This is a genomic window from Pseudobacteroides cellulosolvens ATCC 35603 = DSM 2933 (assembly GCF_001262605.1).
GTDB classification, from domain to species: Bacteria; Bacillota; Clostridia; order Acetivibrionales; family DSM-2933; genus Pseudobacteroides; species Pseudobacteroides cellulosolvens.
Genome location: NZ_LGTC01000001.1, coordinates 6,356,544 through 6,414,214 on the forward strand (window position 1 = coordinate 6,356,544; position 57,671 = coordinate 6,414,214).

Below are 57,671 nucleotides of genomic sequence, written 5' to 3' on the forward strand. Positions count from 1 at the left end.
AAAATGCCATCTACAAGTGCTTTTCGGTCTACAACTTTGTTAATTGCCTTTCGGATGGAAATATCTGAAGTAACTTCGTTTCCTACTGGATAGCCATCTTTTGTTTTCTTTCCCGGTTTTACATAAGGGAACATGATGCCACGATTATCAACACTGTCAACTGCAAGCAGGTGCATACCCGATACTTTATTACTCGCATATGAAGGAACGATAGCTGCAATATCAAGGGTTCCTGACTGAGCCGCCGCAAATGCAGCTTCTTCACTTAAGTAAAGGAAAGTAATTTTTTTAAAGAAAGGCTTATCTCCATAGTATTCAGGATTTGCTTCAACAATCAACTGTTGTCCTTTATCCCATTGAACAAATTTGAAAGGCCCAGACCCTACAGGTTTTTGTGAATAGTCCTTTCCATATGCATGCTTGGGAACAATTCCTGTGTTTGAAAGGATATTAACAAATGTTGATTGAGGGTTCTTCAATGTAAATTTAACTGTATAATTATCTATGGCCTCAACCTTTTCCATAACACTCAAATCAACGACAGAACTGCTTTTGGCTGTAGTTTCATATGTAAAAACAATATCCGCTGCCGTTAGGGGCTTACCATCAGAAAACTTAACGTCCTTTCTAATCTTTACTGTCCATACCAGTCCATCACTGCTAACTGTATATTCAGTTGCAAGATCGTTTACAATCTTCATGTCACTATCACGTTTTAGTATGGTGCTTTGGAAAAGAGGAGATCCGTATCTGCCCCATCCGGTGGTGGGATCAAATCCTCCATCCGGTTCACTGCTAATTGCCATGGTTAGTTCAGTTCTTTTTACATCATTTTTGCTTGTTTCTTTATTGCCGGAGCACCCTGAAAAAACCAGAGTACTGCAAATAAGAATAAAAATTATTGCTTTTTTGAACATAATAAATTGCCTCCTAAAAATGCTTGCTTTTTGTTTTTAATAAAAAAATATCAGAATTCATTTCCTGAGCTTGGCCAAAGCTTTTTAATAAAAAACAAACCACAAAAAAGTGCTATTTCATATAGCATCCCTTCGTGGTTTGTTTTTGTTAATGTCTAAATATACCAATATTACAAAAGTCTTCTTGACTTGATTTTCCAATAGAATATATCATAGCTAAAATAAAAAAGTCAATATGAAAATGAAAATATGAAAATATTTATCAATTGACTAAAAATGAAGTCTATGATATATTGACCTTTAGAAATAATAGTTAATTTTGGGACGAACCCAAAAAAGTGCTTAAGAATAAGCCTTTTTTGGGTTTATTATTTTTAAGGAGGACGATGTATTATGCATATGGCAGATGCCTTAATATCACCAATTGTTGGTGGTACTATGCTGGCAGCTACTGCTGGAGTTGCTGCTTACTCAATTAAAAAAATAAGAAATGACTTGGATGAAAGAAAGATTCCTTTAATGGGTGTGATGGGAGCTTTTATATTCGCTGCTCAAATGATTAACTTTTCTATACCAGGAACAGGTTCAAGCGGACATCTTGGAGGAGGAATGCTTCTTGCAATCTTACTTGGACCACATGCAGGATTTCTTACAATGGCATCCATTCTATTAATCCAAGCACTGATTTTTGGTGATGGCGGCCTTCTTGCCTATGGCTGTAATGTATTTAATCTCGGATTTTTTACTTGCTTTTTAGCATATCCACTCATTTACAAATGGTTTACACGAAAAGAAACAAGTCCAAAGAAAATATTTATAGCGTCTATGGTATCATCAATTGTTGGACTGCAAATGGGAGCGTTTAGTGTTGTACTCGAAACAATTATTTCCGGCAATACAAGTTTACCTTTTCAAACTTTCGTACTACTTATGCAACCTATACATCTTGCAATCGGCGTAGTTGAAGGCCTTGTTACAGCTTCAGTTGTAACGTTTGTTTGGAAAACAAGACCTGAAATAATTGAAAATGCAGCTATTGGAAAATCCCTTGGAAATATATCCATAAAAAAAGTCCTGGTAGGACTTGCTGTTGCGGTTTTAATTGTTGGTGGAGCTCTTTCCTGGTTTGCTTCATCAAATCCCGATGGTTTGGAATGGTCTATGGAAAAAACTGCAGGTACTGCAGAACTGGAAGCATCTGATGGAATTCATAAAACGTTATCTGACATACAAAGTAAAACAGCACTTTTACCAGATTACAGCTTTAAGCAAGGGAATAGTGAAAAGGTAGAAGAACCAAAAAGTGATGAAAGCGAAGAAGCATGGCCTGCTGTTAGTGCCGGAACCAGCGTTTCTGGCATTGCTGGTGGAGCTATGACTCTCATTTTAGTAGCTTTTATTGGCATAATAATAAGTGCAATAAAAAGAAGAAAAAATAGAGCGACAACTTAGACTAAAAGTTTTTAAATAATAAAGGAGATACTTTTGTATCTTCTTAATTTTATAACAAAAATGAATACAATATAATATAAATTATATTGTACTATGAATGATTTTTATCTATAATAAACCTATTGAGTGCAAAATAATTTATTGGATATTCCTAAATTATCAGTGCAATATAATTTATTCGAGGGGTTAAATAAATGATTGAATCATTTATACTTTACTTGCAAGAACAAGATAAAAGTAGTAATACAGTTAAATCTTATAAAAAACATGTTGAAGATTATATTTTATGGTTTACTACAAGTTTTAGTGCTGCCTTCAAAAAGATATATCGTGAAAATATAATTGATTATAAGAGTTATTTGATTAATATCAGAAAACTAAATGCCAAGAGCATAAATGCAATTCTAGCAGCAATACAAAAGTTTAATGAATTCCTTATAGAAAAAAAGTTCCAGGATGAGCAAGTTATATTTAAAAAGGATTATCTTAAGGTACAAACTGAATATGCAAGTCCTGCAATTGTTTCTAAAGTTGATATAGAGAGCTTCAGACAGAAAATACTTGAGAGCGGCAGCAAGAGAAATTATGCTCTCATTACTTTGCTTGCATACTCTGGAATGCGGATATCAGAAGCTACTAATTTGAAAATCAGTGATGTTAACCTCATGGCAAAAGAAATATTAGTACGTTATGGCAAGGGCAAAAAGCAACGACTTGTTATTGTTAATGATAAGATAGTTAATGCAATAAAGGAATATTTAAAGGTACGTCAAATACACAAGTATAAGGATAGTGAGTACCTTTTTGTAAGCAGAGAATCCGAAAAGGTTGATAATACTGTTATAAACAGGCTTTTTAATAAATATAGTGAAAAGATTACGCCACATACATTAAGACATTTTTTCTGTTCATATGCTCTTGAAAATGGATTGTCTGTGCATGAAGTAGCAAATCAAGCCGGACATTCAAATATCCATACTACGCTAATTTATACAAATCCATCGAGAGAAGAAATGAAAAGAAAGATTAATCTTTTATAATATAATGATTTGGTTAGGGGGCTACATATGCGTATTGCTGTTATAGATGGTCAAGGCGGAGGTATGGGAAAAACCATAGTAGAAAAACTGAGGCTGGAGTTTGGGCATAACTTGGAAATACTTGCACTAGGAACCAATGCCTTAGCTACAGCACTAATGCTTAAAGCAGGTGCTAACGAAGGTGCATCAGGAGAAAATGCAATTATTTATAATTCAACAAGAGTCAATGTGATTATGGGGCCAATAGGAATAATTGCTGCAAATTCAATGCTTGGAGAACTAACTCCAACAATAGCTAAAGCTATTGCAGAAAGTCCTGCAAAAAAAATATTGATACCAATGAATAAATGCAATATTCAAATTGCAGGTATTAAAAATGAGCCACTTCCGCACCAGGTTGATAGTGCTATAATGTTATTAAAAGAATATATGGGGTGAGAATATGTGTGAAGCAAATGTATATATAATTAATAAAGATGGAGATGAAGAGCTTGTTCTAGAGTCTGTAGACAAGATTTTTCCTGGTGATGGCATAGTTGAACTCGAAAATGTATTCAGTGAAAGAAAAACTATAAAGGGAAAAATTAAAGAGATGGCTCTTGTCGATCATAAAATTATTATCGAAGAAATCTAAATTTTCTTCTAAAATTTTAACAAAATAAAGTAAAACAACAAGTGCTAGTACTTTAAGTACAGCTTAATAGGGAAGCAAGTGGAAGTCCTGCACGGTCCCGCCGCTGTGAAGGGGAAATACTTTATCAAATGCCACATCCGCATATACTAGACATTCAACTTGATATAAACTTGCTAACGATGGGCAAGATACACGTAGCATTCAGTTTTATCTTGGACATAAAAATATATACAACATACTGTTAGATACACAGAAATATCTTCAGGTAGATTCAAAAAGTTTTGGAATTACTAAATATATTAATGTAATTATTTTGACAACATGACAGTGAGCAATTATATGTTTATTGTATTCTGTAAGGATTTATAATAGTTCTTTGGAACTTCATCTTTATTTTAAATAAGAAAGAAGAAGGTGACTTTTATGGATAAAATCCTTTGTGTTGGAATTGGTGGATTTATTGGTGCAGCCCTAAGATATCTGATATCTACTGGAGCTGTAAGGGTTTTTAAGTCTGACTTTTCTTTTGGCACACTTATTGTTAATGTTATTGGTGCTGTATTAATTGGCTTTATTATGCAGCTAAGCATATATCCTTCTTTTATTACTCCAAATATGAAATTATTCTTGACAACAGGAATTTTGGGTGGGTTGACTACCTTTTCGACTTTTAGCTTTGAAACAGTATCTTTATACCAAAGTGGACGTTATTTTTTATGTTTAGTAATATTATTCTTAACTTAAGTTTAAGCTTATTAGGAGTTTTTATTGGAACTTTAATTGGTAAGTACATAAAGACATAGCCTCAATATAAATATATAAATACTATATTTGAAGCCAAATAAACCCTATATGTGAAAGTTGGTTTGTAATTTGATAAGTTTTAAAACAGCTTTTGAAAATTTAAAAATCAAGGCAAAAAGGTTAAAAAGTGAAGCTACAGCTTTATTCTTAGCTTATAAAAGGCCTGATGTACCTTGGTATGCAAAGTTATTCGTAATGTTAATAGTAGCTTATGCATTAAGCCCAATAGATTTAATACCTGATTTCATTCCAGTATTGGGTTACTTGGATGATTTAGTGCTAATTCCGTTAGGTGTTGGATTAGCACTTAAAATGATACCCCCGGAGGTAATGGAAGAATGTAGACAACAGGCAAAAGCCGTTTTTAAGGACGACAAACCGAAAAACTGGGTAGCTGGAGCTATAATTATTTCAATATGGGTAGGTATTATTTGCTTAATTATTTTTAAAGTATTTTTTCGGGGTATAGTCTTTCCAGAAACTTTCTATCTGTATGTATTATTGTTTATTGGTAGTTTTTTTGCTGCTGCAATATCAGGTGCGGCTGGTTTCGGTGGAGCATTACTATTACTTCCACTTTTGTCAAGAACAATCGGCACAACTTTGGCTGTACCAGTCCTCACAATTGCACAGTTAATAGGTAATCTGTCCCGTGCCTTTTTTGGCTTCAATCAAATCAAATGGAAGCCTGTTACACTCTTTATTTTCGGTGCTGTCCCAATGAGTGTTTTGGGTGCTTTTTCCTTTGTAAAAGTGCCAAAAGAAATTTTAACAAGGGGAATTGGTTTAGCAATCATTGTTTTTGTTTTGTTGAAATACTTTAAAGTGCTTAAATGTATGCCCAGCAACAAAACAATGTTCATCGGGGGGGCAATGGTTGGGTTTATTTCTGGACTTGTTGGCAGTGCCGGGCCGATTGGTGCAGCATTATTTCTTTCACTGAACCTTCCTCCTGTGTCGTATATTGCAAGTGAAGCAGTAACAGCAATTGCTATGCACATTTCAAAGACCGTTGTTTATCAAAAGTACCTTGGTATCGGACTGTATGCACTTGGCATTGGGTTGTTCATGGGCGTTGCTATGATTGCAGGCACCTTGGCAGGTAAAAAAGTGATTGACAATATGTCCAATGAGAAATTTATGAAATTTGTTGGCATTTTGCTAACTGTTATCGGGTTTCAAATGTTGATTTTCGGGTAAGACTTCATGGCTTAGGAGCAAAATATTTTTTAAAAATAAGGGGACCTTTGATTATGTGGATTTTATTTGCATTTGGGTCAGCGGCATTTGCTGGCCTTACAGCTATTCTTGCAAAAGTCGGTATTAAAAATACAGACTCTAACGTGGCAACAGCACTAAGGACGGTTGTAGTTTTACTTTTTTCATGGCTTATGGTAGTTGTAGTAGGTTCCCAGGGATCTATTTTGGATATTAGCAGAAAGGCAGCATTGTTTTTAATATTATCGGGGCTTTCAACCGGGGCATCATGGATATGCTATTTTAAAGCACTACAGATTGGGGATGTTAATAAGGTAACTCCAATTGATAAATCAAGTACAATTTTTACAATGCTTCTTGCATTTGTTTTTCTAAATGAAAAAATTACAGCTATAAAAGTTCTAGCTATGGCATTGATAAGCATTGGTACCTACCTTATGATTCAAAAGAAAGAAATAAAAAATAATGATTCTAAAAGTAACTTATGGGTTATATATGCCATTGCTTCAGCAATATTTGCCAGCTTGACATCCATACTTGGTAAAGTAGGTATTGAAGGTGTTGAATCAAATCTTGGTACAGCTATAAGAACGATTGTAGTATTGATTATGGCATGGTTAATCGTTTTTGTTACAAAAAAACAGTACACAGTAAAAGATATTGATGCAAAGAGTTGGGCATTTCTCATTTTGTCCGGATTTGCTACTGGTGGTTCCTGGCTATGTTATTATAGAGCATTGCAAGAAGGTCCGGCAAGTGTCGTTGTTCCCATTGACAAATTGAGTATTTTGATAACTATTATATTTTCTTATTTATTCCTAAAGGAAAAACTTGCGAAAAAGTCTATAACTGGTTTGATTTTGATTGTTGCAGGAACTATGGTATTATTGCTCTGATATAGAACTGTCAATACTTATTATTAAAAGACAGCCCATTAATTTGATTTGAGGGGCTGTCTTTCTTGTGAATAATCCTTACAAGTGTCGCAAACAAAAAACAAGTTTACTTCATTGCTTCTTCGACAGCAACTGCAACTGCAACAGTTGCACCTACCATGGGATTGTTGCCCATGCCTATAAGGCCCATCATTTCAACATGTGCTGGGACGGAAGAAGAACCTGCAAATTGTGCATCCCCATGCATCCTGCCCATTGAGTCAGTTAATCCGTAAGAGGCTGGTCCTGCAGCCATATTGTCAGGGTGGAGTGTTCTGCCAGTTCCACCGCCCGAAGCAACAGAGAAATATTTCTTTCCATTTTCTCCAGCCCACTTTTTATAAGTACCTGCTACAAGATGCTGAAATCTGGTTGGGTTTGTTGAGTTACCGGTAATTGAAACATCAACGCTTTCTCTTATCATGATAGCAACACCTTCTAACACATCATTTGCACCATACACTCTGACTTTTGCCTTTTCTCCAGTTGAAAAAGGCTTTGTTCTTACTACTTTTAGGTCACTTGCTGCAAAATCATAGTCGGTTTCAACGTACGTAAACCCATTTACTCTCGAAATAATATAAGCAGCATCCTTTCCAAGGCCATTTAGAATAACCTGAAGAGGCTCTTTTCTAACCTTATTTGCAGTTCTTGCAATTCCTATAGCACCTTCAGCAGCAGCAAAGGATTCATGACCTGCAAGAAAACAGAAGCATTTAGTTTCTTCCTTTAATAACATTGCTCCAAGATTACCGTGTCCTATACCAACTTTTCTGGAGTCAGCAACTGAGCCGGGTATACAAAAAGATTGTAACCCAATACCAATGGCTTCCGCTGCTTCTGCTGCACTTTTTACTTCCCTCTTTAAAGCAATTGCACATCCAAGTGTATATGCCCAGACAGCATTTTCAAATGCAATAGGCTGTACTCCTTTAACAATTTTTTCAACATCAATACACTTTGAGGCACATATTTCTTTAACTTCTCCAAGGCCGTCAAATCCATACTCAGCTAAACAAGCGTTTATTTTATCTATTCTTCTTTCATAACCCTCAAATCTTACCAATTGGATCACCTCTCTTCTTTATTATTCATGTCTTGGATCTATAACTTTAACAGCTTCATCAAATCTGCCATACGTACCAATGTTCTTTTCATATGCTTCTTTTGGATCTACACCTTTTTTGACAGCATCCATCATCTTGCCAAGGTGAACAAACCTGTAACCGATTACTTCATTGTTTTCATCCAAACCTAAATTCAGTACATAGCCTTCAGCCATTTCAAGGTATCTTACACCTTTTGACTTAGTCCCAAACATAGTTCCTATCTGTGATCTCAAGCCTTTGCCCAAATCTTCAAGTCCTGCACCAATTGGAAGCCCACCTTCAGAAAACGCAGATTGTGTTCTTCCATAAACAAGTTGCTTGAATATTTCTCTCATTGCAACGTTTATTGCATCGCAAACAAGGTCAGTATTTAATGCTTCGAGTATTGTTTTACCACTAAGTATTTCTGCAGCCATTGCAGCCGAATGCGTCATGCCGGAACATCCAAGAGTCTCAACAAGAGCCTCCTCTATTATACCGTTCTTTACATTCAATGTAAGCTTGCAGGCTCCTTGTTGTGGTGCACACCAGCCTATTCCATGTGATAACCCTGAGATGTCTTTGATTTCTTTTGCTTTTACCCATTTTCCTTCTTCAGGAATTGGAGCCGGGCCATGATCCGGGCCTTTCGCAACGCAGAGCATCTGTTCAACCTCATGTGAATAATTCATTATTTTACCCCTTTCTATCTTATTGATATTATTAATCTACAATTTCGGTAAGATCATTTTCTTCATCACTGACCATTTGATATTTAACCTCAACCTCTTTAAAAAATGAAATGTTTACAATTGTAATTATATCTTTTTTACCACAGGATGTACCTATATTTACTGTTATATTATGTATGCCAGGTGATAAATCTCTATGAGCAGGCTCACCATTTTGAGCAGGTTGAGAATAAAAATGTCCATCTGGGTTATATGAATCATGATTTAATCTCACTGTACCACCAGAAACACATATTACATATTTGTTTATTCCCATTTCACTTTCCAGCTCAAATGAAGAAAATCCCCACTTGAACTGACCAAACAGCTTTTTGGATTGAAATTGATTATTTATTTCTTTGTTTTGTTTGGATAAATCTCTATCATATCCAGATTGATCAATATTGGTATAATTCACTTCAACGTTTGAAATAAGATTGGAATTTGTCAGCAATACCTTATCAAGTCTATCATGTACTTTATGCACTTGAATCGCATAGATCTTATCATCATCCGGTAAAACCGAAACGTTTTGTTCCCCAATATTCGGCGGTGATGTCCAAGTTGCACTATCAGGATTAAACGAATTATGACTTAATACTAACCCTTTCATTTTTGACTTGATTACAAATAAATTCAAACCCGGTTTTACAGGTAATTCAATGCTGGATCTACCAAGACAGAATTGACCCGAAAGCTTTATATTTGTATTTATTATCCGATCTTTTTTCTTTTTTGCAATGCTTCCCAATGTCGAGTTGTCTGGTAAAGTAACAATGGAGTGCTTACTTTTTGCTATTTTCTGAGAACTATAAATTCCTGTATGCCCAGAAGAAAAATAGCTAACTATACAATTTAAGAAAAGAAATTCAATTCCATTAGCTCCAAACAATTCAATTCCAAGAATAAAAGAAGCAAATGGAGTATTGGTTGCTCCAGCAAACACACCAATTAAACCTAATGCAGCAAGATGTGACGGTGATATGCTCATCAGAGTCCCTAAAAAGTTTCCAAGTGTCGATCCAATAACAAACAAAGGAGTTACTTCTCCTCCTTGAAATCCTGTTCCTAGTGTAATAGAGGTAAATATTGTCTTCCAAATAAACGCAAATGGTGAAACTTGACCTTCCATAGATTCCTTAATTAAGGGTAAGCTTAAACCAATATAATCTCTGGAACCAACTAAAAACACCAATAGAATTATTATTACACCTCCAATAAAACTTTTTAACATGGCATTTTCAAAACTTGAAGAAAAAAGCTCTTTAAGTTTGTGAGTCAACTTGCTGAAAATTCTGCTAATCAAGCCAAAAGCTACTGCAGCCAAAATAATTTTTATGATATTTGCCAGTGATGGACTTATAAAGCTCTGTATAACATAATGACTATGGCTAACACCTAAAAGTCCAGTTATAGCATTACCTATATAAGCCGCGGTAGCACAAGGAATTATAGATTCATAGCTCATGAATCCTAATGCTGCAACCTCAAGCCCAAATACTGTCCCGGCTAATGGGGTTCCAAAAACAGCAGCAAATCCACTGCTAACACCACTCATTAAAATTATCCTGCTATCTTGTTTACTTAATTTTAATACTCGGCTAATCCAATCAGCTATACTGCCACCCATCTGAACACCAGTACCTTCTCGCCCAGCAGATCCACCAAATAAATGTGTCAATACTGTTCCCAAAAATACCAAAGGTGCCATTCGGAGAGGTATTTTGACATTTTCATGGTTGATTTTTTCAAGAATTAAATTATTTCCTTTTGAAGATTGTTTTCCTAATTTAACATAAAGAAAACTCACAAAAACACCTGCTAACGGAAGAAAGAAAATTAGCCAAGGATGCTGTAATCTATTCTCAGTAGCAACTTCAAGACTTTTGAGAAAAGCGGAATTAATTCCACCTACAAAAAGACCTACCAAGCATCCAATAACTATGTACTTTGATGTGCTTTTTAAAGTCCTCAACATTTTAATACTTTGTGCTTTCATAATCCAAGTTCCTTTCATTTTAAATTGCAAATAGAAACTCCTACATAAAATACCTTTAGGTAAATTATGTAGGAGTCATTAGCATAATAGCAGTTAATGGCGAACTCCATCACCTATTTAATTCGTTAAAATTATATCACACTCTATAATTAAAAGTAAAGCAAGTTATTAAGTATATTTTATAAATCTGCTAGCCCAGTGTTTTAAATAATTACAAGCACTTATTCATCCTTTTCGGGGGGATATGCAAAAACACCCAAATTCAAATTATATAAAGGTCACATATAAAACTGTTCTCCATTATCGTTTATCGGCTATAGGTGTAAAATTTTTACAACCCTATAGCCGTTTTCTACTCAACACTATCTTCAACATGAAAATATTTTTAAAAATTCTTTTAAAAAACAGTGAATAATTATTTAAATAATGACGATAATAAAAACAGTATCAATTGACACTATTTATATTGACTCCGAATAATATATAAGAGTATAATAGTAATATAGTTATAACTCTATATATACTAAGGAGCTGATATATGATAAATGCAGAAATCTGAAATTGAAGTACGGGAATTTTTAACCAAAGTACATAACATTATAGAAGATTCCTATAATAACCTGAAAATATTAGATAGAACACAGGGCGTTGACAAAACAAGAGAATTTAGGAACTTGTATAATATAAAGCATGACATGATTTGTGAACAAATACTAGCATTAGATGTTACAAACTATTCATATACAGATTATGATGATAATCCAAAATGGAAATGTGAGGAAGTTTGGTTTTTTGGTCAAACTTTAAGTATTGAAGGTGTAAACAATCGAGATATTATTTACATAAAATTAAAACTACGAAATAATGTCATTTGTATGTCTTTTCACCCTCAAGAATTTAAGCTGAGATTTCCATATTTATAGATAGATATATATAATATGTTTTAAGGGGGATTTTTTATATGATGGAGGGATTAAAAAGAATGAAAGAATATTGTTATGAATGCGATAATGATGTTGACATAACAATAACTGAAAAAGAGATTTTTACTGAAATTAAAGGTATTAAGTTTTCTTATATGGGCGAAATTGCCTATTGCGAATGCTGCGGTAATGAAGTTTATATTTCATCAATTAGCGATGAAAACATTGAAAAAGCAAATCAAAAATATAGAGAGATAACTGGAATAATTCAAACTCAAGAAATTCAAGAACTATTAGAAAAGTACGATATTGGTCAAAAACCGTTATCAAAGTTACTAGGTTGGGGTGAAACAACTATCGTAAGATATATTCAAGGCTTAATGCCTACTAAAGAATATAGCAATAGATTAAAGGAATTGTTTAACCCTTTGAAAATGAAAGAGTTATTAGATAATAATAATAATGCTTTGACTAAAATTGCATTTAAAAAAACATCTGACAAAGTACAAGGTTATATATCTAAAACAGGAGACAAAAAGCCTATTATAACAGCTAATTATTTTCTAAATAAAATGGATGTAGATGCAGGAGAATCTATTACACCATTGAAAATACAAAAACTTGTCTATTATGCACAAGCATGGCTGCTTGGTATATTTGGAAGGCCCTTATTTTGTGAAGATTTTCAGGCATGGCTTCATGGACCTGTTATTCCTGACATGTATATTCACTATAAAACACTTGGATACAAAAGCAATGATAGCTTACCAAAACCAAGTAGTGTTGATTGTTGCTTTAATGAAGAAGAAATTATGACACTAGAAATGGTATGGAATGTTTATGGAAAATATGATGGAAAATATCTTGAAAAGCTAACTCATTCAGAAGTACCGTGGCAAATTGCATGGAGAAAGCGTGAAGAAGAAAATAAGGGTACTGAGATAATTACTAAAGAAAGTATAGAGGAATACTATAAAGAGTTAAAAAATAAAACTAATTTTGATTTTGGTTCAATAGAAAACCTTGAAAAATTATACTGTTCTCTCGCATGAAAAGCAAATTGCCTCTAATTCTATTAGAGGCAATTTTAAATTTCATACCGTTTATTGGAGGTTAAAATATGAGTAATCAAAGATTTGAGAAAGAAAGGATTTATACAGAAAAAAATTACAAATACATAGAAGATTCTTTAAAAAACATAGAAATGTTAATAGATAATAGAGACAAAAAGGAAGTAATCCAAAGTAAATATAAGCAAATGAAGGAATGGTTAAAAATTGAATATAATAAAATATTAAAATACAAAAATAATGATGGGTATATCTCACAATGGTATGATCCACTTATAAGTGATATATATGTACAATCTTTTTCAATAGCAAATGTTAATTCACCTGTTGATAAAATTAAGCTTGCTATATATGATGCACTTGATTATTTTTCTTATTGGAATAATATGTTAATAGGCTATAAAAATGAAAGGATATAGGAATTATGAATGCTAAATTTGCACTAGATCAACTAGAAAGTATAATAATAGGTTTTAAAAATAAAGAAAATGATGAAAGATTAAAATACTTTGGAACTCTTAATTTTATAACTGATAAATTACTAAAGTTATCTGAAAATCTTTCTTTTAAAAAAAATGTCGTTGGCGAAAACATAGTTAAACTACTTTGGAGCATAGAAGCTCTTTGTGGGTTAGATGATGGAAATGGTAAAAGTGATTCTGAACATATAAGTTTGGCATTAGGAACAATATATACATTGAAAGTACATATTGATTGGGATAACTAAGCCTATGAATAAAAACAAAATATACTATAAAATAATATAATTTGAAAGGGGTTTTAATAAAGTGGGTAGAGTTAATATTGAGAAAGTAATTGACCACCTCAACAGTGATATAAGAAAAGCATTGAGGGATGCTGTAGAAGAAGTAACTGAATTAGAAAATTTTGATGAGTACGAATTATTTCGTACATTTAAAAGAAAAGTAAGATCTAAGTGTAATACTTGGGAGAATGTGCCAGACAACTATATTGAAAAGGACTATTGAAACGTTTTTTTGGAACTGAATAATCTGGTCCGTTTTGAGCCACTTGTCCGGTCTAAGTGGGGTTCATCCGCAATTGTGGGTATTTGCCATTGATGAAAGCAACAAAATGATCTAAACTGTCGGCAAACAATATAAAGGCGGAGATTATTTTGGCATATTCATTAGAGTTACAAAGGTACTATCCTGGAGAGATTGAAATAACAAGCAAAGATGAAACACCTGAGAAAATAGTAATAATGTTAAAGTCAAAAACCTTAAGCCAGAAGTGTCCTAAGTGTGGATGTAAATCTGAGCAGTATCACAGTACTTATACGAGAAAGATTTCAGATTTACCAATTCTGGGTAAGTCTGTGCTTCTTTTCGTTACTGCATATAAATATGACTGTAGCAATAACAGCTACCCTTTCATTAGGCATTAGGCTTATGTGAGCGAAGGAATCCTTTCGTTTAATGTTAAATTTTTGTCAAATTGTACCAATGAGAGCTGTTTTTGTATCTCTTTAGGAAACTTTTCTTTTTTACGTTATTACACTGAAATTTATGATAATATAAAACAAAAACTTAAGAGGTATAGTATGAATATTACAAGAATTATGGATATTAAGAAAAGAATATTTGCATTTGTGATGGTATTAGTATTTTGTGTTTCGTTTAGTGCTGCTGGGGCTGAAGAAAAAATTAAAATCGTAATTAACAATAACCAGCTTAAGATTGATGTAGATCCATATGTTGAAAATGGAAGAACTTTAGTACCAATGAGAGCTGTTTTTGAATCTCTTGGGGCAACAGTTAGTTGGGATGGGGAGTCAAGAACTGTTACAGGGATAAAAGGAAGCACAACTGTAGTGCTTAAAATTGATGTTGTACAGGCATATGTTAACAGTGAGGTAAAGGTACTGGATGTTCCAGCACAAATAAAGGATGGCAGAACTTTTGTACCTATAAGGTTTATTTCAGAAAGTCTTGGAGCTAAAGTAAATTGGGATGGTGCTAATAGAACTATATCTATTGAAGAGACTATTACTCAGACAACTCTGTTAATTGATGGTAAATATAGAAAAATTGAAGTGGATGGTGGCGATATCAGAGGAAACAGAGAAAAGCTGGTTGTTGTTGATGTTGGTTATGGAGACAGGGAATATTGGGCTTACACTAATGAATATGGACAGTTGATCAAAGTAACAGCTAAACAGATTATTCCTCAAAACCAATCAAAAGAGCCTGTTTTGGCAAATGGTCGTTATTTTAAAGATGAAGCTAAAGTACTTGGTACGGAGCGAGAAGATTTAGATGAAGGTCATGTTATTGCGGATTCATTGGGTGGTGTATCAAATGCCTATAATATCACACCTCAGAATAGTGTATTAAACCGTTATGGAGATCAGGCTTATATGGAAAAGGTTATTCGAGATGCGGGTGGTTGCACAGACTTTATCGCCATTATCACCTATCCTGATACAAAAACCCAAATTCCCAGCCACTACAGTTTCAAATATACATTAAAGGGTAATGTGATTCAAGATGAATTTGATAATGTGAATCCCGATGTTGTTAATCAAACACTCAATAAAACAACAACTCCTACTATCAAGCCAACTCCTACTACTAAACCAAATATATCGACTACATCAGACAACGATATCTCTCGGATTGATACTAACAATAATGGAAAAGTAACAATTGCTGAAGCTAAAGCTGCTGGATTTAAAATGCCCATTACCAGAGAACACTGGCTTTATAAGTATATGGATGACAAAGATGGGGACGGCATGGTTGGGGAATAAACTGATTTAGGTATTTTTGCCACCCCCCAAAAAGGTATAATAAGGCCTAATGGGAGCATCCGTGTCATCAGGGGCATCAGGGGCAAAGTAGATTTGAAAGGTAGTAAAATAGCCTATTTCGTAGATTGCCTTTTTTATAAATCTTGAATTTCATTTATATGCTTCAGATCATTGATATGGCTGATTTCAAAATTTACTTTGCCTTTGGTTACAGCTATGCTCCCATTAGGCCCATAAAATAAAAACAGCTTCTCGCAAAAGCCGTTTTTAAAACATCTGTTATGTTAATTTATGGATTTGCCTTGCAGTACATGACAGCTACCCCTAATACAGCTTATATTCCCCATCAATCTTACCCACTACAGAATCCAAATTATGTATGTATTTATAAGCTATTCCATATCTATTAATAATACTAATTAAATCACTCAAAGTACTCTTTGGTGAACTGTCTTTCAATTTATTAAAAATTTCATTTAAAAGTTTATCATCACTTGTATTCATCCAAATTACTTTTGACAAGTTAAAAAATATTACTTTATAAATCTTTCCATCACCTTTGAAAAACAACATTTTTATTTCTTCTTTCTATTACCAGAAAATATTTTATATTCAATCATTAATCCACCATTCCCAACAATCACTCTTGTTCACTTATTAATGAGAATGTACATCTTTTTAATTTTATTGTATTACCCTCTACACTTTCAATAGTTCCACGGAGATTATATTTTCGTTCATTCCGCAGTACTAGTAATTTTGAAGTATGCCATTTATATAATTTACTGTCAAAACCTTTAAATGTATAAACAATTTTCTTATTACAGTCTCCAACATGGTTAACTGCTGTTACAGTCAAATTAATTTTTTCGCCTGTTCTATCTTTCTTTTCAACTTTTATCAGTTCTTGAACTAGTTGGTTATTTGATTTAGTTTCAATTGTATTGAGTTCATTATTATTATCAGTTTCGATAAGAAAATGGTTAATACCTTTTTCGGCTATTTTTACACCAACTGTCATATCATTTTGTACCAACACCTTCACTTCAATATCATCATCTGTGATTTGGCTTAAAATTTGCTTTAACTTACCAACTGTCATTGACACTAGAAATATCACTCCCTCCTTTAAAAATGCGGTTTATCAACCATAAATTAACCATTTCCCGGAGACTAGAAAGTTTCCCCACCGTTTAATATTTAATATTATATCAGTGAGTGCAGATCTCATCCAGAGATCCTGATTCCTATAGATTCAAGTTCAAGTAAACATCATCCATCTGGTCCCTGGTTATTCCTATATATGCAAGAGTAACACTTGGTGCTGAATGGTTCAGGAGCTTCTGGATCAAAGTTATATCTACACCGGTTTGATATGCCTGGTAGGCAAATGTTTTTCTCATAGTGTGGGACCCAATCTTCTCGGTTATGCCTGCAGCTCTTGCAGCTCTGTTAATTACCTTATAAGCCTGGTTTCTAAGGAGAGCTCCACCACCCTTCCTGGATGGGAATAGTGCCTCATCAAATGAATAATTTCCACGCAGCTTGAGATATTCTTTAATAGCCTTTTTTGCAGTATCTGATATTGGAAAATCTTTTGTCTTTCCGGTTTTCTTTTCTCTCATCTGGATCCGGTTCCTGGGTTGCTTCTTTTCATCTATGACATCAGATATTTTAAGGTTAAGAAGATCGCTTATCCGGAGAGCTGAATTGATTCCCAGGGTAAATAAGCAGTAGTCCCTGAAGTTGGAACCTTTCAAGTAAGTTTTTATATACTCTATTTGATTTTTTTCTCTTATTGGTTGAACAAACTCCATGTCACATTCTCCTGTTCTTCTTACTTTAATATATCATCCAAATGAATTTGCCTATCTTCAGAAAGCTCATCTTCCATACATTGTCTATGTAATTCCATATCTCCTTTTATATACTTAATTGCATATGCAACCATGCCATTCTCATCTGCAGGAAAGCAAAAAACAATTTGTGCAGTATATTTTTTATATCTTACATGCTGGCCAGGTGCATATTTCATTATTTACCTCCTGCTTTTTGCTCCACCGTTTACTTTGGGACCTGGATTATGTCATTTAATGTTCCTTAACTACAAACACCCAAGTATTTGCATCACTTGATATTTTTATTACTTAAATATACTTTTTGCATATCATAATCAGCATTAAAATAAAATAATGAATCTTTATTTTTAAAACCTAAAGCCTCCCAAAATCTTATCAACTTCTTCTCAAGAAACACACATTCTCCATTACTATTCTTATCCTCTTTTTGAGGGTCATATATTGGTCTAGGCTCTGTTATAAGATAACCTACATTGCGATTGAATTGTGTTTCGAGTGCATTTGGTAAAAGTAACATAGCACAAGTCCCATACCTATTATTCCTATATTCAGGTTCAATATATAAAGAATCTATTGAAAATATATTATCACTAATGATAGATACTTCATCACCTTCTAAATCACTCGGAAGATTATATATGTCAAAAGTATACTGATCAATATCGTTGAATGCTTCGTCTATATCAGCATCATCTTTTTCACATTTTTCAATATCATAGTATTTCCCATGGATAGAACCAACAATGATTTCTTTGCTCAGATCTTTGTTATGTACAACTATATCAAATGATATTCCTACTAAATACTTTTCATAAGGTGAAGCATTCTCTTCAAATGTAGTTTTACCTTTTAAAAGTTCATTAATATTTATAGGCACTGGTTGCCCAAATCCATTACAGTATGATTCTAGCTTTCCTTTCAAGCTTATATTTTTCCAATTTTTTTCAGCCATAATTATCTCCTTTTTTTGTTCCGCCGTTTTCCTTTGGGGATGCATATCATTTAATTGTGAAGATTTTTTATCAAATAATTTTGAAACTACTCAATATCTTCAGGTGCTTAAATGGTTCATATTATTATTATAATATACAATTTGAATCATTGGAAGCTATATACAATTTTTAACAATTCAATTTTAGATAATAAAAATGACCTCCACCCTTTTGCCCTGTAAGCGTGAAGGTCATTTTCCCGAAAGATACTCAATTCATTTATGTATCTTTCAGTTATATGGATGGATAAGGTTATTAAAAATCTAAATTTTAGATATTTTTGCAGCTCCTCTTCAGGTAATCTATATGTTATAACTTTACTAGATCTTTTAACACTATTTTTACCTTTGTGTAGAAACGGAACATTTAAATACTTTAAAGCATATAGATCAAATTTAAGAGTTTAAAAAAAGTCAATCTGCCAAATAGCTATTTTACTACCTTTCAAGTCTACTTTGCTCCATCAGGCCAATACCTTTGAACCGCTCAAGCATATCATAAGCCATCGCCGCGTCTATCTTATTATATATGATTTCAGCTACAGCGTCTTTTGTCACAATTTCTATAATTCATCATTCATCAAATTCACCCCACCGTTTCACCATCCAGAGTCCTGATCCAGGATCCGGATTCCTATAGATTCAAATTTAAGTAAATCCATCTGGTCCCTGGTAATCCCTATATATGCAAGAGTAACATTTGGTGCTGAATGGTTCAGGAGCTTTTGGATCAAATTGTGCTACATCTTGTACTTTTCTATATTTTGAAATATAATGAAATTGAGTAATTAACTATAAGTTGGAGGTGTACCACTTGATTGACTATTTAACTGTAAAAGAAACTGGATTAAAATGGAACATATCTGGTCGAATGGTAACTATATATTGCAATAACGGTAAAATTGGCGGTGCAATCAAAAAGGCAAACCTCTGGCTGATTCCTGTAGATGCAGAAAAACCCTTGGACGGAAGAACCATAAAGGCTAAGAAAGCGAGGAGTAAAAATGAATAAAAAGATCATGTCTGAACAAGACATACGCACAAAATACATCACTCCAGCTATTCTTGCAGCAGGATGGGATAGGGACTTGCAATTGCGTGAAGAGGTTTCTTTTACAAAAGGAAAAATCACTGTACGCAGGAAAACCGTAAAACGTGGTAGGCAGAGGCGAGCGGATTATATTCTTTATTGGAAACCCAATATTCCGCTGGCTATTGTTGAGGCAAAAGACAATAATCATAGTATATCCGATGGAATGGAACAGGCACTGATCTATGCGGAAATTTTAGATATTCCATTCATATTCACATCAAATGGTGATGGTTTTGCTTTTTACGATAAAACTTCTCAAGGCACTGCAGTTCAGACAGAACTAACCTTAGATGAATTCCCCACTCCTGTAATGCTTTGGAATAAATATAAGGAACACAAAGGGATTAAGGAGGAAGCGGATAAGATTGTTTCCCAAGATTATTACTATAATCCCAATAATGAAAGAAAACCTCGGTATTACCAGTGTATTGCTGTCAACCGCACAGTAGAAGCGGTTGCTAACGGACAGGATAGAGTCCTCTTAACTATGGCAACAGGAACGGGCAAAACATATACAGCCTTTCAAATTATTTACCGTCTTTGGAAGTCACGAACAAAGAAAAGAATTCTCTTCTTGGCAGATAGAAATGTTTTGGTTGATGATCCAATGCGTAAAGATTTCAAATTCTTTAATGCTGATAGCAATAACCGCAAAATGACAAAAATCAAAAACAAAGAGGTAGACAAAGCATACGAAATTTACTTTGCAATCTATCAAGGTGTAACTGGACAAGAAGATTTTGCTGAAACATACAAAGAATTTTCGTCGGACTTTTTTGATTTAATTATTGTGGATGAAGCTGTTATACTTGGACTAAATTAGAAAACCTTTTAAACACAAGGGTTTCACTGATTTAGTCCAATTTTTTTATGCCCAAAAAGGCAAATAACAGCAGTTTTGAGGAGGTTAAGATACGAATGTGTAAAATTATAGCGGTGGCGAACCAAAAAGGTGGTGTCGCCAAAACAACCAGTGTCCGAAACATGGCATATTCTCTTGGAGAACTTGGTAAGCGGGTATTGGCAGTGGACTTTGACCCGCAGGCCAATTTGACAGCATCTTTTGTGGACGACAGCACTTCTGTTCATATAACTATTGCAGATGTTATGAACAAAGCTATGGATGAGGAAGAACTGCCAAATAAGGTAGAGTACATTCATTCTCATGGTAAAGTAGATTTTATTCCGAGCAGTATTCATTTATCTGTTGTAGAAGCTAATCTGCGTATGGAAATGGGGAGTGAGAAATTACTCTCGAACATCCTGGAACCGCTACGCGACGATTATGATTTTATCCTCATTGATACAAATCCTTCGTTAGGTCCGTTGACCATTAATGCACTATCAGCTGCCGATAGCGTAATCATTCCGATCAACCCCGAATATTACGCAACAATGGGCCTTACAGACTTGACGAAAACCATTTTAAAAATCAGAAAGAGAATTAACCCTGGAATTCAGTTTGAAGGAATCTTGATGACGATGTGCGATATGCAAACCAATCTTCACAAGGAAGTCTGTGCTGAAGTTACAGAAGCCTATGGTAACGGGATGAAAATTTTTAAAATGCAGATTCCACGATCTATTCGAGTGGGTGAAGCAAATCGTTACGGCATGAGTGTCATAGATTTTGATAGAAAGTCAAAGGCAGGACTTGCATACAGTGAAGTTGCAAAGGAGCTGATATCGAATGGTAACAAGGCCAACAGCTAAGAAAGTTAAATCTCTTGATGAATTATTGCAGGCTGCTGAACCAGCATCAATGCCATCTAAATCAGGAGATAATGGGATTTTGATGATACCTTTTAATAAAATCAGACCATATCAAAATCACCCGTTTCGCTTATATAGCGACGAGCGATTGGATGACTTGGTAGAGAGCATCAAATCAAATGGGATTTTGATGCCGATGATCGTAAGAAGAATTGAATCTGACGAAAACGGCTATGAATATGAAATGCTTGCCGGTCATAATCGAATGAATGGAGCAAAACTGGCAGGACTTACAGAAGGCCCTTGTATTGTAAAGGACAGCTTGTCTGATGAAGAAGCCCTCATGTATGTGGTAGAAACAAATGTAATTCAGCGCTCCTTTACAGATATGCTGCCGTCGGAAAAAGCGGCCGTGCTTGCTCTAAGGCACTCTAAAATGTTTTCACAGGGCAAAAGAAATGACATCATCAACGAGTTAATAAGGCTCGAAAACCCTGAATATAAAGGGAGTGACGAAACTTGTTCCCCACTGGGGAACAAGTTAAAATCTCTCGATAAAGTAGGGATTGAATATGGACTTTCAAGAAATACTGTTGCCCGTTTGTTAAGAGTTGATAAACTGATCGCCGGTTTAAAGCACAGGGTTGACTGCGATGAAATCTCCCTGCGATGTGCGGTTGATCTTTCATACCTTGCTGATACGGAGCAAGAAGAAGTTGAAAAGGTTCTTTCGGAAAATGAGTTCAAAGTGGATATGAAAAAGACTGAAATGCTTAGGAGCTATTCAGCAAACAGCAAGCTTAACGAGAAAACCACATATCAGATTCTATCAGGTGAAATAAACAGAAAACCAAAATCATCATCGGCTCCATCGATTAAAATCAAACATAAAGTTTACTCCAAATTTTTTTCGCCTGATTCCAAGACAAGTGAAATTGAAAAGGTGGTGGAAGAAGCGCTTGAACTATATTTCCAAACCTACCCTGACAGAAAGGAGGCTAACACTGCTTGAGAAAAGATGAAAGGTTAAAAACGATCTATGAAACAATCGCTCCCCATATTACACGGAGCGAAAGTGCCTGGCGGGATTACCTTGCGTTTGCATCTAAATTCTTCAAATACAGTTTTGATAATGCACTGCTTGTATATGCTCAAAACCCAAATGTTACAATGCTTGCACCTACAGCAGTTTGGAATAGGGTTGGAAGATACGTCAACAAAGGTGCGACAGGTATTGCAGTATGTGAATATGAAAACGCAAGACTTACTATCAAGCACTTGTTTGATGTTTCTCAGACCAATGGCAGAGATGTGATTGCAACAAACTGGCGGCTTGAAGAAGATATGAAGAAGCGTATCGAACTGCGTCTTTCATACGGGCATAACATAAAGACAGCAGGTTTTGCAGACTGCCTTCGCAGAATCTCTTATGAAGCTGTTATGGAAAACCTGGATACTTACCTGCAAAACTTTCAGAACGACTTTGGGAATCACCTATTTGAAGACCTTCCGCAAGACGGACTGGAAATGCAGCTTCAAGAACTTATCAGCGACAGTGTTTCATATTTTGTAGGGAAAAGATGCGGATTAACCGATGAAGAAATGGAATTAGGATACGGAATGGCTACCATTGCTCACTTTAATACCATTCCTTTAATTGCAAAACTTGGCCATACTGTCACCGATATTTCCAAAGGAATCTTGATTGAAATTGAGCGGAACATAAAAATCATCGAGAAAGAAAGGAGAGCAGAAAATGAGCAAAATAGGCGTGAGTTACACAGAGATAGACGGAGTGAATATTCCCAATATCCAAATCTCGAACAACAGCGAGGACGACAGGCCACTGGGGAAATACGGCAGGATGGCAATGGAGTACCTCAAAGAACAAAATCCACAGCGATATATGATTTTGAAAATGGATGGCACTCTGATGGCGACCATGCACCGGGTACAAGAGGAAGCAGTGGAGAAAATAGAGTACATCACACAGCAGATGTTGAAGTCCGACCCGATGCCGAACACCGAGGACATCATGGAGAAAACCAGACATATGTACAGCCTGAGATCAGCAGCAGAGGAAATCGTTCTGAACGAACTGATTTACAAAGTGAGATAAGCAGTGAACCTTATATTCCAAATGTGGAGCTATCCGAAAAGAATGAGTCATTAACGGATGGCTCTTTTTTTATGCCCGAAAATGATCCCATCGGAGATTATAATATCCCTGATGAACTCCAAGAAATGAAGGGAACTGATGAGCCGAAGATAAAGGAAAAACTATTGAAAGTTTTGGTAGTAGAACATGACAAAACGCCTTATGTTACTGAAATCCATAATGGATATAAGGAGCTTCAAAAACAAGTCGGAGGTACTTTTACTACTATTGAAATTACAGAAGGTATTGATGCGATATGTGCTGATGACGTGGACTTTGACAGCACTTCTATTAACCGCATTGTTAATGGACAGCCGATTTTTGGAACATTTTTGGTTGCAAGAGTGAATTATAACACAGGTGAATATGTTTCTTTGACCGATGCGGATATCGATAAGTATTTTAAGCAATTTGAAGCTCCATTGATTGAAATTACTGATCTACTGCAAGAATTCGAGGATGTAAAAATAAGGCAAGAGGAAAAGGCAAGCGAGCCAAACTTTCAGGAAATAGGCTTTTATAGAATGATGCCGGTAGGTCAAGTATCTCTACCTACAGCTAAAACAGCAATTCAGGATAACCCCATCTATTCTCAAATTGAAGATATTTCAAAAGCTCATAAAGTTGAAACCATTGAAGCAGAGCCAATGCAGAGTAAACAAATGAACCTGTTTGACCTGACACCAAAAGGCAGCGAGGAGCAGCTTATTGAAATTGTGCTTCTTGAAGGTAGTGTAATGCAAGATGGTAAAAAGCGGATTTATGATTTTGCAATGACTAATCCGACAGGCTCAGCATTTAGTGCGTTTTTGAAAGCTGAATATGGGGTTGGAGGTCATTCTGTAAATAAACAAGGGATTGGATTTGAAAACCACAACAGCATTGGCATTGAATTTGACTGGGCTGATGAAAACGGAGAAAAGCATAAAACCAATATAACATGGCTGAGAGCTGCTATAGTTATCCGAAAACTGATTGATGAAGGACGGTATTTGGATTTACAGGAAGTAAATATAGACCAAGATGAAAAGTTTAACTCGCTTAAAAACGAGCTTGAAGAAGTAAAGGCTGAGTTGATTGAGATTGAGAAGAAGTGGGAATCGGGAGCAATTTTTTCTTACAAACAGTCGGAGTATTGGCAGGACCTTGAAGACTTGAAAGATGAACTTGAAAAGGAACTGGCAGAAATAGAACAATACCATACACCGGATGAAAAGAATTCGGAAGAAAAAGAAAGCAAACCGCAGGAGCAAACGGCTAAGGATATTCCCTTATCTGTCGAAGCAAAGTCTGGACAGTCCCGTCATACCAAGTTGAATTTCCGTTATTCCGAGGATTATAACCTATATCCAAACGGAGCAAAAACCAAATATAAAAATAACATTGAAGCAATCAAACTCTTAAAGCGGATTGAAAATGAAAAGCGCCTTGCTAATCCCGAAGAACAAATTATCCTTGCACGTTATGTGGGATGGGGTGGCCTCGCCAATGCCTTTTCTGATACAGCATCAGGATGGGAAAATGAGTATCAGGAATTAAAAGTTTTACTTGATGAAAAAGAATATGAGGATGCCAGAAATTCCACTATCACGGCTTATTATACCGAGCCGGAACTGGTAAAATGCATCTATAATGCCTTTGAGAGGTTCGGTTTTAAAGGTGGCAGGGATAGAAAGATTCTTGACCCAGCGATGGGGACGGGAAACTTCTTCTCAGTCCTTCCCGAAGCAATTGCCGACACGCCTCTTTACGGTGTTGAGATTGACAGTATCACCGGACGAATTGCAAAGCAACTATATCAAAAAGCCAATATTTATGTGCAGGGGTATGAAACCACAAACTTTGAGGATAATTCTTTTGATGTGGTCCTTGGGAATATTCCATTCAATAATATAAAGCTGTACGACAAGAGATATGCTGATGAGGATTTTCTGGTTCACGATTATTTTATTGCCAAATCCCTGGATCTTGTAAAACCGGGCGGTATCATTGGTTTCATCACAAGTAAAGGAACAATGGACAAAAGAGATACTGCGGTAAGGGAATATATAGCACAAAGAGCCGACCTGATTGGTGCTGTCCGGTTGCCGAACAATGCATTTAAAGCACTTGCGGGGACGGAAGTTACGGCCGATATTTTATTTTTTAAAAAGCTTGATCGTCCAAGAAAGGTTGATAAGTATTCTTTGCCGGACTGGGTTTTTACCAATACGAGAAAAACAGACTACATCAACATCAATCAATATTTCTATGAGCACCCTGACATGGTTTTGGGTGAAATGAGACACAGCAGGAATATGTATGGAAATGAGGAGGGTACAGCCTGTATTGCACCGGAAGGGCAAGATTTATATGCAGAACTTGATAAGGCCATTAATAAGCTCCACGCAACCTTTACCGCAGAAGCTGATAAACCGTTAGAAGCCGCTGAGGAAGAATCAGTGAATGAAGTAACTGAGCTGGATGCTCCTAAAGGAACTAAAAACTATACCTATGTGGTGTTGGATGAAAAAATATATTATTGTGAGCATAACAAGTTGATACCACAGGATTATACAGGGAAACGAGCTGAAAGGATTAAAGGGCTTTGTGAAATCAGAGGTGCGCTTTTAAATGTTATTGCTGTACAGACAAGGGATTACACGCCTGATGAACTTCAAAAAGCGCAGAAAAAACTTAACAGCGTATATGATAGATTCGTTGACCGATGTGGGTTTATCAATGACAAATCCAATATTGCAGTATTTTCGGATGACGACCAATTTCCGCTCTTACGTTCTATTGAGGATCAGAGCGAGGATAAACAGTCATGGGTTAAAGCACCAATATTTTATAAAGCAACCATTAAATCATACCGTTTGCCGGACAGGGCGGAAACAGCAAAGGAAGCACTTGAAATCAGCCTTAATGTTAAAATGAAAATAGACTTGCCGTATATGGCAAACCTGACCGGTAAAACCGCAGATGAGCTGATTGATGAACTTGGAGACAGAATTTATTTGAATCCACAGAAATACTACGGCAACTATTACGAAGGCTGGGAACTGAATGAAGAATACTTAAGCGGACAGGTCAAAGATAAGCTGCTATATGCAAAAATAAAAGCAGAAGAATATCCGGACCTTTTCACACGAAATGTAGAGGCTTTAGAAGCAGTGCAGCCTCCAAGGCTGCTGCCCGGGGATATTGATTTTCGCATTGGTTCTCCTTGGATACCGATTGAATATTACCGCCAGTTTATGCATGAAACCTTTGGTACTCCTTATTATCTTAGAGATGTTATTGACATTGATTATATGGAGTATACCACCCAGTGGCGTGTTTTGAACAAAACAAGGGATGCCAGTTCTATTAAGGTTAATAAGACCTATGGAACAAGCAGAGTAAATGCCTATCAGATTTTTGAGGATTGCTTGAACTTACAGAGTACAACAGTGCGTGACCCTGTACCTTATGTGGATGCAAACGGGAAAGATCAAGTAAAATATGTTGTCAATGCCAATGAAACCATGATCGCAAGAGCTAAACAAAATCAAATTAAAGAAACTTTTGGAGCATGGCTGTTCAGCAATAAAGACAGAGCTGAGGTGCTTCTTAATATTTATAATGAAAGGTTTAATACCATCAGACCTCGTGTGTATGACGGATCTCACTTGATATTCCCCGGTATGAGTGAGGAGGTAAAGCTGCGACCGCACCAAAGGAATTTTGCGGCGAGGGTTATTTATTCAGGTACAGGTTTGGCAGGACATGTGGTTGGTGCAGGAAAAACCGCAGCCCTTATTGCATCAGGGATGTATCTGAAAAGTATTGGAGCTATTAAAAAACCCATATATGTTGTTCCCAATCATTTAACAGAGCAATGGGCAAAAGAGTTCTACCGTTTCTTTCCGCAAGCCAATATTTTAGTGACAACCAAAAAGGATTTTGATAAAGCCAACCGAAACAAGTTTGTTTCCCGAATCGCTATGGGTGATTACGATGCCATTATAATCGGTCACAGTCAATTTGAACGTATTCCTATCTCAAAAGAGCGCCAGGAAAAGCAATTGAATGAAGAAATTAACCAACTATCTTACATTATCAAGAAAATGCGTGATGAAAAGGGCGACAATTGGTCAATTAAACAAATGGTCATCTTTCAAAACAACCTCAAAAACAGGCTGACAAAGCTTGCTGCTGAGGAAAAGAAGGATGACCTTTTAACTTTTGAACAGCTTGGTGTAGATTACATGTTTGTAGACGAAGCCCATGTTTACAAAAATTGTTTCAGCTATACAAAAATGAGGAACGTTGCCGGTATCGGTAAATCGGCAAGCCAAAGGGCTACCGATATGCTTTTAAAATGCCAGTATTTGCAGGAAATCAACAATGGAAAAGGTGTGGTATTTGCCACAGGGACACCCATTTCCAACAGCATGAGTGAGATGTATGTCATGCAGAGATACTTGCAGCCACAGACGCTTCAAAAAATGGCTTAAACTACTTTGACAGCTGGGCTGCCACCTTTGGTGAAGTTGTATCTTCTTTGGAAATAACGCCGGAAGGCTCCGGTTATCGCATGAGAAACCGTTTGCAAAATTCCACAACCTGCCTGAACTTATGAATATGTTTCAACTCGTAGCTGATATTCAGACTGCCGATATGCTGAATCTCCCGACTCCAGATATTGAGGGTGGTAAAGCAGCCATTATCGCAACAGAAGCCACACCATTTCAAAAAATGCTGATGGATACCTTTGTTGAGCGAGCTGATAAAATCCGAAGCGGCGAAGTTGATGCTTCTACCGACAATATGCTTAAACTGACGAATGAAGCTAAGCTCATGTCCATCGACCCTCGATTGATTATTGAAGATGCCCCAAATGATCCGAACAGCAAGCTGAATATTGCCATTGATAAAGTGTTTGATATATGGCAGAAGACCAAAGAAAAACGCTCTACTCAGATTATTTTCTGTGATTCCGGCACACCAAAGCCCGGACAGTTTAATGTCTATGATGAAATCAAGCAGTGCCTGACTGAAAAGGGTATTTCTGAAGACAAATAGCTTTCGTTCATGATGCTAAGACCGATGAACAACGTGAAGCACTGTTTGAAAAGGTACGTATGGGTGAGGTGAGAATCTTGCTTGGAAGCACATTAAAACTTGGAACAGGCACAAATGTTCAGGATAAGCTGATAGCTGTCCATCATCTGGACTGTCCTTGGCGCCCAAGTGATATTGAACAGCGCGATGGCCGAATACTGCGTCAAGGTAATGAGAATCCCGTGATAAGTATCTTTCGATATGTCACTAAAGGTACGTTTGATGCTTACTTGTGGCAAATCCAAGAGCAAAAACTGAAATATATCAGTCAAGTCATGACAGGCAAGAGCATTTCTCGTTCATGTGAGGATATGGACGAAACCGTTCTCTCTGCTGCTGAAGTAAAAGCCATAGCAACATCTAATCCACTTCTGGCAGAAAAAAATGGAAGTTGATAATGAAGTAGCAAGATTGAAATTGCTCAAAGCTTAACTGGAACAATGAAAGGATTATTTTAGAAAGAAACATCGAAAGTCATTATCCAAAAATGATTGCTCATTGTAAGGAAAAAATTGCAGCTCTGGAAAAGATATTGAGCTGAAAAATCAATCAGTTGGGCAAGAGTTTTCAATGCTTGTTGACGGCAAGACCTTCGATGAAAGGGTAAAAGCCGGTGAAAGGCTTATCATGATGAGTAAGCTCCATGACATTTTTGTAAACGGGAACCTTTGGAAGTGGTGCTTATCGCGGTTTAAACTTTTTACTTGCCCGATCTGCATTTGACCAGTTAGAAGTGCAAATCAAAGGAGCATCAACCTATCGTGTTGAACTCGGTGATTCCGAGCTTGGAAGTGTTACAAGGATTGAAAATGCTGTAGAGAAAATCGACAGCATACTGGCACAGACAAAGCAAAAACTTGAGGATGCGATTGTACAACTTTCCGAAGCCAAAAAGGAAGTAGTAAAACCATTTGAATTTGAAGAGCGCTTAGCAGAGTATTCAGCACGTCAGGCAGAGATTAATACAAAATTGGAGTTTAAAGAACTCAGGCAGCAGGAGGAGGTTATTATTGATGAAAACGGACAGGAAAGCGATTCACGGTATTCATCTGATGACAGAGAGCCTGAACATGCAATTGCAGAACGGGATATCTAAGGATGTTATTTTAAAGCCATTTTAAATTACTTTATTTTGAAAGGATGTGATCATAATGCCGATGGTTGCGGTAAAACAGCCCTATGTTTTGTTCGTGGTAAATGATGATACGCCACAGCATCCCCGTGCGGAACAAGATAATCTCGGAACAATGATCTGCTTCCATAGCAGATATAATCTTGGTGACGAACACAGCTTTCATGAGCCGGACGATTTTTTGATGGATCTTTTGGAAAAAAAGCTGGGCGACTATGAAGAAGCCGAGGAAAAATTCGAGGAACTTACAGAGGAGATTGATATTTCTTTGTATCGAAATCGCTATGGTGCATACAGAAAAGCCATCCATGATAATATCTTGGATTATCTTTCGAGCAGTTTCGTTATCGAGCCTATTTATCTTTATGACCACAGTGGAATTACAATCAATACAACCGGTTTTTCCTGTCCTTGGGACAGTGGGCAGGTAGGCTGGATTTATGTTTCATACGATAACATACAAAAGGAATATGGTGTGGTCACTCCTGAAACTATTGAAAAGGCAAGACAGGTTTTAATCAGCGAAGTTAGGGAATATGATTATTACCTTACCGATCAGTGCTACGGATTTAAACTGTATGAAAGCAACGAGGAAAGCAAGCTGCTGGGGCTTTATGGGTGAAATTCGTGATGTGCAGAATGAAATAAAAGAGTATTTGCCGGATGACTGCAAAGATATTGTTGAATCCCTGGAATATCGATATGACGATGCAGATATTGAAGATATTTTGGAGGAGATAAAGGAACTGGATGAAGAAATGGAGGTATAGCCTATGCAGACGCAAACCCGGAAGCATATCGCCACTTTACGGAGGAAGAAATACAAAGAGCAAACTGCGTAAGCTTAATTGATCTTGCACGTCAGTATGGTTTTGAACTTGAGAATGGAGGAAGAAAAGCACTTCATGCAAAAAAATCGGGTGGGTTGTACATTTTTAAAGACAGCAACCGTTTTTATCACTGGACTGCCGATGAAAAAGGCGGTCCTATTGATTTTGTGATGAAATACGGCAATATAACCTATCCCGAAGCCGTTGCACAACTGCTTGGTGAACGTTATGAACCTTATATTCAAACTGTAGTACCTTATGAAAAAGAAGAGAAAGGCCCGCTGATTATTCCTGATAAGGCAGAAAATTTTAAAAGAACCTATTGGTATTTAATCTCCATCCGAGGTATTGAACCGGAAATTGTATCCGTACTGATGAATGAAAAGAAAGTTTATCAGGAAGCCCAATATGGAAACTGTGTGTTTGTCGGATACGATGAGAGCGGTATTCCTAAGTACTGTTCCATGCGCGGAACCTATACTGATAAGGCATTTAAAATGGATGCCGTTAATTCCGATAAGAGCTATCCCTTTGTGATCGGAGGGAAGAGCGATATGGTATTTGTTTGCGAAAGTCCCATTGATGCCATGAGCCATGCTACCTTTGCAAAACTCTATGGACATGATTGGAGGCAGGATAACCGCATCTCTCTCGGATGTACCTGGGATGGCGCCCTTGAACGATATTTGCAGTGGCATCCTGAAATCAAAAAATAGTATTCGCCTTGGACAATGACTACCTTGCTAAAGATAAAGACGGATGTTATAGAAACTGGGGTCAGATGGCTGCAATGAAATGGTGATAAATACAGCGAAAAAGGCTACGAAGTAGCAATCCACAGACCGCATCTCAAAGACTTTAACCAGGATCTGATTGAAACCCGGAAAGGAAGAACTGTAGCTGAGCTTGACGCCATGCGTGAAGATGAACTGAAAGCCGAATTTGAAAAGGATGCCGTTGATGAGCCGAATGAGGAACTTGACATGGAGGAGGTTGAACCATGAACTTTTTTTCATCAGTATGAAATCTTCCCTTTTGGGAAGCCCCGAACCTAAAGGGGAAAGGGTTTAATCCCTTCCCCTTTGAGGTAAGGCAGGAATAGTGGGGTTCCCACCCACGAGAAAACAGCTTACCGGCAGTGCCGGTAACGAGGTTCTTGCAGCATTTTTAGTCATCCATTGGGTGACAAGCGGAAAGGAGGGTTTTGTGAAAGATAGGCCTAAAAGTAACACTCCAAAAACTCAAAAAAGGTCAGTGGTTTTTTCTACCGAAACCTTGGAACAGATTGAAAAGCTGGCAGTAAAGAAGAATGTGTTTGCTTCTGATATTATTAGAGAATTTGTGGAGAAAGGATTGGCTGTCAATGGATACGAAGAAAACATAGACACGATAACAGCCATCATACATCAGGAAATAGAAACTTCAATTAAATCATTGGCTAACCGTCTTGCAGGAATGATTAACAGACTTACAATTATTTCAGCCGCAGGATACTATGCAAATATCGCCATTATATCGGACTTGATTGATAAAGACAGATACTCTTCTTTTGAAAAAATCGAAAAGCTGGCAAGAAAACGTGCTTTAGTTTACGCCAATATGAAAAGTGCTGATGCAATCGCAGTCTTTATGGATGATGAAGAAATGAAGAAAGCAATTGCAGAAGTTAAGGGAGGAACAGCTGCTTATGTCGATTTTGATGTATAAGCAGAGATTTCGTCCTCCAAATTATAAAAAACACCTAAATGCAATTATGCCCATATCCGATATATTTGCTACTCGTCCTGGAGCATCAAAGAATGAGGTATGCGTCACGGGTTGTTTGGCAAACTTTATCCCGGTAACTTGGTAGAGTTTGAAACCTGGCAAGAGGTAGCAAAAGAAGTGCGGGAGCTGTCATATAAAAAGGTTAATATATTTAGAAGTGTCATTTCATTCACGCCTCAAACAGCAGCCGAATTGCTTTTAAAAGATCATAAGGCATGGGAGGATTACATTGAGAAGCATATTGCGGTTCTTGCTCAAAAAAATGGAATCAGTCTTAAAAATCTGTCCTGGGCTTGTGCACATCACAATGAAGTCAGTCATCCTCATATCCATGTAGTCTTCTGGGACAAAACCAAAAGACTATGAAGAATTTTGTTAAGCCGGAAGTAGCCGACAGCATTCGTATACAGCTTATAAAGGAAACCTTTGCAGATAAAATTGCGGATTATTGCAGAGCTAAGGAAAACAGTAAATCAGCACTGAAAGAAACTACAGATCAACTGGTAAAAGGCTTTGATGACTATATGAAATCCATTTACCCTAAGGAATATAAATACTTAAAAGAACTTGTAGGGAAAATTGATGAAGATGATTTAGCAGCCATTCCGCTTGATGGAGTATTGAACGGTATCAACCTATCTCCATTATCGTCCGTCTGTTTCAGCTTAAAGACATAATGCCGAAAAAGGGAAGGCTTTATTATCAACTGCTTCCGGAAGAAGTTAAAGAGGCAATTGATGAACTGATAGCTGATTTAAAACAAAGTGTTCCCTACATTAAAGATTTAATAAATGAATATGCAGAGATAAAGTCAAAGCTTGCCATGCTTTATGATACAGACCCTGAAAACATCAACAAGCACAAAGATAAGGCAGTAGATGAAATGGACAAACTGATTGCCAATAAAGTGCTTGTTGTCTACAGCAACAAAAGCTCCAAGCTCTTTACTTATACTATAGATAGTTCCACGAGTTTGATCATTTACTTTATATGGAGAATCAGTTCTTAATAAATTATATATATTCATAGTTGCACATAACCTGTCACTGCTATCAATATACAGTGCTACCAGGTATTTGCCGCCTTTAACAACCTTACCTACCTGTTCTCTAAAAGGGAGAAACAGATCTTTATCCAACCCCCAGTCTAAAAAAGCACCAATTCCAGTAGTTTCTACTACTGATAAAACTGCCATTTCACCTATTGTAAGCTTAGGCTTTTTTGTTGTAGATATCATTCTATCCTCAGAATCCTTATATACAAAAACCTCAATTTCATCACCTATTTCAGCGTCATGGGGCATCTGATTTTTGGGTAATAAAACATCATCCTTACCTCTATTACCTTTCACATTGAGATATAACCCATTCGGGCCTTCCTTGTTACTTCCATCTTCTGAATTATTCCTAAATCTACCATTTTATCCCTCTTCCTCTTTAGTTGTTAACGTTGTTGTGCGTTGATTTTTTTATTAATAAGATACCCTTTATTATACCATAAACCTGCAAGCTTACTCTAAATGAATGATACTAATTAAAAGTGTTATTTTAGAGGAATTTATCTATTTCTATAGAATATATTTATTGATAGAATTATAAATGAAATCAATTCGTTATCGTCCGTCTCATTACAAATGATTCAGATTTCTTCTTGTTTACTCACTAAGTTTCTCCTATTTTTAAGGTATTATTATCAAGTGATATATTAAAGCTATGCATAAGTTAATAATTAATAAAATAAATTTACGGAGGAAAATACATGAAAACAAAGTCAATAGGATATGACTTGAAAAGAGTAAGTAAAGTTAATTTATTTGTTATATTTGGTGCAGACTGATAATTTTGCTGGAGGGTCTTATTTATAATGGAGCTAACCATATTTTTTGAGAATGTTATAAAGATATTTATTATATTAGGAATTAATACTGCCTTATATTTTGTTCCCATTAAAGAACAGATTAAAGGAGGTGTATTTAGTATAGTCATGAGTACTGTAGCACTACAATCAAATATGGAACAAAACCAGTATTGGTAGTTTTATGTTAATGATGCTGGCTTTCTCAATGTCGGCATTATATTTCCAGAAGGAACTTGTGTTAATAGTAGGAGGCTTTATTGATATTGTTATAATTATCAGCTATACCATAAACCCCTTGGCTATGGCTAACAGTACTAATGCAGCTTCTGGGTTAACTAGGATATTGGTGTATTTTAATGTTGCCATTATTCTAATATTTTTCCTTACAAATGGGGAAGGGATTTGGTTAACTCAGTTATGAAGAAAGAAGAAGAAACGGTGAACTTCTTGAAAAGCTTAAGTTTACTTAAATAAGGTGAATGATGTGTCTGAGGTATTTGATGTTGACTTAATAAGATTTAGTGAAAATATAGCTTCTATTAAGAAATCCAATGACACTATAATGGTATCAATGACGGAGGTTACATCAGGAGCTCAGGAGCAGGCTGTAAATATTGGAGAAATCAATAACAATATGATTAATGCGACAGAACTGCTAACTGAGGGCAAACAGCTATCTGATAGCGTTGCAAAATTTCTTGTGAAATGGGAATGAGTGTAATGAGGCTCAGAAAAAATAAACCATGTAAATAATCAGATGGAAACAATTAATAATCTGTTAATACAGCTTTGGAAACGGTAGGGCACTTGAGTCAAGCATAAATGAAATAAGTCATTTCTTACAGGGGATAACAGAAATAGCTGAACAGACGAATTTATTAGCTTTAAATGCAAGTATTGAGGCAGCCCGGGCAGGTGAAAACGGCAAGGGGTTTGCAGTTGTTGCTGATGAAGTCAAAAAGCTGGCGTATGAAAGTGCAGAAAAAGTTAGCAGTATAAATAAAATAACCAAGGATATAACGGAGAAAATGAATCTTGCATCAGCAGAAGTTAAGAATGGTGTAAGTGCAATAGAAATAGGAAATGCTTAATTTCTGATGTTACGAATTTCTTTAACCACTAAAGGATACCTTTAATAAACAGAATGAAATGTTAAAGATCAAACTGAAAGACCCAAAAAGTATTTGGAAATTTCCTTAAAATGAGTAATGAGGTAGAGAGCATATCTTCCATATCGGAACAAAATTCAGCCGCTAATGAGGAGTTTTTGGCTTCACTTGAAGTTCAGAATGTTGATATGTCTAACATGCTTGTTGGGGTAGGAAATATAAATAAAAAATGGAATGAACTTAAAGAAATCCTGGAAAACAGCTGAAAATAATTATATACTATTAAAAACTATTGCCTTTTCACTTGTATTCATTACAAACATATAAATAAAGCATAACTAAATTTGCCGTTTTACAGGAGGAAGAGTTATACAATTTTCTATACAGTTCAGCCCGGTGATACTCCATTTCAATCTCCAGGCGGTGGGAAATTCCTTTAAACTCACTCATTGCAGCAAATAGACTTACAGCACCATATACAATATATTCCGGTCAACAATTATCTATGCCGCCTGGTGTAAATACTTATTCAGTACAACCTGGTGACTCAATATTCTCAATATCTCAAAAGTACAGAATTCCTTCTGACATTATTATTAACGCCAATGGCATTGCGAGAAAGTATAATGTGACATTTAATGGACAGCCAAGGCCTGATTATATTATCCGTGCAAATCCAGGTATTGCCCAAACATCATACCTGGAATACAGCTGTCCATTCCATATCCTCCCCCTGTAGGCTGGAATCATTCAGGAACAAGCTTAAATATTCTACAGGAGAAGAAATCAGGATATATGATATCACATCACTTAAATATACCTCTATCAAAAAACCAATGTATCCGATCCCCAATTTTTCACTGGCGATAAAGAATTGCTGTACGTAAGAGAAGATACAGCTGGGATCAGGCAGATTTATAGAAGCAATATATACGGAAGCAATGAAAAGCAGATTACCAACATGGACTCTAATTCTCTTAGCAATGCAAGGCTCTCTCCTGATGGCAGTTTTGTATTATATACATGGCCTGGTGCCAGCATATCCATGATATATACAATTGAACTGAGATCAGGAAAAACCTATGGTATACCAGGCTGGCCTGAGGGAAAGAACTATAATCCTGTATGGTCCCCCGATTCAACCAAGATAGCTTACAGTGCAACCCACTACTCTAATGGAAGGTATTATTCACTAATTCGTTCTGTAAGCCCAAGAGGTGAAAGCGATACTACCCTTGCAGCTTCAAACGGCTTCTTCACACCTGTCACATGGTCACCTGACAGCAGAAGGATTGCATATTTATCCGGCTGTGGAGATATTGATTATACTTATAAACAGATGTGGAGCATTGATATAACAAAGCCTGTACCTATAAATATGTTGTACGATACCAATTTGTACACCTCCAGTGGTCCCCTTGATGACAGGATTTTTTATATGAATTCTTTACAATTTATAACTTTACTTTTATACCAAAAAGTTACTTTATATTCATTATGGGATAAAATTTTTTTGCAGGTGGTTCAATATATATATATATAGAAAAGGGGCTGTTGCAATTACGATTTATAATCGTAGTACAACGCCCATTTCTATAATGATAGTGAAATATTTTAACCAAAATATTATATTCTTTTTCTTTCTTTTGAAAAAAGAGTATAGCAAATAAAGCTTACTGATTTATGCTCTTTATTATAAACATTTTTATCTAAGCTGTTTTTAATGGATGTAAATATGTAGAACATCGTTCTGACTGAATTTTGTTGTGCAGTTTGTTTACATTATGAGCTAAGCCAAGAAGAATACATTCTGCCAAGATATTCTTTTTCCCTTTACACAAAAAACGTCTGAATCCCATATCTTGTTTTATTTCTCCAAAAGCACCTTCAGACTGAATACTTCGGTTCATTCTGAGCTCTTTTCCCTCATCACTAAGGATTCTGGTTATCGCTGCCTCACGTTTTTGCTGAAATAGTTTTGAAACTTCAAGATGCTTGGTTCGTTCTTCCAATGGCTTTTTGCTGTTTCCCTTAATGCATTTTGATTTAATAGGGCATTGAGTGCAATCTTCACATGTATAACAGGTTTTCTCACTTCTATAGCCAGTCTTGCTTTTGCTGAATTTAATCCCTGTGGCTACAAGCTTTTTACCGCTGCTACATATATAAAAGTCGTTTTCTTTGTCATAGCTCATATTTTCCTTCCTACTGATATCAGTTTTATATTTCCGTGTCTTACTAATTTCATAATTGGAAGGTTTGATAAAAGCAAGCTGACCGTTCTCATCGAGATAGACGTAGTTTTCCTCACTTTCATAGCCTGAGTCTGCAACTATATTTCTGTAAGTATACTTCAAACGACTCTTTATGCTGTCTAAAAATGGTATTAGCGTGGTTGTATCTGTAGGCTGTGGTCCAGCACTAATCCATACTATATATTCAGCATCTACCCCAAACTGAATGTTGTAGCCGGGTTTTAGTTGCCCATTCTTCATAGCATCTTCTTTCATCCTCATGAAGGTTGCATCAGGGTCTGTCTTTGAATAGCTATTTCTATCCCCATAAGATGCAGATGCTTATTATATTTCTTGAGCCTTGATATGTATTCATCCAGCTGTTCAAATGTTTTTTGGAGAGGAGATTTTCTTTTTCCTATACCAGAGACAAATTGAATATCTTCATCGTTTTTTATTTTGCAAAGTTTACGTCTGAGCTTTTCCAAATGGTGCATCTTGATTTCTTCACCATATAAAATCTTAAATCCAAAATTCTCTTCTGTTTGTTTTAAAAAAGTTGGGAGCTTATCCATCAGTTTTTTCTGATTCTTAGTGACAGAACCTTTCCAGACAAAAGTATATTTATTTGATGCAGCTTCAAGCTTTGTCCCATCAATAAATAGATTTTTCATTGAAATTTCTTTGTTTTCAGCAAGCATCTGCGTAAACTGTGCCAAAAGATTTTCTGAAACAGGTGCAAAATGAATACTTCTGAATCTTGCAATTGTTGTATAATCCGGAGCAGGCGAGCCTTCAAGAAGGTACATATAATTAACGTGAGTTCGATATAACAAGTGCCATAATTAACCATATCTATAGATTATAATTAAGTAAGGCTTTAGTATCTTGAATTTTAGAGCCTTTTTTATTATGAAAAGCAGCCTTAAAGTGTGGCAACAAGAACGCTTTTACTAAACTTTAAGCTTGGTTTATTCGGTAAGAAGCTATAAGCAGCAATACCAGCTACGACATTAGTTAAAAAGTTTGTAAAGCTTCTATGCCTAGTATGTTCAATCTGGCAAGTATTTTTCAGAAAATCATTTATTGTCTCAATAAGAGCTCTCTTTCTGAGAAGAAGCTTTTCTTCTATATCAATTAGCTTATTTTTCATGTTCTTTTTTAACTTGGTTATTAGTTTTATCCCTCGGTTATACAACTTTTTAAATAAAGGCTGTGATAAATAACCCTTATCTCCAAAAAGTTTTCCAAACAGGTCTTTTGTAAGTATATCTATTACCTTTGAGTCTCTATCATCTATATCACCCGGTGTTAAAAAGAATGATAAAATTTCTCCTATTTCATTTACTACAATGTGCAGCTTAAACCCATAGAACCAACCTGTAGAAGATTTACCTCTCTGAGCAATCTCTTTAAAAACTTTGTGAGAGTGAATTCTTCTGTTATCACAAACATCTAATGTCGTAGAGTCAATAAAGGAAATTCCTGTTGTCTTGCCTAGTCTATATTTTTGTGTGTATAATATTAATGGAATTAGTGCTTGTTGCATTAACTCTACAAACCTTGTATAACTTACAAGGCTCGGAAAGTACCCATTTAATCTTTTACAGACAAATTCTTTATAATAATGCTTAAAGTTTCTATAACTCGAATGATGAAAATATATTGTTATTGTCATTACTTCACTTAATGTCATCATTCTTGAAATGTTAAAGAGGTTAGGTTCCTGCAGTCTATTATCAGTAACCAAATGATGCTTTAAATAGTTGTCGAGCCTAATGCAAAAATCATCAGTATCGCAGAAAATTTTAATAAGTAAATCTTCCATGAAGCTCCATCCCCTCTGTTAAATTTGTTGCCAACATTGATTATACAGATTTGGACAGGAGCTTCATTTTTCATTTCTGTTTCATTCTTATTACAATCATATTATCGAACTCACGTTAATTAATGTCCCGCTTGCAGGCTCTTTCGATTTTCCTTGTAGAATAATTACTATTCATATAAGCATATAGCATGATCTTCAGCATCTGTGTTGGGGTTGCTTGTTTTTTCCTTAAACGGGAATAAGTCTTATATAATTCTGATAAATTCATCTCCTCTACAATTTGACCCAGCAACCTTACAGAATCATCATTCGGAATCATACATTCAACATTTAACGGCAATTTTAATTGATAGAAACCACCGTGCGTAGTATAATCTTTATGTGTTAAATTTTTTACTAGCATAAAAATATTTTACACCTTTTGCCGGACTTTGAATAGTCTGGCAATTGTTTTTTGCAAGTAAAAAGGGCTCCTACACTAATTTCTTAGTGCAACAGCCCCTTCCAGCTTTATATTATATTACTTTATCCATCCTTTAGTTATTATGCTTTGATTTATACTCATCGATGAAGTCTTCAACAAACTTTTTGGTAACTTCATAGTCAAAGGCATCAAGGTCAGTGCCGCCTTTAGCTACATAACCAGCCAGGAAATGAAACCCGTCCATATCAAATTCAATAATCTTCTGCTTAACAATACCTTTTGGCTGTTTTGTATTATCAGTATAAGCAAATTGTCCATCAAATACCATTGGGTGATCAGCTTTTACTTGTGCAGTATATCTGCATTCTACACCTTTATATGAAAACTGGCTGATTTTTTCCTCGAAAGTGGAATCATCCCTAAATGGTTTTTCAAGTGGTTTTGCCATATGAATAAAAAGCACATAATCACCAGAAAATTGACCGCTTTTTGAAAATACCATTGAAAAACGTGTTTTTGAATTAAACCCTTGAAGTCTTTCATCATTGGGGTAATTTCTAAGCATTTCCATTAAGTCACTATTGCTTAATTGCAATAAGTCACTTGACTTTCCATTTAAGCTCATACCTATTTCTGCCTCTACCTTTTTAAATTCACCAAGCTTTTCCGGCACAAAAGGCTCAAAACCAAGCTTGTTAATTAGTTGATCTCTGGCAAATTCCTCTATATGTATTCCGCCGAAATTTAATATGGTCATTTCTTCTGTTGAGTCCTTTTCAACAATTTTATAGGAATCGCCTTCTTTATCTAATGAAAATATAGTCTGAACTATATTGGAAGCAGCAATCCTTACATCCTCCGAAAATGCCATCATCCCCGTAAAGGCAATAACAACAGAACATATGGCTGTAACAGCTATTCTAACAGAAAATCTCATATTTTTCACCGCTCCTTTTCTTTCCTGTTTTCTTGCAGCATCTTCAATTGCCGCTTCTGTAATATTCTTTTCAGGACTTATAGCTGCTCTTAGTTTTAGAAAACCGGACAATTCTTTGTCAAAATTATCATTCATTTATAAATACCACCTTTCGGTTTGCCATGATTTTTACCTGTAATAACTTGCCTTCTTTATATTTCTTCCTTCCATAAAGCTTTCGCTGCTTTCGTCTACAGCATTCTCCAGCTTTTTACGCAAAACATTCCTCGCATAGTAAAGCCTGGTTTTTACTGTAGCTCTTAAACTTCCTGTAACTTTTGAAATTTCCTCTATGGACATTCCATTAAAATAATGAAGTATAACAACTGTTTTTAGGTTATTGGACAGCCTAACGCAGGGGTGTCCAAAATCAAATGAGAGAGGATGGTGGCCTCTCACTGATGTTTTAAAGTGGAGAGGTATCCTTCCAATAAAGTTAAGTGATGAGGAAAAAATTGAAGCACTAGAAACCCGTATTAAAGAGCTGGAAGCAATCATTAACAAACAACGAGACAAATAAGTACTTCAATCATAAGGAGATCAATTCTATTGAGTAAAGGAGATAGAAAGTTATGACTTATACGACATATTCAAATGGCTATAATATCATGTACAAAATTGACGGAAAATATTATTATTCAGGTGCATTGAGCTATCCAAGGGATGAAAGACTGAACATTCTGCAGGATAGCTCAACGGGTAAATTCTTTATAAGACGGCATGATCCATTGATCAAAGAAATAGTTAATGTAGGTATAGGAAGTTATTCATACCGTCCTTTTGGATATTCAGAATCTGGCGGCAAAATAATTACTAACAATTTAGTTCCATTTATAGGGCAGCAGGAGTATTTTCCTGAGTATTTTAGAAGATTGAAACGCTGGGTTGTTAAGTATGATGACGATTCATTATATGTATTTAATCCTGTAAATATCGATGGAAAAGACTATATCAATATTAGTGACATTGGTGCGGCCTTTGGTTTTAGCTTCTCAATGGAAAAGGACGATATAAAGCGGATTCAGCTTATAAATGTTGCATAGCTATAATTTAAGGGGGTAACGATAAAATGGCTTATATTACATATGCAAATGGTTACAATACAATGTACAAAATTGACGGAAAGTACGTTTATTCAGGTAGAACAGATTTTTCAGAAGGTGAAATCGGTACAGCTAATGTAAGTATGCTGCAGGATAGCGAGTCAGGTAAGTTTTTGGTTGAGAGTGGATTTATATGTGGAATAATACATGTGGCTCTTGGTCACTATACTTGCATAGATTTTGGATATTCAGAATCAGGAGGCAAGATTCAAATTCCAATTGAATTTGCTCGAATAGTTGAAGAAGATGGAGATTATACAGATTATTTCAGTATATCGCACCATAAAGTCCTTAAGTACAAAGATATATCGTATATACTGGAACAAATATACATTGGCGGGAAAGAACATATAAACATTAATGACATTGGCGAAGCTCTAGGATTTAGCTTTACCATGGAGAAAGATGATACCAATAAGCTCCAGTTAATTAAGGTTGCTAAATTATAGCAGTACCCAGGGGAGGGTAAATCACTTCTATAATAGCATTTTTTAACTAAAAAAGATTAAAGAATACTTGCAAAAATTATTAATTGAAAAATATGGATATTGATTGATATACCCCCCAGGGGTTAAAAAACTAAAATTTTGATTTCTCGGATACGAGGCTAGCCGATACGTAAACAAAAAGTTCCCACATCAGCTTTTTAAAATTTTGAAAGGAGATTCTAGCGATGCCAACACCACCAAAACCGTTTTCTGTCCTAACCAACGAGAATAAATCGCACAGGACTAAAGCTGAATTAAAACAGCGTGAAGAGGGAGAAAAAGCCCTTGCTACAGGTAAGGCATTAAAGGAACGTCCCAGGGGGAGGGTAAATCCCTATAGCTTTTAATGTTCAAAACCGTGTCCACGTCGCACAAAAATTTTCGCAAAATTTTGAAAAAATACTGAGTGGGTTATTCGAAATAATACACCATAAAAAAATTCATTTGGGGACATTTTTTTACAAGCGATAGCTGCCCGGTTTTGAAGCTTAACCCTCCTAGAGATTTACCCTCCCCCAGGCCATGGGGGTTATAGGTGCTGTTACCTGATATAAAAAAGCAAATAAAAAGTACCCTGCCAGGTACTTAAAAAATCACTTAATTCCACTTCTATAATAGCATCTTTTAACTAAAAAAGATAGTAACTTATTGGAATGGAGTGGATATCATGGAATGTAAATTTACAAACGAAGAACTGGTAATGAAGTATCAAAACGGAGATTATAAAGCATTAGAAATAATCTCGGAAAATAATATGGGGTTAATTCGACATATCGCATCCAGGTATAGTGTTCATTGTAATTACATCGACCATAATGATTTAATACAGCAAGGGTGGACCGGATTATACAGAGCTGTTCAAACTTATAAAGCAGATATGCCAAACAGTGCAAAGTTTAGTACATGGGCAGGTTATTGGATTCAACAGGCTATTCAAAGGTACTTGGAGCAAGAAACACCTAAAACTAATGAAACTAGCTTATATGAAGAAATTGGAGAAGATATAACACTTGAAGATTGCTTAGAGGATCCGGAAGCATTAAATAATTTATGGAGCTATATCGAGAGGCAAGATCTTCGCCGGGAACTTGAAAAGATTATGAATGAAAGACTTTCGCTTAAGGAAAGAGAAATATTGAAGCTAAGGTTTGGGTGGAATGATAATATTCAATGGGATTTTCGAAGCATTGGAAAAGTTTTTGGAAATACAGGCCAAAACGTACATACATCTTATAAAAATGCATTATACAAATTAAGAAGATCTCCCTGGGGGCAAAAGCGAATAGCTGAGCATTTAGTTGAAAAGAGGTTGAGGTGTAGAAATATTCCTCTAAGTACTATTTTATTGGAGAAGCTGCACCAGGTCCAGGGATATGCTTTGAAAGTGTAAAAGTTCTGTAATAGAATTTAACACTATATTCATAATTCCTTAACGTAAAGGGTATATGATATAAATAACAGGGCACCCCCCTGATAAAAATAGATTTTTACCCTATAGAGAGCCGAAAGGCTCTTTTATTAATAGCTTGTAAGGTAGGTAAAAACCAGTTTATACGAAAAGGCGTAATGCCATAGAGGTGTGCTTCTGTCCTGAAAAGTAGGCATAGTATCTAATTATTATACCCAAAATATAAAGCAACTTTGAACTAAGGATACTTTATATAATTAATGTGTAAAAATGCTATTTGCTTAGATTCTGTGTACAGAAATGTTTTGTCTTATCATATGTTTCCCCAAATTTAAATGGCAATGCTTCTTTGATTCTATCAGTTAAACAATCTTTTAAGGAACTTAAAGCTAGCATATCACTTGCTTTATGAGTGGAAGCAGTATTTCTGAATATATGGAAAACACTTTCAAATAGATTTGATGAGGACACTATAGCTTTATCCCTTAGAGCCTGATCAATACATAAAAGCATTGCTTCTGAAAAATCTAGTCTATCTATATTATACTCTATAATAAGTAATTCAGCTTCTCCGCTATATTTCCAATTAGATATATTCTCAATATGTTCGATGAAATTGCAAAACATTTTATTACTAAATGACCATTTTACATCATTGATTGTACAAACTACTTTCTCATCTTCATATGCACCATACCAATAAGCCCCATATCCTGGGAGGAAGAAATCAACAAAGCTTCCTGAACGGTGATGATAATACTCTATAGAACTTAATATTTCATCTTTTACAAACTTACTTGTTGGTCTGGCAAATAATATACCAATAGCCTTCCTTTGTTCTTCATATCTAGCTTTTAAATCTCGTATCATATTTTCATAAGTTAATGCTTCTAACAAAACTAATCACCCCTACAACCGTATTTTTATATACTATTTCAACATTTATATATAAAAATCCTGCAATGTTGGCAAATATTAAATAGCATCTTAAATTCTCCCAAAGGAAGTATATTGCTTTATTTGGGATATGTATAGCAATCCCAAAATCTCACTTATATAGAGAGGACCGAGCGATATTATAAATTTTTATGTTTATTATATCAGTTGATTAAAAATATCCATAGAAGTAAAGATAGATAATAATGATTGACATGTATTGATATAGTTTGATATAATTATATATGGAAGGAGGGTTTTAGATGGGTATTGATAGCTTGCCAGAGATATGTACACCAAAACAACTGGCAGAGTTTTTACAAGTAAGTGATCAAACAATAAAGAGAGCTATAAAAGCTGGAAAGTTAAAGGCATTTAAGATTAATAAGGATTGGAGAATTGAGAAGGAAGCTGTAAAGCAATGGCTAATGGAAGGACAAAAATAATTTATAGCCCCTGCCGCCGACCAAAGCATTCAGGAGCTATCAATAACCACCCTTGAAAGAGTGGAATCTTATTATATTATAAAGTAGTTTCCAACTTCTTTCAAGAAAAAACGTATAACTATTTTATAACTTGAGAGGAGAATATCTATGATCAAATTTAATGGAAATTCAGGCCTTGAGGCTCATTTTAATGAATTTTTAAACTGTCGAATCAATGATATACAATCCCATTTACTTCAAGATCCAGAATATATAAAAATAAATAATCAGAGCATTGAGTTGTTTGCACAAATTTCCAGTCAAATACCAAAGTCTTTAGCAAGTGCTTATGAGGAGAACGAAACAGTTTTATTATCAAAAGAAAGTGAATTTTGCTATTTACAAGGTTTTAATGATGGGCCAAAATTTAAATTTCTACTTGGAATGAGTCAGAAAGACACTAATGCACTTGACATGACAACACGAAATTTTGAAGAAATCTATGCTAATATTGATAGAATATTGAAGAATAATGCAGACTATAAAGAAGCAAAACAAAAGCTACATAAGTACTTTTCGAAGATTGATAAAGAAATAGCCAGTGAGCTTTCGGATATTAATACCTGCTTAGAAGTTGAGTGTCAAGAGGCAGGTTATAACCAAGGCTTTTCAGATGCAGTAAGGCTAATAACAAATTGTTTATTGTAAATTAAATGAAAGGAATTTTGGAATATGACTAGATCTAGAAAAAGGGAGAAGTTTAAAATACACTTACTGCTAAACGGAAAACCTGCAACAGAACAAGAAATAATTGATGCACTGAATAGAAAAAGTCTTGAGAAAGAACTTGGTAAGCTGAAAAACAGTAACATGGAGGTGTAAGTATGTATCAAGCCAATGTTGAATCAAAAACCCTAAATTATAGGGATAGGATTTTAAGAATTATTTATGAAAGAGCAATACAGCAGCTATCAATAGATGCGAAGATACCGCTATTTGAATTGGATTCAGCCTTGATAGGTAAAAGTCAATTACGTCTAGATCAAATTGAATCTATATGCAGAGCTTTAAATTGCACTCCTTCAGATATTATTAAACCGCGACTACCTATGAAAGATACACCCTCTGTGAAACCCCGATATCAGAATCAAAAGGACTTCGAAATAACAAAACCTTTTCTAAAGGTAAGAGAAGCTGCTAACGTTTACAATATTGGACGAAATCTTATTTACTCAGCAATACACAATAAGGAGTTAAAAGCTTATAAACCAAACTGCCGAGATTACCTTATCAAAGTTACAGAGATAGAGGCTTGGATACAAAGTAAACCTATATAATAATTTCATAACAAATACAATGGGGGCCAGAGAAATTGTGGCTCCTATTGTTTTCTATTGTTAAAGTTCATAAGTATAATTTTATCAAATGTTGGCGATAACAGAAAATAGGTTTCAATAACAAAATATATGCACAGGAGGTAGATAAATGAGAACTGTTGTACATTACTCTAACCTTAAACAGCTTATGGCAAAGTACGGAATGACAATATCAGATATCTCACAAATAGTTGGAAAGAGTTATCGGCAGACAATTAAAATTCTGAATAAAGAAAAAATGCAATCTGGGACAATACCGGTATTTAACGTGAATGAGGCAAGTAAAATTGTAATATATTTTCATAAGCTTGGAGAAGCATCCGTTACTCTGGACGAATTATTTTTTGATCAAGTGGAAACAGTTTAATCCCATAACGGTACTTCTAATATATAAATTTTAAGCTTTAATTCTTTAAATAGGCAAGCATTATAAAAATGGGCTGCCTATTTTTATTATATTTATCAGCCCTCACCTTAAAATTTATAATAATTACCACACAATGACCGGAGGTGGCGACCTTTTCCATCTCTACAAAAATTTTTAGAAAGGGGGGATTAAACTTTTTATGCCTTGGAATGCGTAAATAACCTGCTTGGTCATTTTCCATAGAGCTCTTTTTGTAAGTATTTCGTCAATTTGATACCACACCCCCCTATGGGAATGCCCTACGTTTTCTTTGAAGCTGCATCCTCGGTGTTTTAAATCACCTGCCAGTAATTCGTTATGGGGGGTACCTATAGTTATCTTGTTCATATATTTGATGAAGTTCTATAAAATATGTTATATAATGTAACTGAAGCTAAAATAATAGATAGGGCGTGAATGAGATGAAAAAATTTTTTATAGTACTTGGAACTATAATGTTTGGTGTTAGTGCATTTATGATTTATTTAGGCTACGATAAGATAACAAACTATACAAACTTATCATCATCCATAGATTCTACGGGCTCTATAAGTAACTCATTAAGAAATAATGCTTATGTTGGTGGAGACGCTTATAATTATATAATTAATAGCAATTATGCCACTGGATTTTTTGTGCTTGCAGTATTATTTGTAATATTAGGGTTTGGATTTATAATTATTGGCTATTTACAAAGTATAGAAAGCCTCAATGAAAGTTTAAAATATTTAAATAAAAAGCAAATTGACTTGGTTAGCAATGCTAATTCCAAGGTTAACAATACATAAACCTCAGGGGGGAGGGTAAATCCCTATAGCTTTTAATGTTCAAAACCGCAGCCTAAGCACACGCAAATTTTTTTCCCAAAATTAGATAAATTCAGAATTTTAACAGAAGAAATAAAATAGTCAGGTGGCTGTTCTCTACAATCTTTTTATCTTGGTAATAAATGCAATAGGTCATTATTTATTTGTTTTTAGCCCTATCATAAACTTCATTGGGAGCCAATAAATATTTGCCTATAATACCTATATATGCTAAAGTTATATGTAAATATAGCTGTTTCTTAGGAGGATTTTATGGAAATTAAGCTTGAAAGACCAAATTCAGTTTGGACAAAGCCTGTAAAGTTACAACCTAAATTATTTAAAGAAATCGCTAAATTTATAATGAATTTAGGTTGTCATAGATATGATAAATTGCCTGAAGATATAATGGGAATAATCTCTGAAATTGGATTTAAAGATTCTAATAGTGAAAAAGGTTGGGTATTGATTAGTGGTGCTATAATAAGATCAACAATAATGCTAATAATAGAAAACAAAAGTTCAGTATTGGAAGAAAATATAGTTACTGATGAATTGGAAGAACAAATAAATACGGTATTAGAAAATGAAGAATCCTTTATAAACTACAATTTTTTTGAGAATCCCAAAAATAGCAATCTAATTAATGCAATAAAACCAATTATTCGTGATTTTTTTTCGTTGTTTAAATTTGAGAATGATATAACAGCAGAAAATTTATGTAACAGGTTTCCTTCATATTTTGTTTTTGGCTTGATTGAAGAATGGAACTCAAGGTCAGATTATTACAAATCTCTTGAAGAAGAAGTGAATAAGATATCCCCATTTGATGAGGCAGGTAAAAAGGAAAAAGGATGGATAATGTATTATTCATGGATGCAAAAACATATTGATGAGCCGATGTTTTCAGAGAGCTTTAGCTTAAAACAAGTATATGTCCCTCTGAGAGCTTACTATAAGGTAGAAGTAGACAATAAAATAGAAGAGTATTACGACGAAAATTATCAGGTAAACTATCATAAAGTAGTTGTAGATTTGGAGAAAGCATTAGAAGAGTGGATCAACTCCCAGGATAAAAATGATTCAATAAGAATAATAAGTGGAGGTCCAGGTTATGGTAAGTCATCATTTTTGAAAATTTTTGCAGCTAAATTAAGTGAAAGAAATGACATGAAAATTCTTTTCATACCGTTACATCAATTTAAAATGAGGGATGACTTAGAGGATGCACTAAAAGTATATATAAAAGATAATGAATTTTTAAATCAAAATCCTTTAGATATGGGTGAAAAGCTACTAATAATTTTTGATGGATTAGATGAATTGGCTATGCAAGGTAAAGCTCTAGCTGAACTTGCTAATCAATTTATTGATGAAATTATTTATAAAGTTGGATCAAAAAATGCAATTCAGAAGAATATCCAAGTTATGGTAAGTGGGCGTGATGTAATTATTCAAAAGAACGAACATAAATTTAGGAGTAGGGGACAGATATTAAACATTTTACCATACTATATACAAGTCGAAGAAAAGGAAAATACCAAGAGAATAAAAAATAATGATGATAAGTTTATAGACAATAATGGATTACTTAGTTGTGATCAGAGACATGATTGGTGGAGTAAATATGGCAAAGTAAAAGGGAAAGATTATAAAGGACTTCCAGAATTGTTGAGTAGTGATGAGCTTGACGAAATAACTACTCAACCTTTGTTAAACTATCTTATTGCATTAAGTTATGAAAGAGGAAAAATTGATTTTTCAGAAAACCCAAATTTAAATGAGATTTATAATGATTTACTGGAAGCAGTATACTTAAGGGAATATGAAGATGGCAGATTACATACTTCGATAAGGGATATGGAGCAGAAGAATTTTTTTAGGGTTTTAGAAGAGATAGCAATAGCTTCATGGCATGGAAATGGGCGTACTGCCTCAGTAAAAGAGATTAAAGATAGAGTTGATTCTTGTAAGATAAATAATATATTTAATGAATTTAAATCTGAAGCAGAAAAAGGAGTCATTTCACTTCTGACGTCTTTTTATTTCAGAAAATATGGAAATACATCTGATGGTGATGAAACTTTTGAATTTACACACAAAAGTTTTGGCGAATATTTAACAGCAAGAAGAATTCTAACATATATTTATCAATTTGATAAGAATCTCAAACAAAGATATAGAGATTACGATGATGGTGGATGGGACGAAAAAGAGTGTCTTATTAAATGGGTAAAATTATTTGGAGCAAAAGAAATTGATGAAGATTTGATTAAGTTTATTAAAAATGAGATATGTATTGCTTTGAATCGGAAGTTATACAATTTTGAAGAATTACAAAATAGTATTGTAATTCTGATTAATTATACTATAAAAAATGGGTTGCCTATGGATGAGACGCCTATAAATACTTATTTTCAAAAAAGTAAACATGCACAGAACGCAGAAAAAAGTCTTTTTATAATATTAGGCCTAATATCTGCATCGACAAGTAAAATATCTGAAATTAAATGGGAAGATGAATACACATTTGGAGATTGGATATCTAGATTACAGGGCCAAAGAAGAGGTGCCATTATACCTTTGTTAAGACACCTTAATAATCTCAATATAAAAATGATGTGTTTAGACTTAAGGGATTTTTACGCAGCAAATCTAAGTTATAGCAATTTAAAAGGAGCAAGTCTATATAATGCTTGCTTAATCATGGCAAATTTAAGAGAAGCAGATTTAGAAGGTGCAAATTTGAGAGATGCAAATTTACACAAAGCAGATTTATTCAAAGCAAATTTGAGAGATGCAAATTTACAACAAGCAAATTTACGTGAATCAATATTGTTAGAAGCAGATTTAAGAGGAGCAGTTTTAAGAGGAGCAGTTTTAAGAGGAGTAGTTTTAAGAGGAGCAGATTTAAGTGGAACAGATTTAAGAGGAGCAGATTTAAGCGGAGCAGATTTAAGCGGAGTAGATTTAAGAGGAGTAGATTTAAGAGGAGTAGATTTAAGAGAAGTAGATTTAAGAGGAGTAGATTTAAGAGGAGCAAAATTAAGAGGAGCAAAATTAAGAGAAGCAAAATTAAGAAGAGAAGATATAAAATTAAAGGTGAATGATATTATGAATTAAAAATTATCGGCTAGTAGCAAAATGACAGAGCCATGTATATTATTATGGCATATCAATAGGTAAATTTATATATTATTATTTTATTTTTATCGATCCAAAACTTTTAATGCTTTTAATGATTGTAAAGAAACAGAATAAATTATACGGATACTCAAAATAATATTGTAAACTTCTAACCTATTAACTATAATAAAAATGAATTGCTATAAAATACAAAACTACTAAGCTGCACATTATTTATTAAGGGGTGTTAATTGGTGGTAAATAAAGTACGTGATTCTGTTCATGGTTTTATATATTTTACCGATATAGAAAAAGAGGTAATAAATTGGCCCGAATTTCAAAGATTGAGATATATAAAGCAGCTTGCACTAACGAATTACGTATACCCTGGTGCTGTGCATACAAGATTCGAGCATTCTTTAGGGGTAATGGAGATGTCATCAAGAATGTTTGATAGACTTTGTATTAAAACAAGATCTGGTGAGATGATTGAAAAATCGCTTAAAGTTATTGGACTTGACAAAAAAACGGCAAGGCAAGTTTTAAGACTCGCCTCATTATTACATGATGTGGGACATCTTCCTTTTTCTCACGGAGGAGAAGCCATTATACCGAAAGGCAAGAAGCATGAGGATATAAGTATTAGTATAATTGAATATTTACAGGAAAAGTTAGAGAAACTTTACTTTAAAGATATAACGAATTTAGTTGTTCAATTAATTCAAAAACAGGTTGTTTTACCGGAATTAAAACTCTTAAAGGACATCATATCTGGTAATATTGATGCGGATCGAATGGATTATTTGCTTAGAGATTCTCATCATTGCGGCGTAGATTATGGATACTTTGACCATAAAAGACTAATAGAGAGTTTATCTGTTATTGAAGGAATAAACGGGGGACTTGATTTGGCTATCAAGCATGATGGCATTCATGCTTTAGAAGCTTTAATATTAGCTAGATACTATATGTTTACTCAGGTTTACTGCCACAGAACGCGACGTATTTACGACAATTATTTAAAAGGTTATATGGAATCATGGAAAGGTAAAATAAGTGATAATTTTATTGATGTGACTAAATATGATGATGTAGATTTAATAGCGGATTTTAGAAGAGTTGCGGAAGAAGAGAGTAATCCTTTTCATAATTTTGCTTATAGGATATATAACAGGAAGCATCATTCTATGATTTATGAGACATCGGAGTTCACAGATGCAAGAGACCGAAGAAAATCAGAAGGAATATATAAACAATTATCCAATATATATTCAAAGGACTATAATTTATTAATTGACCATGGCGAAGGAAATATCCATAAATTTCTTGTTGATGGTGAAGATGAAGCGGGAGAAGAGTTCTATGTGATTAGGAACGACAGGGAATGCTTATTAACAGAAGAATCGCACATTATTAAGAAAATGCCGAAGAAATTCCATGTGGTTCGTATTTATATCGACTCTAATATTATTTCAGAAAAAATAAGCAAAGAAGCCATCGATGAGTTGAGAATAAAAGCTTTAGAGGTGGAAAGGGAGGTAAGATAAAGATGGAAATATTGTTATGCAATAAGCTTGATGACGCTATAGTTGCATACATCGTCAAAAAATGGAACGAAGTTTCAGAAGTGCCACTTGGAAGGACTATAATACAGAAGCTATGTTATTTTGCTAAATCAAAGGGGATACCTTTAGATTATGATTTTGATATGTATCACTATGGACCTTATAGTCAGAACCTATATTATAGAATGGATGATATGACCGCAGATAGTGTGGTTAATGATGATAACGTTGCTTGCAAGAATACCAACATAAAGTCATGTAAATCAAAATATATGCCTGGTAATAATATTGATAAATTAATTAATATTTATAAGGATGATATTGATAAATTTACTGCAGATATTGATAGTGTAATTAATGTTTTTCATGATTTTGACCATACTGGATTAGAGCTATTGTCAACTATTCACTTTTTCCAGACAACACTTTCGCATTTTTATAACAAGCCTGCAAATAAAAATGATGTAATAGCGAAGGTAAAGAATGCAAAAGGCGATAAGTTTAAAGATGATTTAATTTCTAAAGCATATGATGCTCTTAAGAAGGCAGGAATATTTGAATGGCATGAAAAAAACTAATAACATATTAATAAAATAATTGACTACTAATTGACTACTAAAAACAAAAATAGTAGTCAATTTTTATTTATAGTAATCATAAGTTAGAATGCTGGAATGTTTATTTATCAACGGTTTGATACAATGAAATATAGTTGACAATAATCATTATTCCGTTTCCTAAACCGCAGGCCGGAGGTTCGAATCCTCTTGGGCACACCATGAAAAACCGCTTACCGGAATGGTAGGCGGTTTTGTTATATGTACCTATTCTTAAATATCTAAAGTGTTTGGCAGGTTTGGGTTGCAAATAGCCTGCAGCCTTTATTACATAGCTCTATATGCTTACATGGACTACACTTTAAATTCTGTTTTCCGGATCTGAATTCATTTAATGCACTATTGTTTAACCACTCGTCATAATTCAGTGACGTTGCTATGCCAAAAGTCTCATTCCAGAAGGAACATGGCTTAAAGTTACCGTGGACATCAATTGCAATGTAGTAGATTCCTCCTTTACACCCGTTTATATCATAATACTCCAAATCTTTTTTTCTTACTTTATGTTTAGATATTGAAGGGAACAAAGAACAATCAATCATGGGCATAATATTGTATTTTTGTGAAAGCCTTACTATTATCGGATATAAGTTTTTCTCCTTCAAAGAAGTAATTTCCATGTTTTTATACTCTGCGTTATTGTTTGTTATCTTAAATTTTAGAAATAATATTTTTACAAGATTAAGTTTTGAAGCCCACCTAAAAACATATTCGATATTATGATATATCTCGTTGGTTATTAACAAATTAATACCTGGAATAATGCTTTCTTGCTGAAGTATTTTTATTGTTTTTTCCAACCTGGTAAGTTCATCTATTGAATGAATGCTTAAGTGTATATTTCCGAAAACATTACACTGATTAGAATTAATTTTTGTTATTTCCAACCCATTCGTAGTTATATTTGGTACAATATTATTTTCTCTTATGTATCTGGCTAAATTAAAAAGATTAGGGTAAAGGAACGGTTCACCGCCGCCTAGTGATATGGTAAAAACATTTAGATTGGAAAGATTATCTATTATTGATTTAGCAAGGCTGTAATCCATCTCACTTTCTTGTGAATGTGTATTAATTGCATAGCACCCTTTACAAAGCAGATTACATTTGTTTGTAAGACTCATATGAACATCCATGGGAGAACTAAGTATGTTGCTATTTAGTGGATGCTCGTATTTTGGTATGCCCAGCTTATCCGCATACTTATTATTGATAAAAGCAGTAAATCCGGGGTTCTCGGAAAATATTATGCCTCCAAAATGCTCTCTTCTCATTTTGCGAATTGTCTTCATAATTGTATCCATCCAATAGCTGTGAGTAAAAGTGTTACGGCAATGTAAATGCCTATTGATATAATTGTTTGAAATTTTTTTAATCCTTGAGTCAATATCATTTTTATTAAAACCCATGTAGAAATTAAGAAACCAATAACAGGGCCGACCGATAGCATAATGGCAGGAAAAATATATCTAACCTTGTCTTGCGAATAAATTGCACTATATCCAAAAATTAAAAGCGGAATTGCTTCAATAAGAGCTATAACAAGACAAATTCTAATATGCCAGTTGGTATATAATAAAATACTGCTTAATTCAACTTTCTTTTGCTTTTCAATATCATGGATTTTTCCTTGAGAAATTTTTTTAGATACATTATAAACTATTATGTTTGATATTATAGTACTAATGAAAGTAATAAAAACTGAGAATATTACAACCATTGGCATATAACCTGCCCCACCTGAGAAATTAGCCAAGTGTCCAGGTCTTACTTTTAATATTTTTTTAGTATGCATTACTAACCCGCCCCAATAAGAAATTTACAGTCTATTATAATATTACTATTTACTGGGTTAGATATCAACTTTTATAGTAGTTTTATACTAAAAGTATTTATAATATTTCATTTAGTTTCTTTTGGGAATCATTTCTGTTACAATGACGGCCAACTCCTTTGGAGAAACCTTCATATCATCTTCAAGCCACTGCTGGATAACCCCAATGCAGCCAGATAACATATAGGGTCTTTGATAATGAAGTTTTGATAAGGTATCATCAACTGGGAGCAGCGATTGTTTTATAGTGTGTTTAAGTTTTTGAATAAAAGTATAATCACCATCCGGACCAAGCAATATCTTGCATAGTTCAGCGTTATGCTGCACAAATTCAAATAGATAAGTGAAAAAGGATATAAGATTATCATAGATGGTAGGTTCTTTAAAAAACTTCTCTGCGGTGGAAATAAAGTCTGTAAGCATTTCAGTTTCAATCTGTTCAACCATGTCAAATATGTCTTTGTAGTAAAGGTAAAAGGTTGATCTGTTGACGTCTGCCAAATCAGTGAGTTCCTTTACTGTAATATTGTTGATCTTCTTTTCGGACATAAGCTTTGTTAAACTCTGCAGAAGCATTTTTTTAGTTCTACGTATGCGTCTATCAACATTTTGTTCCGTCATGAACATACCCTCCCCGATGATTTTTACTATAATCACTTTTGCTATAACAATTCTTGAAAAATAATCGACACATGTTGATTATGTGTTGAATAATCAGCGAAACCATACCACATTAACGATTGAAGTTATACTACACAAATTCTATAATATACACGTGTCGAATAAAATACAAGCGTTATTTTGTGTAGAGTAATCTTTAATATACATAAGGTGCTGGTAGCAAGGAGGTAACAGATATGAGTACTAAGGAAGGAAAAAATAGAAAGCTGATAATGATTGCTTTAGTTGCTGTGATTATTGGTATTATGATGGTTCCAATGATTTATTGTGCTATTTATCTTAGCAGCGTTTGGGATGTATACGGAAAGCTTGATAAGGTGCCTGTGGCATTTGTAAATTTGGATAAATCAGTTACAAAGAATGGGAAAGAATATGCATTAGGGAAAGAGGTGGAGAACAGCCTCAAAAACAACAAAAAAGTGGGCTGGAAGTTCGTAGACCATGAAGGTGCCGTGAAGGGCTTGGAAGGTAAAGAGTATTTTGCAGTAATAGAAATACCGGAGGATTTCTCACAAAAAATAGCTCAGGCACAGGATGGTAGTTTCAATAACCCTGAAATTATATATAAGGGCAATGAAGGCAAAAATTTTGTTATATCCCAGGTTACTTCAAGGGTTGCAGAAAGCATTAAGGCTGAGGTGAGTTCCAGTATTCAGAAGGAAATCTCCAAATCTTTGGTAGATAGTCTTTGTGATGTTAAGGTTTCTATAAAAGATGCAGGAGATGGAGCAGGAACTCTTCAATCAGGTACACAAAAGCTTGCAGACGGAAGCTGGGAATTGGCTAATGGACTTGGAAAGGCTGTAAGCGGGTCAAAACAGCTTGAAGAAGGATTGAAGAAGGCTGCTGACTCAACAGCAAAGCTCCAGGAAGGCACCGGGATGCTTTTGGATGGAAGTAAGGAGTTGGCGGCAGGCACTGAAAAGGCATTTAAAGGTTCAGCTCAGCTTGAAAGTGGCATTAGGACTGCAGCAGATTCAACTGCAAAACTCCAGGAAGGTACTGGGAAGCTTTTAGACGGAAGCAAGGAATTGGCAGCAGGAGTAGAAAAGGCATCTAAAGGGTCGGCTCACCTTGAAAGCGGTTTAAAGAATGCTGCTGAATCAGTAGCAAAATTACAGGGAGGTACCGTAAAACTTTTTGATGGAAGCACTGAATTAGCAAATGGCATCGGCAGTGCAGCGGAAGGTTCAAAACAACTTGCAGAAGGTTTGAAAAAACTTACTGACGGACAAATAAAAGTAATAGGTGGTGCCAGTTTACTAGGTGAAGGACTTAGTACTTTTAAAAGCAGTTTAACTGCATCTGGTGATCAGGTTTCGCATTTGGTAAAAGGGGCTTCAGACCTTAACAGCAATGCTGGGCTTATTTTACAGGGGCAGAAAAGCTTGATATTAGTCTTAATAACGGCCTTACTGCACTGGCGGATGGTCTGAAGCAATCCTCAGGCGGCATTAGCCAGGCAATTTCAATGATGAATGCCCAACTTGAAAACATAAATAATTCCAACCTAAGCCAGGAAGATAAGGCAAAGCAGTCAGCGGTAATTATGGCGGCGACAATTTCGGGTATAAAAGATATTAACGAAAAAATAAATACTAATATTGAAACACAGCTTAGAGCAACAGCATCTGCAGCACATCCGTTGGCAGTTAACCTAAAGCAGCTGCAGGAAGGAACAAAGCAAATTTCGGAAGGCACCGGGAGACTGGCAGTTGGATTAGCCGATACTCAATCAAAAGCGGCTGCAGGGGTTGATAAATTAATAAATGGGTTAAATGAAATTCAGACTGGAAACAGTGGTGTGCTGAAAGGATTAAATACTGCCACCCAAAAGACTGGAGAGCTCGCAAGCGGATTGGATAAGCTGAGCGGCGGGGCGGTATCGTTGAAGGATGGACTGAAAACTGTTAATGATGGTAATATAAGCTTAAAAGACGGATTAAACACTGCAGCCACAAAGACAGGAGAGCTTTCAACAGGATTGACCACAATCGGCACCGGTATTAAATCATTGAAAGATGGTTTGGAGACTGTAAATAATGGAACAATCACTTTAAAAGATGGATTAAATACTGCAGTAGCAAAGACGGGTGAGCTGTCAGGTGGCCTTGGTACACTTAGCGGTGGAGCATCATCGCTACGGGATGGCTTGAAAATTGTTAATGATGGAAGTATCAGTTTGAAAGAAGGATTAAATACTGCTGCTGGCAAGTCAGGTGAGCTGTTAGATGGATTGGGGAAGCTGTCAGGCGGC

66 protein-coding genes, 3 pseudogenes and 2 riboswitches (2 of these 71 cut by a window edge) are annotated in these 57,671 nt (G+C 35.0%); of the genes and pseudogenes, 49 read left to right on the forward strand and 20 right to left on the reverse strand.

The window, feature by feature from the left end:
• A protein-coding gene (locus tag Bccel_RS26280) for an ABC transporter substrate-binding protein (RefSeq protein ID WP_036945327.1) crosses the window boundary here: on the reverse strand, positions 1-917 show its 5' portion. Its footprint begins 676 nt before the window's first position; 917 of the gene's 1,593 nt are visible here — the first part of the coding sequence; it begins with the start codon at positions 915-917; its stop codon lies beyond the left edge, outside the window.
• Between the two features lie 393 nt (positions 918-1,310).
• Between Bccel_RS26280 and Bccel_RS26285 the strand changes: the two genes are divergently transcribed.
• From Bccel_RS26285 to Bccel_RS26315, 7 genes and pseudogenes are all read left to right on the forward strand, one after another.
• Positions 1,311-2,369, forward strand: a complete 1,059-nt coding sequence (locus tag Bccel_RS26285; protein WP_036945324.1) for an energy-coupling factor ABC transporter permease — start codon at positions 1,311-1,313, stop codon at positions 2,367-2,369.
• A gap of 194 nt (positions 2,370-2,563) precedes the next feature.
• Positions 2,564-3,409, forward strand: a complete 846-nt coding sequence (locus tag Bccel_RS26290; RefSeq protein WP_036945323.1) for a tyrosine-type recombinase/integrase — start codon at positions 2,564-2,566, stop codon at positions 3,407-3,409.
• A 27-nt stretch (positions 3,410-3,436) separates the two neighbouring features.
• Positions 3,437-3,847 carry a DUF3842 family protein gene (locus Bccel_RS26295; RefSeq protein ID WP_036945321.1) on the forward strand — a complete coding sequence of 137 codons (411 nt, stop codon included), beginning with the start codon at positions 3,437-3,439 and terminating at the stop codon, positions 3,845-3,847.
• 4 nt (positions 3,848-3,851) lie between these two features.
• Entirely contained in the window at positions 3,852-4,043 is a 192-nt protein-coding gene (locus tag Bccel_RS26300; protein ID WP_036945319.1) for a CooT family nickel-binding protein, read from the forward strand.
• A gap of 28 nt (positions 4,044-4,071) precedes the next feature.
• A riboswitch (cobalamin riboswitch) is annotated at positions 4,072-4,235 on the forward strand.
• Between the two features lie 231 nt (positions 4,236-4,466).
• A pseudogene (gene crcB / locus Bccel_RS26305) lies at positions 4,467-4,846 on the forward strand (fluoride efflux transporter CrcB).
• Positions 4,847-4,916: 70 nt separating this feature from the next.
• A complete protein-coding gene (locus Bccel_RS32395; protein ID WP_322787014.1) occupies positions 4,917-6,047 on the forward strand; it encodes a TSUP family transporter in 1,131 nt (376 codons plus the stop codon).
• 53 nt (positions 6,048-6,100) lie between these two features.
• Positions 6,101-6,961, forward strand: coding sequence for an EamA family transporter (locus tag Bccel_RS26315; RefSeq protein ID WP_036945316.1), 861 nt, complete (start codon positions 6,101-6,103; stop codon positions 6,959-6,961).
• A 106-nt stretch (positions 6,962-7,067) separates the two neighbouring features.
• On the opposite strand, the gene Bccel_RS26320 is transcribed toward Bccel_RS26315, so the two are convergent.
• The 3 genes and pseudogenes from Bccel_RS26320 to Bccel_RS32695 all read right to left on the reverse strand — a co-directional run.
• Entirely contained in the window at positions 7,068-8,066 is a 999-nt protein-coding gene (locus Bccel_RS26320; protein WP_036945314.1) for a GGGtGRT protein, read from the reverse strand.
• A gap of 21 nt (positions 8,067-8,087) precedes the next feature.
• Positions 8,088-8,780, reverse strand: a complete 693-nt coding sequence (locus tag Bccel_RS26325; protein ID WP_036945312.1) for an iron-sulfur cluster assembly scaffold protein — start codon at positions 8,778-8,780, stop codon at positions 8,088-8,090.
• Between the two features lie 754 nt (positions 8,781-9,534).
• Positions 9,535-10,818: pseudogene (locus Bccel_RS32695) on the reverse strand (voltage-gated chloride channel family protein); the annotation flags it as partial.
• Between the two features lie 62 nt (positions 10,819-10,880).
• Positions 10,881-10,941, reverse strand: a riboswitch (Fluoride riboswitch).
• A 422-nt stretch (positions 10,942-11,363) separates the two neighbouring features.
• On the opposite strand from Bccel_RS32695, the gene Bccel_RS26335 reads away from it, so the two are divergent.
• From Bccel_RS26335 to Bccel_RS29300, 7 genes are all read left to right on the forward strand, one after another.
• Positions 11,364-11,741 carry a hypothetical protein gene (locus tag Bccel_RS26335; RefSeq protein ID WP_036945310.1) on the forward strand — a complete coding sequence of 126 codons (378 nt, stop codon included), beginning with the start codon at positions 11,364-11,366 and terminating at the stop codon, positions 11,739-11,741.
• A 38-nt stretch (positions 11,742-11,779) separates the two neighbouring features.
• Positions 11,780-12,793: a type II toxin-antitoxin system antitoxin SocA domain-containing protein gene (locus Bccel_RS26340; RefSeq protein WP_050753890.1), complete on the forward strand. Its 1,014-nt coding sequence runs from the start codon at positions 11,780-11,782 to the stop codon at positions 12,791-12,793.
• Between the two features lie 68 nt (positions 12,794-12,861).
• Positions 12,862-13,230 (forward strand): hypothetical protein, encoded by a 369-nt coding sequence (locus Bccel_RS26345; protein ID WP_036945308.1) that lies wholly within the window; start codon positions 12,862-12,864, stop codon positions 13,228-13,230.
• 5 nt (positions 13,231-13,235) lie between these two features.
• On the forward strand, positions 13,236-13,538 hold the full coding sequence (locus tag Bccel_RS26350; RefSeq protein ID WP_036945306.1) for a hypothetical protein: 303 nt from the start codon (positions 13,236-13,238) through the stop codon (positions 13,536-13,538).
• Positions 13,539-13,599: 61 nt separating this feature from the next.
• A complete protein-coding gene (locus Bccel_RS26355; protein ID WP_036945304.1) occupies positions 13,600-13,800 on the forward strand; it encodes a hypothetical protein in 201 nt (66 codons plus the stop codon).
• Positions 13,801-13,949: 149 nt separating this feature from the next.
• On the forward strand, positions 13,950-14,219 hold the full coding sequence (locus Bccel_RS26360) for a transposase family protein (RefSeq protein ID WP_050753891.1): 270 nt from the start codon (positions 13,950-13,952) through the stop codon (positions 14,217-14,219).
• 156 nt (positions 14,220-14,375) lie between these two features.
• Positions 14,376-15,584 carry a stalk domain-containing protein gene (locus Bccel_RS29300; RefSeq protein WP_242853200.1) on the forward strand — a complete coding sequence of 403 codons (1,209 nt, stop codon included), beginning with the start codon at positions 14,376-14,378 and terminating at the stop codon, positions 15,582-15,584.
• Positions 15,585-15,908: 324 nt separating this feature from the next.
• On the opposite strand, the gene Bccel_RS26370 is transcribed toward Bccel_RS29300, so the two are convergent.
• The 5 genes from Bccel_RS26370 to Bccel_RS26390 form a co-directional block, all read right to left on the reverse strand.
• Positions 15,909-16,157, reverse strand: a complete 249-nt coding sequence (locus Bccel_RS26370) for a hypothetical protein (RefSeq protein ID WP_036945302.1) — start codon at positions 16,155-16,157, stop codon at positions 15,909-15,911.
• A 67-nt stretch (positions 16,158-16,224) separates the two neighbouring features.
• Positions 16,225-16,704 (reverse strand): hypothetical protein, encoded by a 480-nt coding sequence (locus tag Bccel_RS26375; RefSeq protein ID WP_152966099.1) that lies wholly within the window; start codon positions 16,702-16,704, stop codon positions 16,225-16,227.
• A 127-nt stretch (positions 16,705-16,831) separates the two neighbouring features.
• The gene (locus tag Bccel_RS26380; protein ID WP_036945297.1) at positions 16,832-17,401 is read right to left on the reverse strand and encodes a site-specific integrase; all 570 of its coding nucleotides are present in this window, start codon (positions 17,399-17,401) and stop codon (positions 16,832-16,834) included.
• 20 nt (positions 17,402-17,421) lie between these two features.
• Entirely contained in the window at positions 17,422-17,619 is a 198-nt protein-coding gene (locus Bccel_RS26385) for a hypothetical protein (RefSeq protein ID WP_036945295.1), read from the reverse strand.
• 92 nt (positions 17,620-17,711) lie between these two features.
• Positions 17,712-18,395 (reverse strand): hypothetical protein, encoded by a 684-nt coding sequence (locus tag Bccel_RS26390; RefSeq protein ID WP_036945292.1) that lies wholly within the window; start codon positions 18,393-18,395, stop codon positions 17,712-17,714.
• A gap of 853 nt (positions 18,396-19,248) precedes the next feature.
• Here Bccel_RS26390 and Bccel_RS26395 point away from each other — a divergent pair.
• The 14 genes from Bccel_RS26395 (at position 19,249) to Bccel_RS31060 (ending at position 32,892) form a co-directional block, all read left to right on the forward strand.
• Positions 19,249-19,446: a DNA-binding protein gene (locus Bccel_RS26395; RefSeq protein WP_409372138.1), complete on the forward strand. Its 198-nt coding sequence runs from the start codon at positions 19,249-19,251 to the stop codon at positions 19,444-19,446.
• On the forward strand, positions 19,439-20,350 hold the full coding sequence (locus Bccel_RS26400; protein ID WP_050753892.1) for a DEAD/DEAH box helicase family protein: 912 nt from the start codon (positions 19,439-19,441) through the stop codon (positions 20,348-20,350). Before Bccel_RS26395 ends, Bccel_RS26400 begins: the two co-directional genes overlap by 8 nt.
• Positions 20,351-20,445: 95 nt before the next feature.
• Positions 20,446-21,240 (forward strand): ParA family protein, encoded by a 795-nt coding sequence (locus Bccel_RS26405; RefSeq protein ID WP_036945879.1) that lies wholly within the window; start codon positions 20,446-20,448, stop codon positions 21,238-21,240.
• Positions 21,218-22,252, forward strand: coding sequence for a ParB N-terminal domain-containing protein (locus Bccel_RS26410; RefSeq protein ID WP_036945877.1), 1,035 nt, complete (start codon positions 21,218-21,220; stop codon positions 22,250-22,252). Before Bccel_RS26405 ends, Bccel_RS26410 begins: the two co-directional genes overlap by 23 nt.
• Positions 22,249-27,879: a DUF3846 domain-containing protein gene (locus tag Bccel_RS26415; RefSeq protein WP_050753893.1), complete on the forward strand. Its 5,631-nt coding sequence runs from the start codon at positions 22,249-22,251 to the stop codon at positions 27,877-27,879. Before Bccel_RS26410 ends, Bccel_RS26415 begins: the two co-directional genes overlap by 4 nt.
• Before the next feature lie 127 nt (positions 27,880-28,006).
• Entirely contained in the window at positions 28,007-28,447 is a 441-nt protein-coding gene (locus Bccel_RS31845) for a hypothetical protein (RefSeq protein ID WP_050753894.1), read from the forward strand.
• A 41-nt stretch (positions 28,448-28,488) separates the two neighbouring features.
• The gene (locus Bccel_RS31850) at positions 28,489-28,881 is read left to right on the forward strand and encodes a hypothetical protein (RefSeq protein ID WP_242857089.1); all 393 of its coding nucleotides are present in this window, start codon (positions 28,489-28,491) and stop codon (positions 28,879-28,881) included.
• Between the two features lie 338 nt (positions 28,882-29,219).
• A complete protein-coding gene (locus Bccel_RS31855; RefSeq protein ID WP_050753896.1) occupies positions 29,220-29,582 on the forward strand; it encodes a hypothetical protein in 363 nt (120 codons plus the stop codon).
• Positions 29,583-29,637: 55 nt separating this feature from the next.
• The gene (locus Bccel_RS26435; protein ID WP_050753897.1) at positions 29,638-30,240 is read left to right on the forward strand and encodes a hypothetical protein; all 603 of its coding nucleotides are present in this window, start codon (positions 29,638-29,640) and stop codon (positions 30,238-30,240) included.
• Complete coding sequence (locus Bccel_RS30505) at positions 30,233-30,388, forward strand: hypothetical protein (RefSeq protein ID WP_160317761.1); 156 nt, start codon at positions 30,233-30,235, stop codon at positions 30,386-30,388. Before Bccel_RS26435 ends, Bccel_RS30505 begins: the two co-directional genes overlap by 8 nt.
• 155 nt (positions 30,389-30,543) lie before the next feature.
• On the forward strand, positions 30,544-31,164 hold the full coding sequence (locus tag Bccel_RS31860; protein WP_242857047.1) for a DUF3991 domain-containing protein: 621 nt from the start codon (positions 30,544-30,546) through the stop codon (positions 31,162-31,164).
• 385 nt (positions 31,165-31,549) lie between these two features.
• Positions 31,550-32,155 (forward strand): hypothetical protein, encoded by a 606-nt coding sequence (locus tag Bccel_RS26445; protein WP_242857048.1) that lies wholly within the window; start codon positions 31,550-31,552, stop codon positions 32,153-32,155.
• A gap of 99 nt (positions 32,156-32,254) precedes the next feature.
• Entirely contained in the window at positions 32,255-32,581 is a 327-nt protein-coding gene (locus tag Bccel_RS31055; protein ID WP_050753898.1) for a hypothetical protein, read from the forward strand.
• Positions 32,578-32,892, forward strand: coding sequence for a hypothetical protein (locus Bccel_RS31060; RefSeq protein WP_050753899.1), 315 nt, complete (start codon positions 32,578-32,580; stop codon positions 32,890-32,892). Before Bccel_RS31055 ends, Bccel_RS31060 begins: the two co-directional genes overlap by 4 nt.
• A 134-nt stretch (positions 32,893-33,026) precedes the next feature.
• Here Bccel_RS31060 and Bccel_RS26460 read toward each other — a convergent pair whose 3' ends face one another.
• Positions 33,027-33,566 (reverse strand): S1-like domain-containing RNA-binding protein, encoded by a 540-nt coding sequence (locus Bccel_RS26460; RefSeq protein ID WP_050753900.1) that lies wholly within the window; start codon positions 33,564-33,566, stop codon positions 33,027-33,029.
• Between the two features lie 512 nt (positions 33,567-34,078).
• On the opposite strand from Bccel_RS26460, the gene Bccel_RS30510 reads away from it, so the two are divergent.
• From Bccel_RS30510 to Bccel_RS26475, 6 genes and pseudogenes are all read left to right on the forward strand, one after another.
• Positions 34,079-34,249, forward strand: coding sequence for a hypothetical protein (locus Bccel_RS30510; RefSeq protein WP_160317762.1), 171 nt, complete (start codon positions 34,079-34,081; stop codon positions 34,247-34,249).
• A gap of 28 nt (positions 34,250-34,277) precedes the next feature.
• Positions 34,278-34,493: a hypothetical protein gene (locus Bccel_RS26465; RefSeq protein ID WP_152966100.1), complete on the forward strand. Its 216-nt coding sequence runs from the start codon at positions 34,278-34,280 to the stop codon at positions 34,491-34,493.
• A 63-nt stretch (positions 34,494-34,556) separates the two neighbouring features.
• Positions 34,557-34,787, forward strand: a complete 231-nt coding sequence (locus Bccel_RS26470) for a hypothetical protein (RefSeq protein WP_050753902.1) — start codon at positions 34,557-34,559, stop codon at positions 34,785-34,787.
• A gap of 124 nt (positions 34,788-34,911) precedes the next feature.
• A pseudogene (locus Bccel_RS32700) lies at positions 34,912-35,163 on the forward strand (methyl-accepting chemotaxis protein); the annotation flags it as partial.
• 110 nt (positions 35,164-35,273) lie between these two features.
• Complete coding sequence (locus Bccel_RS30515; protein WP_160317763.1) at positions 35,274-35,447, forward strand: hypothetical protein; 174 nt, start codon at positions 35,274-35,276, stop codon at positions 35,445-35,447.
• Positions 35,448-36,055: 608 nt separating this feature from the next.
• Entirely contained in the window at positions 36,056-36,724 is a 669-nt protein-coding gene (locus Bccel_RS26475; protein ID WP_050753903.1) for a TolB family protein, read from the forward strand.
• 166 nt (positions 36,725-36,890) lie between these two features.
• On the opposite strand, the gene Bccel_RS32910 is transcribed toward Bccel_RS26475, so the two are convergent.
• The 6 genes from Bccel_RS32910 to Bccel_RS26500 all read right to left on the reverse strand — a co-directional run bounded on the left by Bccel_RS32910 (position 36,891) and on the right by Bccel_RS26500 (position 41,159).
• Positions 36,891-37,691, reverse strand: a complete 801-nt coding sequence (locus Bccel_RS32910; RefSeq protein WP_338053620.1) for a transposase — start codon at positions 37,689-37,691, stop codon at positions 36,891-36,893.
• A gap of 2 nt (positions 37,692-37,693) precedes the next feature.
• Positions 37,694-38,224 carry a hypothetical protein gene (locus tag Bccel_RS32915; RefSeq protein ID WP_338053621.1) on the reverse strand — a complete coding sequence of 177 codons (531 nt, stop codon included), beginning with the start codon at positions 38,222-38,224 and terminating at the stop codon, positions 37,694-37,696.
• Positions 38,225-38,340: 116 nt separating this feature from the next.
• Entirely contained in the window at positions 38,341-39,243 is a 903-nt protein-coding gene (locus tag Bccel_RS26485; protein ID WP_050753112.1) for an IS982 family transposase, read from the reverse strand.
• A 115-nt stretch (positions 39,244-39,358) separates the two neighbouring features.
• The gene (locus Bccel_RS26490; RefSeq protein WP_050753830.1) at positions 39,359-39,646 is read right to left on the reverse strand and encodes a transposase; all 288 of its coding nucleotides are present in this window, start codon (positions 39,644-39,646) and stop codon (positions 39,359-39,361) included.
• A 133-nt stretch (positions 39,647-39,779) separates the two neighbouring features.
• Entirely contained in the window at positions 39,780-40,739 is a 960-nt protein-coding gene (locus tag Bccel_RS26495; protein ID WP_036943522.1) for a hypothetical protein, read from the reverse strand.
• A gap of 33 nt (positions 40,740-40,772) precedes the next feature.
• Positions 40,773-41,159 carry an RNA polymerase sigma factor gene (locus Bccel_RS26500; protein WP_242857049.1) on the reverse strand — a complete coding sequence of 129 codons (387 nt, stop codon included), beginning with the start codon at positions 41,157-41,159 and terminating at the stop codon, positions 40,773-40,775.
• 56 nt (positions 41,160-41,215) lie between these two features.
• Here Bccel_RS26500 and Bccel_RS26505 point away from each other — a divergent pair, with 56 nt between their 5' ends.
• The 4 genes from Bccel_RS26505 to Bccel_RS26515 all read left to right on the forward strand — a co-directional run bounded on the left by Bccel_RS26505 (position 41,216) and on the right by Bccel_RS26515 (position 43,624).
• On the forward strand, positions 41,216-41,686 hold the full coding sequence (locus Bccel_RS26505) for a hypothetical protein (RefSeq protein ID WP_036944895.1): 471 nt from the start codon (positions 41,216-41,218) through the stop codon (positions 41,684-41,686).
• A 26-nt stretch (positions 41,687-41,712) separates the two neighbouring features.
• Complete coding sequence (locus Bccel_RS26510; RefSeq protein WP_036944896.1) at positions 41,713-42,195, forward strand: hypothetical protein; 483 nt, start codon at positions 41,713-41,715, stop codon at positions 42,193-42,195.
• Between the two features lie 224 nt (positions 42,196-42,419).
• Positions 42,420-42,581: a hypothetical protein gene (locus Bccel_RS30520; protein WP_154673504.1), complete on the forward strand. Its 162-nt coding sequence runs from the start codon at positions 42,420-42,422 to the stop codon at positions 42,579-42,581.
• Between the two features lie 320 nt (positions 42,582-42,901).
• Positions 42,902-43,624, forward strand: coding sequence for a sigma-70 family RNA polymerase sigma factor (locus tag Bccel_RS26515; protein ID WP_050753904.1), 723 nt, complete (start codon positions 42,902-42,904; stop codon positions 43,622-43,624).
• Between the two features lie 291 nt (positions 43,625-43,915).
• On the opposite strand, the gene Bccel_RS26520 is transcribed toward Bccel_RS26515, so the two are convergent.
• Complete coding sequence (locus tag Bccel_RS26520) at positions 43,916-44,539, reverse strand: hypothetical protein (protein WP_036944898.1); 624 nt, start codon at positions 44,537-44,539, stop codon at positions 43,916-43,918.
• Positions 44,540-44,841: 302 nt separating this feature from the next.
• Here Bccel_RS26520 and Bccel_RS26525 point away from each other — a divergent pair, with 302 nt between their 5' ends.
• From Bccel_RS26525 to Bccel_RS26565, 9 genes are all read left to right on the forward strand, one after another.
• Positions 44,842-45,024: a helix-turn-helix domain-containing protein gene (locus Bccel_RS26525; RefSeq protein ID WP_036944899.1), complete on the forward strand. Its 183-nt coding sequence runs from the start codon at positions 44,842-44,844 to the stop codon at positions 45,022-45,024.
• Positions 45,025-45,171: 147 nt separating this feature from the next.
• A complete protein-coding gene (locus Bccel_RS26530; RefSeq protein WP_036944901.1) occupies positions 45,172-45,711 on the forward strand; it encodes a hypothetical protein in 540 nt (179 codons plus the stop codon).
• Between the two features lie 24 nt (positions 45,712-45,735).
• Positions 45,736-45,885 carry a hypothetical protein gene (locus Bccel_RS30525; protein ID WP_154673505.1) on the forward strand — a complete coding sequence of 50 codons (150 nt, stop codon included), beginning with the start codon at positions 45,736-45,738 and terminating at the stop codon, positions 45,883-45,885.
• A gap of 2 nt (positions 45,886-45,887) precedes the next feature.
• Positions 45,888-46,340 carry a helix-turn-helix domain-containing protein gene (locus Bccel_RS26535; RefSeq protein ID WP_036944902.1) on the forward strand — a complete coding sequence of 151 codons (453 nt, stop codon included), beginning with the start codon at positions 45,888-45,890 and terminating at the stop codon, positions 46,338-46,340.
• Between the two features lie 148 nt (positions 46,341-46,488).
• A complete protein-coding gene (locus Bccel_RS26540; protein ID WP_036944904.1) occupies positions 46,489-46,746 on the forward strand; it encodes a helix-turn-helix domain-containing protein in 258 nt (85 codons plus the stop codon).
• 461 nt (positions 46,747-47,207) lie between these two features.
• Positions 47,208-47,573, forward strand: a complete 366-nt coding sequence (locus Bccel_RS26550) for a hypothetical protein (protein ID WP_050753906.1) — start codon at positions 47,208-47,210, stop codon at positions 47,571-47,573.
• 291 nt (positions 47,574-47,864) lie between these two features.
• Positions 47,865-50,714, forward strand: coding sequence for a pentapeptide repeat-containing protein (locus tag Bccel_RS31865; RefSeq protein WP_050753907.1), 2,850 nt, complete (start codon positions 47,865-47,867; stop codon positions 50,712-50,714).
• A 257-nt stretch (positions 50,715-50,971) separates the two neighbouring features.
• A complete protein-coding gene (locus Bccel_RS26560; RefSeq protein ID WP_051983565.1) occupies positions 50,972-52,264 on the forward strand; it encodes an HD domain-containing protein in 1,293 nt (430 codons plus the stop codon).
• A 2-nt stretch (positions 52,265-52,266) separates the two neighbouring features.
• Positions 52,267-52,860: a hypothetical protein gene (locus Bccel_RS26565; protein WP_036944905.1), complete on the forward strand. Its 594-nt coding sequence runs from the start codon at positions 52,267-52,269 to the stop codon at positions 52,858-52,860.
• A gap of 260 nt (positions 52,861-53,120) precedes the next feature.
• Here the strand turns inward: Bccel_RS26565 and Bccel_RS26570 are convergent, their stop codons facing one another.
• The 3 genes from Bccel_RS26570 to Bccel_RS26580 form a co-directional block, all read right to left on the reverse strand.
• Positions 53,121-54,191 carry a radical SAM/SPASM domain-containing protein gene (locus Bccel_RS26570; RefSeq protein WP_036944906.1) on the reverse strand — a complete coding sequence of 357 codons (1,071 nt, stop codon included), beginning with the start codon at positions 54,189-54,191 and terminating at the stop codon, positions 53,121-53,123.
• Positions 54,188-54,694, reverse strand: a complete 507-nt coding sequence (locus Bccel_RS30540) for a hypothetical protein (RefSeq protein ID WP_036944907.1) — start codon at positions 54,692-54,694, stop codon at positions 54,188-54,190. The genes Bccel_RS26570 and Bccel_RS30540 overlap by 4 nt, the downstream gene beginning before the upstream one ends.
• Before the next feature lie 111 nt (positions 54,695-54,805).
• Positions 54,806-55,354: a TetR/AcrR family transcriptional regulator gene (locus Bccel_RS26580; RefSeq protein WP_036944908.1), complete on the reverse strand. Its 549-nt coding sequence runs from the start codon at positions 55,352-55,354 to the stop codon at positions 54,806-54,808.
• 236 nt (positions 55,355-55,590) lie between these two features.
• Here Bccel_RS26580 and Bccel_RS26585 point away from each other — a divergent pair, with 236 nt between their 5' ends.
• Positions 55,591-56,850 (forward strand): YhgE/Pip domain-containing protein, encoded by a 1,260-nt coding sequence (locus Bccel_RS26585; RefSeq protein ID WP_050753909.1) that lies wholly within the window; start codon positions 55,591-55,593, stop codon positions 56,848-56,850.
• A gap of 35 nt (positions 56,851-56,885) precedes the next feature.
• Positions 56,886-57,671 carry the beginning of a YhgE/Pip family protein gene (locus tag Bccel_RS26590; RefSeq protein ID WP_050753910.1) on the forward strand. Its footprint extends 795 nt past the window's final position, so 786 of the gene's 1,581 nt are visible here — the first part of the coding sequence; it begins with the start codon at positions 56,886-56,888; the stop codon falls past the right edge of the window.

What these genes read in the sequence shown, in the direction of transcription:
- Bccel_RS26465 (WP_152966100.1), top strand. Translation starts at nt 34,278, where the DNA reads ATGTCGGCATTATATTTCCAGAAGGAACTTGTGTTAATAGTAGGAGGC.
- Bccel_RS26580 (WP_036944908.1), bottom strand. Translation starts at nt 55,354, where the DNA reads ATGACGGAACAAAATGTTGATAGACGCATACGTAGAACTAAAAAAATG.
- Bccel_RS26350 (WP_036945306.1), top strand. Translation starts at nt 13,236, where the DNA reads ATGAATGCTAAATTTGCACTAGATCAACTAGAAAGTATAATAATAGGT.
- Bccel_RS31060 (WP_050753899.1), top strand. Translation starts at nt 32,578, where the DNA reads ATGAAGAATTTTGTTAAGCCGGAAGTAGCCGACAGCATTCGTATACAG.
- Bccel_RS31845 (WP_050753894.1), top strand. Translation starts at nt 28,007, where the DNA reads ATGTTTCAACTCGTAGCTGATATTCAGACTGCCGATATGCTGAATCTC.
- Bccel_RS26380 (WP_036945297.1), bottom strand. Translation starts at nt 17,401, where the DNA reads ATGGAGTTTGTTCAACCAATAAGAGAAAAAAATCAAATAGAGTATATA.
- Bccel_RS26490 (WP_050753830.1), bottom strand. Translation starts at nt 39,646, where the DNA reads ATGCTAGTAAAAAATTTAACACATAAAGATTATACTACGCACGGTGGT.
- Bccel_RS26370 (WP_036945302.1), bottom strand. Translation starts at nt 16,157, where the DNA reads ATGTTGTTTTTCAAAGGTGATGGAAAGATTTATAAAGTAATATTTTTT.
- Bccel_RS26345 (WP_036945308.1), top strand. Translation starts at nt 12,862, where the DNA reads ATGAGTAATCAAAGATTTGAGAAAGAAAGGATTTATACAGAAAAAAAT.
- Bccel_RS26585 (WP_050753909.1), top strand. Translation starts at nt 55,591, where the DNA reads ATGAGTACTAAGGAAGGAAAAAATAGAAAGCTGATAATGATTGCTTTA.
- Bccel_RS26405 (WP_036945879.1), top strand. Translation starts at nt 20,446, where the DNA reads ATGTGTAAAATTATAGCGGTGGCGAACCAAAAAGGTGGTGTCGCCAAA.
- Bccel_RS26525 (WP_036944899.1), top strand. Translation starts at nt 44,842, where the DNA reads ATGGGTATTGATAGCTTGCCAGAGATATGTACACCAAAACAACTGGCA.
- Bccel_RS26290 (WP_036945323.1), top strand. Translation starts at nt 2,564, where the DNA reads ATGATTGAATCATTTATACTTTACTTGCAAGAACAAGATAAAAGTAGT.
- Bccel_RS26530 (WP_036944901.1), top strand. Translation starts at nt 45,172, where the DNA reads ATGATCAAATTTAATGGAAATTCAGGCCTTGAGGCTCATTTTAATGAA.
- Bccel_RS26335 (WP_036945310.1), top strand. Translation starts at nt 11,364, where the DNA reads ATGCAGAAATCTGAAATTGAAGTACGGGAATTTTTAACCAAAGTACAT.
- Bccel_RS26410 (WP_036945877.1), top strand. Translation starts at nt 21,218, where the DNA reads ATGGTAACAAGGCCAACAGCTAAGAAAGTTAAATCTCTTGATGAATTA.
- Bccel_RS26315 (WP_036945316.1), top strand. Translation starts at nt 6,101, where the DNA reads ATGTGGATTTTATTTGCATTTGGGTCAGCGGCATTTGCTGGCCTTACA.
- Bccel_RS29300 (WP_242853200.1), top strand. Translation starts at nt 14,376, where the DNA reads ATGAATATTACAAGAATTATGGATATTAAGAAAAGAATATTTGCATTT.
- Bccel_RS26565 (WP_036944905.1), top strand. Translation starts at nt 52,267, where the DNA reads ATGGAAATATTGTTATGCAATAAGCTTGATGACGCTATAGTTGCATAC.
- Bccel_RS30505 (WP_160317761.1), top strand. Translation starts at nt 30,233, where the DNA reads ATGGGTGAAATTCGTGATGTGCAGAATGAAATAAAAGAGTATTTGCCG.
- Bccel_RS26510 (WP_036944896.1), top strand. Translation starts at nt 41,713, where the DNA reads ATGGCTTATATTACATATGCAAATGGTTACAATACAATGTACAAAATT.
- Bccel_RS32910 (WP_338053620.1), bottom strand. Translation starts at nt 37,691, where the DNA reads ATGAAAGAAGATGCTATGAAGAATGGGCAACTAAAACCCGGCTACAAC.
- Bccel_RS32915 (WP_338053621.1), bottom strand. Translation starts at nt 38,224, where the DNA reads ATGTACCTTCTTGAAGGCTCGCCTGCTCCGGATTATACAACAATTGCA.
- Bccel_RS26385 (WP_036945295.1), bottom strand. Translation starts at nt 17,619, where the DNA reads ATGAAATATGCACCTGGCCAGCATGTAAGATATAAAAAATATACTGCA.
- Bccel_RS26570 (WP_036944906.1), bottom strand. Translation starts at nt 54,191, where the DNA reads ATGAAGACAATTCGCAAAATGAGAAGAGAGCATTTTGGAGGCATAATA.
- Bccel_RS31865 (WP_050753907.1), top strand. Translation starts at nt 47,865, where the DNA reads ATGGAAATTAAGCTTGAAAGACCAAATTCAGTTTGGACAAAGCCTGTA.
- Bccel_RS30510 (WP_160317762.1), top strand. Translation starts at nt 34,079, where the DNA reads ATGGAGCTAACCATATTTTTTGAGAATGTTATAAAGATATTTATTATA.
- Bccel_RS26505 (WP_036944895.1), top strand. Translation starts at nt 41,216, where the DNA reads ATGACTTATACGACATATTCAAATGGCTATAATATCATGTACAAAATT.
- Bccel_RS26285 (WP_036945324.1), top strand. Translation starts at nt 1,311, where the DNA reads ATGCATATGGCAGATGCCTTAATATCACCAATTGTTGGTGGTACTATG.
- Bccel_RS31055 (WP_050753898.1), top strand. Translation starts at nt 32,255, where the DNA reads ATGCGTCACGGGTTGTTTGGCAAACTTTATCCCGGTAACTTGGTAGAG.
- Bccel_RS26340 (WP_050753890.1), top strand. Translation starts at nt 11,780, where the DNA reads ATGATGGAGGGATTAAAAAGAATGAAAGAATATTGTTATGAATGCGAT.
- Bccel_RS26300 (WP_036945319.1), top strand. Translation starts at nt 3,852, where the DNA reads ATGTGTGAAGCAAATGTATATATAATTAATAAAGATGGAGATGAAGAG.
- Bccel_RS30525 (WP_154673505.1), top strand. Translation starts at nt 45,736, where the DNA reads ATGACTAGATCTAGAAAAAGGGAGAAGTTTAAAATACACTTACTGCTA.
- Bccel_RS30515 (WP_160317763.1), top strand. Translation starts at nt 35,274, where the DNA reads ATGAGTAATGAGGTAGAGAGCATATCTTCCATATCGGAACAAAATTCA.
- Bccel_RS26295 (WP_036945321.1), top strand. Translation starts at nt 3,437, where the DNA reads ATGCGTATTGCTGTTATAGATGGTCAAGGCGGAGGTATGGGAAAAACC.
- Bccel_RS26325 (WP_036945312.1), bottom strand. Translation starts at nt 8,780, where the DNA reads ATGAATTATTCACATGAGGTTGAACAGATGCTCTGCGTTGCGAAAGGC.
- Bccel_RS26390 (WP_036945292.1), bottom strand. Translation starts at nt 18,395, where the DNA reads ATGGCTGAAAAAAATTGGAAAAATATAAGCTTGAAAGGAAAGCTAGAA.
- Bccel_RS30540 (WP_036944907.1), bottom strand. Translation starts at nt 54,694, where the DNA reads ATGCATACTAAAAAAATATTAAAAGTAAGACCTGGACACTTGGCTAAT.
- Bccel_RS26400 (WP_050753892.1), top strand. Translation starts at nt 19,439, where the DNA reads ATGAATAAAAAGATCATGTCTGAACAAGACATACGCACAAAATACATC.
- Bccel_RS26435 (WP_050753897.1), top strand. Translation starts at nt 29,638, where the DNA reads ATGCCGATGGTTGCGGTAAAACAGCCCTATGTTTTGTTCGTGGTAAAT.
- Bccel_RS26495 (WP_036943522.1), bottom strand. Translation starts at nt 40,739, where the DNA reads ATGAATGATAATTTTGACAAAGAATTGTCCGGTTTTCTAAAACTAAGA.
- Bccel_RS26550 (WP_050753906.1), top strand. Translation starts at nt 47,208, where the DNA reads ATGAAAAAATTTTTTATAGTACTTGGAACTATAATGTTTGGTGTTAGT.
- Bccel_RS26540 (WP_036944904.1), top strand. Translation starts at nt 46,489, where the DNA reads ATGAGAACTGTTGTACATTACTCTAACCTTAAACAGCTTATGGCAAAG.
- Bccel_RS30520 (WP_154673504.1), top strand. Translation starts at nt 42,420, where the DNA reads ATGCCAACACCACCAAAACCGTTTTCTGTCCTAACCAACGAGAATAAA.
- Bccel_RS26485 (WP_050753112.1), bottom strand. Translation starts at nt 39,243, where the DNA reads ATGGAAGATTTACTTATTAAAATTTTCTGCGATACTGATGATTTTTGC.
- Bccel_RS26535 (WP_036944902.1), top strand. Translation starts at nt 45,888, where the DNA reads ATGTATCAAGCCAATGTTGAATCAAAAACCCTAAATTATAGGGATAGG.
- Bccel_RS26515 (WP_050753904.1), top strand. Translation starts at nt 42,902, where the DNA reads ATGGAATGTAAATTTACAAACGAAGAACTGGTAATGAAGTATCAAAAC.